General features: G+C 62.5%; 59 protein-coding genes and 1 tRNA gene (1 of these 60 cut by a window edge). 39 read left to right on the top strand and 21 right to left on the bottom strand.

Translation table 11 applies throughout. The features are described from left to right. On the bottom strand, window positions 1–73 hold the 5' portion of the coding sequence (locus tag HNH97_RS13135; protein ID WP_171791178.1) for a hypothetical protein. Its footprint begins 131 nt before the window's first position; only the first 73 of its 204 coding nucleotides appear in the window; its start codon is at window positions 71–73; its stop codon lies off the left edge, out of view. Next, window positions 70–282 carry a hypothetical protein gene (locus HNH97_RS13130; protein WP_171791177.1) on the bottom strand — a complete coding sequence of 71 codons (213 nt, stop codon included), beginning with the start codon at window positions 280–282 and terminating at the stop codon, window positions 70–72. Before HNH97_RS13130 ends, HNH97_RS13135 begins: the two co-directional genes overlap by 4 nt. Before the next feature lie 425 nt (window positions 283–707). On the opposite strand from HNH97_RS13130, the gene HNH97_RS13125 reads away from it, so the two are divergent. Next, window positions 708–917, top strand: coding sequence for a hypothetical protein (locus HNH97_RS13125; protein WP_171791176.1), 210 nt, complete (start codon window positions 708–710; stop codon window positions 915–917). On the opposite strand, the gene HNH97_RS13120 is transcribed toward HNH97_RS13125, so the two are convergent. Both HNH97_RS13120 and HNH97_RS13115 read right to left on the bottom strand, forming a co-directional pair. Beyond that, window positions 914–1,498 carry a hypothetical protein gene (locus tag HNH97_RS13120; protein ID WP_171791175.1) on the bottom strand — a complete coding sequence of 195 codons (585 nt, stop codon included), beginning with the start codon at window positions 1,496–1,498 and terminating at the stop codon, window positions 914–916. The two genes, HNH97_RS13125 and HNH97_RS13120, sit on opposite strands and share 4 nt — an antisense overlap. Beyond that, window positions 1,495–1,698, bottom strand: coding sequence for a hypothetical protein (locus tag HNH97_RS13115; RefSeq protein WP_171791174.1), 204 nt, complete (start codon window positions 1,696–1,698; stop codon window positions 1,495–1,497). Before HNH97_RS13115 ends, HNH97_RS13120 begins: the two co-directional genes overlap by 4 nt. Between HNH97_RS13115 and HNH97_RS13110 the strand changes: the two genes are divergently transcribed. The 11 genes from HNH97_RS13110 (at window position 1,697) to HNH97_RS13060 (ending at window position 6,764) form a co-directional block, all read left to right on the top strand. Continuing rightward, a complete protein-coding gene (locus HNH97_RS13110) occupies window positions 1,697–2,416 on the top strand; it encodes a DUF4145 domain-containing protein (protein ID WP_171791173.1) in 720 nt (239 codons plus the stop codon). The genes HNH97_RS13115 and HNH97_RS13110 overlap by 2 nt on opposite strands. Before the next feature lie 311 nt (window positions 2,417–2,727). Next, window positions 2,728–3,108, top strand: coding sequence for a helix-turn-helix domain-containing protein (locus HNH97_RS13105; protein ID WP_110912848.1), 381 nt, complete (start codon window positions 2,728–2,730; stop codon window positions 3,106–3,108). Window positions 3,109–3,200: 92 nt separating this feature from the next. Continuing rightward, window positions 3,201–3,488: a hypothetical protein gene (locus HNH97_RS13100; protein ID WP_171791172.1), complete on the top strand. Its 288-nt coding sequence runs from the start codon at window positions 3,201–3,203 to the stop codon at window positions 3,486–3,488. A 60-nt stretch (window positions 3,489–3,548) separates the two neighbouring features. After that, window positions 3,549–4,082, top strand: a complete 534-nt coding sequence (locus HNH97_RS13095) for a hypothetical protein (protein WP_171791171.1) — start codon at window positions 3,549–3,551, stop codon at window positions 4,080–4,082. Window positions 4,083–4,266: 184 nt separating this feature from the next. Beyond that, the gene (locus HNH97_RS13090) at window positions 4,267–4,554 is read left to right on the top strand and encodes a hypothetical protein (protein ID WP_171791170.1); all 288 of its coding nucleotides are present in this window, start codon (window positions 4,267–4,269) and stop codon (window positions 4,552–4,554) included. Then, on the top strand, window positions 4,551–4,853 hold the full coding sequence (locus HNH97_RS13085; RefSeq protein WP_171791169.1) for a hypothetical protein: 303 nt from the start codon (window positions 4,551–4,553) through the stop codon (window positions 4,851–4,853). Before HNH97_RS13090 ends, HNH97_RS13085 begins: the two co-directional genes overlap by 4 nt. After that, complete coding sequence (locus HNH97_RS13080) at window positions 4,850–4,987, top strand: hypothetical protein (protein ID WP_171791168.1); 138 nt, start codon at window positions 4,850–4,852, stop codon at window positions 4,985–4,987. The genes HNH97_RS13085 and HNH97_RS13080 overlap by 4 nt, the downstream gene beginning before the upstream one ends. Further along, window positions 4,984–5,136 (top strand): hypothetical protein, encoded by a 153-nt coding sequence (locus HNH97_RS13075; RefSeq protein WP_171791167.1) that lies wholly within the window; start codon window positions 4,984–4,986, stop codon window positions 5,134–5,136. Before HNH97_RS13080 ends, HNH97_RS13075 begins: the two co-directional genes overlap by 4 nt. Continuing rightward, window positions 5,133–5,378: a hypothetical protein gene (locus HNH97_RS13070; protein ID WP_171791166.1), complete on the top strand. Its 246-nt coding sequence runs from the start codon at window positions 5,133–5,135 to the stop codon at window positions 5,376–5,378. The genes HNH97_RS13075 and HNH97_RS13070 overlap by 4 nt, the downstream gene beginning before the upstream one ends. A gap of 35 nt (window positions 5,379–5,413) precedes the next feature. Continuing rightward, window positions 5,414–5,683 (top strand): helix-turn-helix transcriptional regulator, encoded by a 270-nt coding sequence (locus tag HNH97_RS17980; RefSeq protein WP_244949439.1) that lies wholly within the window; start codon window positions 5,414–5,416, stop codon window positions 5,681–5,683. Next, window positions 5,655–6,764, top strand: a complete 1,110-nt coding sequence (locus HNH97_RS13060) for a tyrosine-type recombinase/integrase (protein ID WP_171791164.1) — start codon at window positions 5,655–5,657, stop codon at window positions 6,762–6,764. The genes HNH97_RS17980 and HNH97_RS13060 overlap by 29 nt, the downstream gene beginning before the upstream one ends. A 68-nt stretch (window positions 6,765–6,832) precedes the next feature. Here the strand turns inward: HNH97_RS13060 and HNH97_RS13055 are convergent. After that, window positions 6,833–6,907, bottom strand: a tRNA-Met gene (locus HNH97_RS13055). Between the two features lie 166 nt (window positions 6,908–7,073). Between HNH97_RS13055 and HNH97_RS13050 the strand changes: the two genes are divergently transcribed. Next, window positions 7,074–8,303 (top strand): mechanosensitive ion channel family protein, encoded by a 1,230-nt coding sequence (locus HNH97_RS13050; protein WP_110912568.1) that lies wholly within the window; start codon window positions 7,074–7,076, stop codon window positions 8,301–8,303. On the opposite strand, the gene HNH97_RS13045 is transcribed toward HNH97_RS13050, so the two are convergent. Together HNH97_RS13045 and HNH97_RS13040 are read right to left on the bottom strand one after the other, a co-directional pair. Further along, a complete protein-coding gene (locus HNH97_RS13045) occupies window positions 8,285–9,052 on the bottom strand; it encodes a GDSL-type esterase/lipase family protein (RefSeq protein WP_265176117.1) in 768 nt (255 codons plus the stop codon). The two genes, HNH97_RS13050 and HNH97_RS13045, sit on opposite strands and share 19 nt — an antisense overlap. Before the next feature lie 9 nt (window positions 9,053–9,061). Then, window positions 9,062–9,904 carry an undecaprenyl-diphosphate phosphatase gene (locus HNH97_RS13040; protein WP_110912566.1) on the bottom strand — a complete coding sequence of 281 codons (843 nt, stop codon included), beginning with the start codon at window positions 9,902–9,904 and terminating at the stop codon, window positions 9,062–9,064. Between the two features lie 93 nt (window positions 9,905–9,997). Between HNH97_RS13040 and HNH97_RS13035 the strand changes: the two genes are divergently transcribed. Beyond that, window positions 9,998–10,462: an MlaD family protein gene (locus tag HNH97_RS13035; RefSeq protein WP_110912565.1), complete on the top strand. Its 465-nt coding sequence runs from the start codon at window positions 9,998–10,000 to the stop codon at window positions 10,460–10,462. A 78-nt stretch (window positions 10,463–10,540) separates the two neighbouring features. Here HNH97_RS13035 and HNH97_RS13030 read toward each other — a convergent pair whose 3' ends face one another. Together HNH97_RS13030 and HNH97_RS13025 are read right to left on the bottom strand one after the other, a co-directional pair. Further along, a complete protein-coding gene (locus tag HNH97_RS13030) occupies window positions 10,541–11,632 on the bottom strand; it encodes an ATP-grasp domain-containing protein (RefSeq protein ID WP_110912564.1) in 1,092 nt (363 codons plus the stop codon). Beyond that, entirely contained in the window at window positions 11,629–12,204 is a 576-nt protein-coding gene (locus HNH97_RS13025) for a DedA family protein (protein WP_110912563.1), read from the bottom strand. The genes HNH97_RS13030 and HNH97_RS13025 overlap by 4 nt, the downstream gene beginning before the upstream one ends. A 363-nt stretch (window positions 12,205–12,567) precedes the next feature. Between HNH97_RS13025 and HNH97_RS13020 the strand changes: the two genes are divergently transcribed. From HNH97_RS13020 to HNH97_RS12960, 13 genes are all read left to right on the top strand, one after another. Further along, entirely contained in the window at window positions 12,568–13,557 is a 990-nt protein-coding gene (locus HNH97_RS13020) for a lytic murein transglycosylase (protein WP_171791163.1), read from the top strand. A gap of 29 nt (window positions 13,558–13,586) precedes the next feature. Beyond that, a complete protein-coding gene (locus tag HNH97_RS13015) occupies window positions 13,587–14,846 on the top strand; it encodes a D-alanyl-D-alanine carboxypeptidase family protein (RefSeq protein ID WP_233043057.1) in 1,260 nt (419 codons plus the stop codon). A 4-nt stretch (window positions 14,847–14,850) separates the two neighbouring features. Continuing rightward, window positions 14,851–15,501 (top strand): dTMP kinase, encoded by a 651-nt coding sequence (tmk, locus tag HNH97_RS13010; protein ID WP_171791161.1) that lies wholly within the window; start codon window positions 14,851–14,853, stop codon window positions 15,499–15,501. Next, window positions 15,498–16,466 (top strand): DNA polymerase III subunit delta', encoded by a 969-nt coding sequence (locus HNH97_RS13005; protein ID WP_171791160.1) that lies wholly within the window; start codon window positions 15,498–15,500, stop codon window positions 16,464–16,466. The genes tmk and HNH97_RS13005 overlap by 4 nt, the downstream gene beginning before the upstream one ends. Then, the gene (gene metG / locus HNH97_RS13000; RefSeq protein WP_171791159.1) at window positions 16,463–18,001 is read left to right on the top strand and encodes a methionine--tRNA ligase; all 1,539 of its coding nucleotides are present in this window, start codon (window positions 16,463–16,465) and stop codon (window positions 17,999–18,001) included. Before HNH97_RS13005 ends, metG begins: the two co-directional genes overlap by 4 nt. Then, window positions 18,001–18,798 (top strand): TatD family hydrolase, encoded by a 798-nt coding sequence (locus HNH97_RS12995; RefSeq protein ID WP_171791158.1) that lies wholly within the window; start codon window positions 18,001–18,003, stop codon window positions 18,796–18,798. The genes metG and HNH97_RS12995 overlap by 1 nt, the downstream gene beginning before the upstream one ends. A gap of 3 nt (window positions 18,799–18,801) precedes the next feature. Further along, window positions 18,802–19,587: an MBL fold metallo-hydrolase gene (locus HNH97_RS12990; protein ID WP_171791157.1), complete on the top strand. Its 786-nt coding sequence runs from the start codon at window positions 18,802–18,804 to the stop codon at window positions 19,585–19,587. Window positions 19,588–19,919: 332 nt separating this feature from the next. Beyond that, entirely contained in the window at window positions 19,920–21,866 is a 1,947-nt protein-coding gene (locus HNH97_RS12985) for a PrkA family serine protein kinase (RefSeq protein ID WP_171791156.1), read from the top strand. A gap of 26 nt (window positions 21,867–21,892) precedes the next feature. Continuing rightward, complete coding sequence (locus HNH97_RS12980; RefSeq protein ID WP_171791155.1) at window positions 21,893–23,203, top strand: YeaH/YhbH family protein; 1,311 nt, start codon at window positions 21,893–21,895, stop codon at window positions 23,201–23,203. Next, window positions 23,200–24,771: a SpoVR family protein gene (locus HNH97_RS12975; protein WP_171791154.1), complete on the top strand. Its 1,572-nt coding sequence runs from the start codon at window positions 23,200–23,202 to the stop codon at window positions 24,769–24,771. Before HNH97_RS12980 ends, HNH97_RS12975 begins: the two co-directional genes overlap by 4 nt. A 154-nt stretch (window positions 24,772–24,925) precedes the next feature. Then, window positions 24,926–26,428 carry an IMP dehydrogenase gene (guaB, locus tag HNH97_RS12970; protein ID WP_171791153.1) on the top strand — a complete coding sequence of 501 codons (1,503 nt, stop codon included), beginning with the start codon at window positions 24,926–24,928 and terminating at the stop codon, window positions 26,426–26,428. 30 nt (window positions 26,429–26,458) lie between these two features. Continuing rightward, window positions 26,459–27,754: an RsmB/NOP family class I SAM-dependent RNA methyltransferase gene (locus tag HNH97_RS12965; RefSeq protein ID WP_171791152.1), complete on the top strand. Its 1,296-nt coding sequence runs from the start codon at window positions 26,459–26,461 to the stop codon at window positions 27,752–27,754. A 143-nt stretch (window positions 27,755–27,897) separates the two neighbouring features. Next, window positions 27,898–29,733 (top strand): cation:proton antiporter, encoded by a 1,836-nt coding sequence (locus tag HNH97_RS12960; RefSeq protein ID WP_171791151.1) that lies wholly within the window; start codon window positions 27,898–27,900, stop codon window positions 29,731–29,733. Window positions 29,734–29,744: 11 nt separating this feature from the next. On the opposite strand, the gene HNH97_RS12955 is transcribed toward HNH97_RS12960, so the two are convergent. Beyond that, a complete protein-coding gene (locus HNH97_RS12955; RefSeq protein ID WP_167400351.1) occupies window positions 29,745–30,266 on the bottom strand; it encodes a L,D-transpeptidase family protein in 522 nt (173 codons plus the stop codon). A gap of 165 nt (window positions 30,267–30,431) precedes the next feature. On the opposite strand from HNH97_RS12955, the gene HNH97_RS12950 reads away from it, so the two are divergent. After that, window positions 30,432–31,148 carry a response regulator transcription factor gene (locus HNH97_RS12950; RefSeq protein WP_003620373.1) on the top strand — a complete coding sequence of 239 codons (717 nt, stop codon included), beginning with the start codon at window positions 30,432–30,434 and terminating at the stop codon, window positions 31,146–31,148. A 102-nt stretch (window positions 31,149–31,250) separates the two neighbouring features. Here HNH97_RS12950 and xth read toward each other — a convergent pair whose 3' ends face one another. Continuing rightward, the gene (gene xth / locus HNH97_RS12945) at window positions 31,251–32,045 is read right to left on the bottom strand and encodes an exodeoxyribonuclease III (protein ID WP_171791150.1); all 795 of its coding nucleotides are present in this window, start codon (window positions 32,043–32,045) and stop codon (window positions 31,251–31,253) included. A 487-nt stretch (window positions 32,046–32,532) separates the two neighbouring features. Between xth and uvrC the strand changes: the two genes are divergently transcribed. From uvrC to HNH97_RS12910, 7 genes are all read left to right on the top strand, one after another. Next, on the top strand, window positions 32,533–34,404 hold the full coding sequence (uvrC, locus tag HNH97_RS12940) for an excinuclease ABC subunit UvrC (RefSeq protein ID WP_171791203.1): 1,872 nt from the start codon (window positions 32,533–32,535) through the stop codon (window positions 34,402–34,404). Between the two features lie 93 nt (window positions 34,405–34,497). Next, on the top strand, window positions 34,498–35,097 hold the full coding sequence (pgsA, locus tag HNH97_RS12935; RefSeq protein ID WP_110913869.1) for a CDP-diacylglycerol--glycerol-3-phosphate 3-phosphatidyltransferase: 600 nt from the start codon (window positions 34,498–34,500) through the stop codon (window positions 35,095–35,097). A gap of 106 nt (window positions 35,098–35,203) precedes the next feature. After that, on the top strand, window positions 35,204–35,710 hold the full coding sequence (locus HNH97_RS12930; protein WP_110913868.1) for a hypothetical protein: 507 nt from the start codon (window positions 35,204–35,206) through the stop codon (window positions 35,708–35,710). 47 nt (window positions 35,711–35,757) lie between these two features. Then, a complete protein-coding gene (gene moaD / locus HNH97_RS12925) occupies window positions 35,758–36,012 on the top strand; it encodes a molybdopterin converting factor subunit 1 (RefSeq protein ID WP_171791149.1) in 255 nt (84 codons plus the stop codon). Between the two features lie 7 nt (window positions 36,013–36,019). After that, window positions 36,020–36,538: a molybdenum cofactor biosynthesis protein MoaE gene (locus HNH97_RS12920; protein WP_171791148.1), complete on the top strand. Its 519-nt coding sequence runs from the start codon at window positions 36,020–36,022 to the stop codon at window positions 36,536–36,538. A 270-nt stretch (window positions 36,539–36,808) separates the two neighbouring features. Further along, on the top strand, window positions 36,809–38,665 hold the full coding sequence (locus tag HNH97_RS12915) for a ribonucleoside-diphosphate reductase subunit alpha (RefSeq protein WP_244949448.1): 1,857 nt from the start codon (window positions 36,809–36,811) through the stop codon (window positions 38,663–38,665). A gap of 214 nt (window positions 38,666–38,879) precedes the next feature. After that, entirely contained in the window at window positions 38,880–39,884 is a 1,005-nt protein-coding gene (locus HNH97_RS12910) for a ribonucleotide-diphosphate reductase subunit beta (RefSeq protein WP_171791146.1), read from the top strand. Between the two features lie 83 nt (window positions 39,885–39,967). On the opposite strand, the gene HNH97_RS12905 is transcribed toward HNH97_RS12910, so the two are convergent. Beyond that, window positions 39,968–40,726 (bottom strand): tRNA1(Val) (adenine(37)-N6)-methyltransferase, encoded by a 759-nt coding sequence (locus tag HNH97_RS12905; RefSeq protein WP_244949437.1) that lies wholly within the window; start codon window positions 40,724–40,726, stop codon window positions 39,968–39,970. Window positions 40,727–40,920: 194 nt separating this feature from the next. Here HNH97_RS12905 and HNH97_RS12900 point away from each other — a divergent pair, with 194 nt between their 5' ends. Then, entirely contained in the window at window positions 40,921–41,925 is a 1,005-nt protein-coding gene (locus tag HNH97_RS12900) for a polyprenyl synthetase family protein (protein ID WP_110913863.1), read from the top strand. An 11-nt stretch (window positions 41,926–41,936) separates the two neighbouring features. Here the strand turns inward: HNH97_RS12900 and murI are convergent, their stop codons facing one another. Both murI and HNH97_RS12890 read right to left on the bottom strand, forming a co-directional pair. Then, on the bottom strand, window positions 41,937–42,740 hold the full coding sequence (gene murI / locus HNH97_RS12895; RefSeq protein WP_171791144.1) for a glutamate racemase: 804 nt from the start codon (window positions 42,738–42,740) through the stop codon (window positions 41,937–41,939). 30 nt (window positions 42,741–42,770) lie between these two features. Further along, window positions 42,771–43,532 carry an orotate phosphoribosyltransferase gene (locus tag HNH97_RS12890; RefSeq protein ID WP_110093757.1) on the bottom strand — a complete coding sequence of 254 codons (762 nt, stop codon included), beginning with the start codon at window positions 43,530–43,532 and terminating at the stop codon, window positions 42,771–42,773. 234 nt (window positions 43,533–43,766) lie between these two features. Between HNH97_RS12890 and HNH97_RS12885 the strand changes: the two genes are divergently transcribed. Next, the gene (locus tag HNH97_RS12885; RefSeq protein WP_110913861.1) at window positions 43,767–44,006 is read left to right on the top strand and encodes a hypothetical protein; all 240 of its coding nucleotides are present in this window, start codon (window positions 43,767–43,769) and stop codon (window positions 44,004–44,006) included. Window positions 44,007–44,164: 158 nt separating this feature from the next. Here HNH97_RS12885 and gltA read toward each other — a convergent pair whose 3' ends face one another. The 4 genes from gltA to HNH97_RS12865 all read right to left on the bottom strand — a co-directional run bounded on the left by gltA (window position 44,165) and on the right by HNH97_RS12865 (window position 47,352). Continuing rightward, complete coding sequence (gene gltA, locus HNH97_RS12880) at window positions 44,165–45,463, bottom strand: citrate synthase (protein WP_171791143.1); 1,299 nt, start codon at window positions 45,461–45,463, stop codon at window positions 44,165–44,167. A 211-nt stretch (window positions 45,464–45,674) separates the two neighbouring features. Then, window positions 45,675–46,226: a SixA phosphatase family protein gene (locus tag HNH97_RS12875; protein WP_110913859.1), complete on the bottom strand. Its 552-nt coding sequence runs from the start codon at window positions 46,224–46,226 to the stop codon at window positions 45,675–45,677. Window positions 46,227–46,236: 10 nt separating this feature from the next. Further along, window positions 46,237–46,572 (bottom strand): chorismate mutase, encoded by a 336-nt coding sequence (locus HNH97_RS12870; protein ID WP_110913858.1) that lies wholly within the window; start codon window positions 46,570–46,572, stop codon window positions 46,237–46,239. 78 nt (window positions 46,573–46,650) lie between these two features. Continuing rightward, on the bottom strand, window positions 46,651–47,352 hold the full coding sequence (locus HNH97_RS12865) for a metallophosphoesterase (protein ID WP_171791202.1): 702 nt from the start codon (window positions 47,350–47,352) through the stop codon (window positions 46,651–46,653). A gap of 524 nt (window positions 47,353–47,876) precedes the next feature. Between HNH97_RS12865 and HNH97_RS18195 the strand changes: the two genes are divergently transcribed. Then, the gene (locus tag HNH97_RS18195) at window positions 47,877–48,002 is read left to right on the top strand and encodes a hypothetical protein (RefSeq protein ID WP_265176118.1); all 126 of its coding nucleotides are present in this window, start codon (window positions 47,877–47,879) and stop codon (window positions 48,000–48,002) included. A 101-nt stretch (window positions 48,003–48,103) separates the two neighbouring features. Beyond that, window positions 48,104–49,624 carry an acetyl-CoA hydrolase/transferase family protein gene (locus tag HNH97_RS12860; protein WP_171791142.1) on the top strand — a complete coding sequence of 507 codons (1,521 nt, stop codon included), beginning with the start codon at window positions 48,104–48,106 and terminating at the stop codon, window positions 49,622–49,624. A 67-nt stretch (window positions 49,625–49,691) separates the two neighbouring features. On the opposite strand, the gene HNH97_RS12855 is transcribed toward HNH97_RS12860, so the two are convergent. The 3 genes from HNH97_RS12855 to HNH97_RS12845 all read right to left on the bottom strand — a co-directional run bounded on the left by HNH97_RS12855 (window position 49,692) and on the right by HNH97_RS12845 (window position 55,921). Further along, complete coding sequence (locus tag HNH97_RS12855) at window positions 49,692–54,248, bottom strand: AAA family ATPase (RefSeq protein WP_171791141.1); 4,557 nt, start codon at window positions 54,246–54,248, stop codon at window positions 49,692–49,694. Window positions 54,249–54,272: 24 nt separating this feature from the next. After that, a complete protein-coding gene (locus tag HNH97_RS12850; protein ID WP_171791140.1) occupies window positions 54,273–54,893 on the bottom strand; it encodes a thioredoxin domain-containing protein in 621 nt (206 codons plus the stop codon). 158 nt (window positions 54,894–55,051) lie between these two features. Beyond that, the gene (locus tag HNH97_RS12845; RefSeq protein WP_244949446.1) at window positions 55,052–55,921 is read right to left on the bottom strand and encodes a hemolysin family protein; all 870 of its coding nucleotides are present in this window, start codon (window positions 55,919–55,921) and stop codon (window positions 55,052–55,054) included. Between the last annotated feature and the right edge of the window lie 57 nt (window positions 55,922–55,978).

The following is a 55,978-nucleotide window of genomic DNA, read 5'->3' as shown; positions in this document are numbered from 1 at the left end:
TCGAGTAGGTGTAGCCCAGTGCCTCGGCATACAGGATGACCTCCCGCGCCCCTTTGCGAAACCGCCGTTTCATGCTGCCTGCTCCACCGGGCGATAGGCCGCCAGATACGCGTCCAGTTTCAGGTCCGCCGTCGGACGTCCCAGCCGCGCCGCTTCCTCGGCCCAGCGCCGCCGGGCCTGCCCGTAATCGCGGTTTTCCTCGAAAATCATGGCAAACGCCCGCTGGTCTGCCGCCAGATCGGCGCGGGCCTGCGCCTCCCATGTCCTCATCATCATGGACATGCGTAGGCGATGCCTGTTCGCTATCGGGAGTGCCCGGACCGGCATCCGGCCCGCAAACCGGGATTGCCTCTGTCACTGGTGGCTTGCCGCGCAGGACGTATTCATGAAACCTGTCCGCACGATTGATGATGGCGCCAGTCAGATCGCGATAGGCGCCGAGTTTTCCATATGGCGCCTCGATTGCCGCCTGCAGGCACCACAGCCTGGTCTTTTGTCCGGCATCCATGAAATCATAATCCATGATGTCTCTGTTCCTGTAGCAGTGGGGAAACTGGGGAGCGCACCGGCTCGACCGCATAGGCGGGAGCACGCGGCGCGTATGTCTGTCGCGCGGGCGCACGAGCGCCCTTGCGGGCCGGTCGATTGCCCGACCAGCCCGCTTGGCCCACCATGGTTGTTGCAACACACACCATGGAGGATTCGCTTTGTCCGACGACGTCAAAATGAGCCCGGAAGTCGCCGACCTGATCTTTGTGCTGAACGGCATGATCGAAGCCGCGATGCCGCACCTTTCCAAGGAGGCGCAACTCGATATTGGCAACATGCTGCTCAACCTGAGCACACGCACCAAAGGCACGGACCTGATGAAACACATCGCAGGATCGTTCGGGCATCATTTTCCGAGCCGTTCCTAGCTACCCGATTGATCGATCGGGCGTTTTCTGGCCCTGAAGCTTTTGAAAAGCGCGTTGGAAATGAAATTTGCTTCCAACTGCTCACGGACGGAGCGGTCAGCTTCATAGGGGGCAGGCTCGGGAGTGCCGGGGGCAACCTGATGGATTGCTGCCATCACCCTCTCGATCTCCATATCAAGGTCAGAGCCTGTCGCCCTGCTCTGGGCAATGACAGCAGGGCCATATTCCACGACATCAGCGCAATCGCGCCGTTTGCGCTTCAGCACCGTGACGATGGCCAGCAGGTCTTCGACCAGTTGGTCCCGCTGGACAGGCGCAAGCGGCGGCGTGAAGCTGGAAAACCCGCTAACGCCACCCTGCCCGGACACGGTCTCGCGCACGGATGCCGGAGCTTTCCGCGTGCCTGCAGCCTTTCCGGACCGCCATTCTTCGGCGGTGAGCAGACCCTTTCCCAACCAACCCCGCGTGACCTTCGTCGGATCGACGGGACGGGCAGGCCTGTCCTGCTGCGAAAGACGCAATCTGCTCCGCGCCGTGCGCAGGTTGGCGATTGTGCGGGCGATGATTTGACGTACCGTCATGCTGCCCCCCGACCAGTCATGGCAACACGGGCAATCAGCACCATTGCGAACGCATCGCGGCCCTCGGGCCGCGTATCGAAATACGAGCGGGTCAGCCGTTCGGTCCGTTCCGCCGGAGAATTCGCGGACATGTCGCGGCGGATGCTACGTTCAGCAATCGCCATCGCATCTTGAGCTTGAGTAGTGGAATAATCAGACATGGTAAGAATTGCCCTTGAGTGCCCGTTTTGCTTGGAGAAAAGGACGAATTTTGAAATCGTCGGCATGAGCACCGTTGCGGAAGAGGCCCCAACGCCGCAGGCCGTGCAAACAGGTGCGGCTCAGTGCCTGAATACGCACTGTCGGCGCTTCATTGCTTTTCTGGTCAGGCCACTCTCCCCGCGGGCTTGGGAAACAATGATCAATACTGTCCGTGGAGATGGATCGATTAGTAGTCTGGTTGAGGTCATCGAAACATGTCCCGAACAACCACGCCCGAATATTCCCCGCTACCTTCCGCCAGATGTTCACAGTCTTCTTCTGGAGGCAGAAGAAGTGCGGCTGGCGAAATGTTTTCGCGCGGCCTGTGTGGCCTATCGCACGGCGCTGGATGTGGCGACCAAGGAACTGTGCGCCTCCGGCAGGGCAAAGCGTCTCAAGTTGATTGACCGCATCGATCGGCTTGAGAAGGAACACAAGATCACACCAGCACTGCGGGAATGGGCACATACCGTGCGCACAATCGCCAACGAACCTGCCCATATGCCCACGGTGGTCCCCCGGGAGGATGCCGAAGAAGTTGCCGAGATCACACGCATGATCATGAAATACCTCTTCGAACTTCCTGCTGCGGTCGCCAAGGCGAAGGAAGCCGCTGCGGAAAGAAAGAAGGATGGCTCGAAAGCCATTCCTGCGTTGCCCGCGCCAGATACTGAATGAGATGGCAGACATCATGCTGCCCCCTGCTGTTCAATCTCTAGCGTCGATCCGAACATATCCGGACGTAGATCAGCAGGCGGCCTGCCGACCAAACTCGAAACAATTTGCACACGACGCTTGGGCACGCGCCGCCACTTTGAGACAGCAGCGGTACTGATGCCGCATGCGGCAGCAATTTTGGTGACAGCGCCTCTACGCTGAAAAATTTCTTCGAGGATACGGTCTCGCATGAGTAGATGGTTAGCAATGCTAACGATGCAGCGCAAGAAAATTAAGGATGCAGCGTTAAGATGGCTGGTTAAGCGTTGAGCATGAATGAAAAACCCAAATCCAAACCTAGGCAGCCAGACCCTCGCGCTCTAGCCATTGGGACACGGATACGAACGAAAAGGGAACTTTTGGGGTTCACGGCTGAAGAACTTGGGGGCATGATTGGTGTAACAGGCAATGCCGTAACCCAATATGAGACTGGGCGGGCAACAGCAAAACCCAAGAGATTTGAGGCTCTTGCAATGGCTTTAGGTACGACCACCACGTGGTTGCTGACAGGAAATGAGCCCGATGAACTCGCCCGTGCACAAACTAAAAATGAACTCGAACTCCTTACCTTGCTACGCGAAGTGCCTATGGACCAGCACGCTATTTTGCTCGCTGCCCTAAAAGGGATGGCGGCATCGTTACAGAAAAAATAGGCATCGGGTTAGCATTGCTAACTTTTCCCTTGCCACAGTTTCATTAGCAACGCTAACGTTCCTCCATCGCCACCCGCGATGGAGGTTTTTTCGTGTCAATCGCTATTCTCAATCCCAGAGGCACGAGCGCGCCGCCAGTGCGCCCCGATGCCCTGCAGGCCGCCGTCAACCACCGACAGGCCGCCGCCCACGCATTGCGCAGCATCCTGCCGCAGCAGGCATGCGACGGCATTGTCCTGCTGATGTCCGAACGCCGCGCCATCCGCGCGGCCATGGCCCACCTCGAAAGCATGATCGTCGAGGAGGAAGCACAGCTCGCCCGCCTCGCACAGCATCAGGCCGCCAGCCGCCTGCTCCTGACCGGGCGAGGTGCGGCATGACCAATGCTGTAATTGCCCAGGGCGAGCATGCTATACCGCGCATCAGCAATGGAGGTCCCCATGACGACGCAGCCATCTCAGCCGCAGGAGATCGAGGTCGGGGAAGTCGCGGGGAACGGCTTGCGTCTGTTCCTGGCGAAGGAAGCGCAGCGGCTTGCCGAAATGCGGCAGGCTGCGCAGATGGACCTGTGGAACAAGCATATCACGCGGGCCATTTCCGCCATTGGCTGGGGCATGACGCTGACGGCGGCATTCGTCGCCGCGTCCACGCAGTACCAGTATCGCGCACTTGTCATTCCCGCGGCACTGTCGGCTTTGGCTGCGATAATGGCCTGCATCATCGTATGGCCCCGCAAATGGGGCATCCCCGGCGAATTCGCGGAACAAGTCATGGATATGACCACGGACGGAAAGACGCCCTGCGCGTCGGAGTTGGAGGCGCGAGAGGCGCTTGCCCTACGGATCGATCAGGATCTGACGAAAAACCACAAGGCGATGACCATGTTCGGTTGGGTCACGACCATCGCCTTTGTGCTTCTGGTCATTTCCGTAATCTTCGCCGCCATCTGGGCAGGTCTGATTACCTTACGATAGGCGGCACGATACCGCCCTGTTCGTTCGGCTTTGGTCGCGGGGTCGGGCGCGGTGGCGCTGGTGCTTTTGCCATTGGTTTCCTCATCGAGTCGTTGAACAGCCCGATGATGGAAGGCGGGGGGAAGGCTGACAACAGCCTTCCCCGGCTGCCTGCTGCTCATGCCGTGTGTATGGGAGGTGCGGCATGACCCACGATTTCACGCCCGTGCCCGCCGGTGATCTGATCGCCCGACTGCCGCAGGCTGCTCAGGCTGCCGCGATCAACCTGCATTCCCAGTTCCGGATGTATTTCCTGACGGTCAAGGACTACCGCGCGGCAGGGGCACACGGCATCGCGCGGTCCCACGCCCGCCAGGCTGACGCCCGCATGCGGGATCTGGAGGACCTGGTCATGGGCGCATTCCATGCGGAAGGACCGGAGATCGAGGCCCAGAACTGGGCGCGCCGCAACGAGGGAAAGGTCCGGTCATGAGGCTTGATGATCTGGAAAAGGTTCAGGCCCTGCGTGACATGTTTAAATGCGCCATGAAGGCGTTCGAAGAGGCAGCCGAATTTCCTCATTGCCGTTTTCCTCTTTGGACGCATTTCAGTTCTGGTGGCGTTATCGCTGCATTGCGCGGATCTGACGTCCTGCCCATTCTGGGCAGGCAAGCCGCAGACATCGTGGTTGAGCTGACCGATCTTGGGATCGACATGACTGCGGACATCAGTCCGCACCTGTCCCCGTATATCATCGCCATCAGGCATCCGAAGCAGGAGGCCACGCCATGAGCCCGCTGTCCGACCGGCAGGTCGAACGCCTGCGCGATCACCTGCCGACGACCGAGGAGGTCGCGGCCTACGCCCTGCTGTTCTCCCTGATCTGGGGCGGGCTGGTACTGCTATTTGTGGGGTGCCTGCCATGATCGAAGCACAGCAACTCGACCTCGTCGAATATATCGCGGCCTTGCGCACAGCCCCTGTCGCGACCGCGACGCAGCAGGCAGGCCAGCCATCGCCGCGGCGGGTCCATACGGAACGTCCGGTCAGGAGTGGGGAGGGGACGGCAGCATGACCGGACATCGCGAAAGGAATGACCCGTCCCTGTTCACGGGACTGTCGTTCGGCCGGGAAATCTATGACGTCGAGATCCACGGCACCGGCAACGGACAGTTTGTCGGTTTGGTGAAGGAAGATGGCAGTCCATGCCGGATCGCATTCCGGGGCAGCACCGTGATGCGCGACGGGCGCAGGGTCGCACTGGCGCGCGGGACAATGGCATGGACAGACCAGAGCAATGCAGGAGAAACGTCGTGAAAAGCGCATCACGATTGCCAAACTGGCCACGCGGGATGAGCGAGGAACTCGCCGCGTCCTATGTGGGGGGCATCAGTGTGACGACCCTGCGCAAGGAAGTTGCCGAGGGCCGCGCCCCCAAACCGCATCACATTTCGGGTCGGCGCGTCGTCTGGTTCATCGAAGAACTGGATGCATGGATGGACAGGATCAAAGGGCAGTCAGCGCCCGGTCCGACCCAACCGAAACAGACACAGAATTCATGGGAAGCAGCGGCACAGGCTGCAGGGAAAATCAGTGGCCAACGTCGTTCTGCCTTACGTTAACACCTACCAGTCCCGTCGCAGGAAATATGCCTATTACCGGCGGGACGGAATCAGGCTGCGCATATCGGGCGAAATCGGCAGCCCGGAGTTCTTCCAGTCCTATCAGACGATCCATGAGCGTTTCGAGGCGAATGATGCGCCGCGCCGCAGCATAAGGTCAGGCAGCCTGTGTGAACTGATCGCGCGCTATCGATCATCCCCCGAGTGGGCACAGCTCAAGCCCAGCACCAGGAAGGACTACGAGAAGTTCCTCGGCCCGTTAGAGGATGATTTCGGGAATGCTCTGGTGTCAGAACTTGATCGTCAGGCCGTACGGCTTGTCCGTGACAGGTACGCGTTCCGCCTCGGGAAACAGGACGGCGACGAACCGATACCCAGCCCACGGCGCGCCAATAAGACCGTGACGGTGTTGTCGATTCTCATGGGGTATGCCATGGAAATAGGCATGCGGACGGACAATCCGGCCCTGCGACCCAAGCGGTTGAAGACCGGGCCGGGCTATCGGGCGTGGACGCGCGACGAAATTCAGACATTTCTGCGCGAAAAACCCGAGTTTCGTTTGCCGCTGCTGCTGGCCCTGGGAACAGGGCAGCGCGGCATTGACCAGGTGGCCATGACCTGGGACGCATTTGATGGAGACGTTATTGCGGTCGTGCAGGAAAAAACTGGCGCGCGGGTCTGGATCCCATGCCACCCGGAACTGAAGGCGGTCCTTGAACGGGAATTGACCCTGCGGACGGCCAAAACGATTCTAACGTCCAGTATTGGGAAGCCGTGGGAACTCAGCTCGTTTCAAACCGCTGTCAGTAAGGCAATCCGGTCTGCGGGCCTGCGTGGCGTCGTCTGGCACGGATTGCGCGCGACGGCGGCATCGTGGCTGGCTGAAACGGGGTGCACGGAACGGGAGATCATGTCGATCACAGGACACACGTCTGCCGCATCCGTCAGCGTCTATGTGCGGCACGCAGAGCAGAAGACGAGGGCGGTCAACGCCATTGCAAAGCTGTCCAGTCGCGCGCTTGATGAGAAGCGGCAGGCGAGGGGAGTGACTAGCGTTTTTGATAGGGGGGATAAATCGTGACTAGCATACCACTGCCAGAGGAGGCCGGTTCATGTCGCTAAGTCTTTGGGAAACAATCCTAACGCGGATGGTAGCGGCGGACGGATTTGAACCGCCGACCAAGGGATTATGATTCCCCTGCTCTACCGCTGAGCTACGCCGCCATCGCGTTAGGATGTGTGCGAAATATCCCCACCGAAGGGAGAAGTCAACCCGTTATCGCCATGATTCTCCTGTAAAAGAATTCAGGCCGCAGGGTCGCATTGCCGCTGCGTGCACGATATGCGTGGCATACCCCCGGATATATAAGAGAGAAGCTGAGATTCATTCGTGAAAAACGAATTCATTACCGTACTTACTGACCTAAAAAATCTTTTCGGGTGGTTACCTGGACCCGTCTCCTCCATCCTCATGCTCTGTGCCGCCGGCCTGATGGCGGAACTTTTCAGCCGCTTTTTCACAAAACTCGTCCTGCGAATCCCGGGCCAGAAACGCGGCGCGTTCATCCGCACCTTCACCATGGCCATGCAGCGCCCGGTGCGCATCATGCTGGTCGTGCTGTTTGTCGGCACGGCGCTGCCGGCATCCGGCCTGCCTTATGAAATGATCCAGGCCACGACGCACACGCTGCTGGTGCTGTTCGTGCTGATGCTGGGATATGCCGCGGTCGTCGCCACGCGCATCCTGTCGGAGGCGTACCTCGCCCGGATCAATGACAAGAACGACAAGGATGACATCCTGCTGCGCACGCACATGACGCAGGTGCGCATGCTGCGCCGGACGGCCGACCTGCTGATCGGGCTGCTGACGGTTGGCGCCTCGCTCATGACGTTCGAGCCGGTGCGCCAGTACGGGCTGAGCCTGTTTGCCTCCGCCGGTGCGGCGTCGCTTGTGGTGGGTCTGGCGGCGCGCCCGCTGCTGACCAACCTGTTCGCGGGCATGCAGATCGCCATGACACAGCCCATCCGCATGGAGGATCTGATCATCATCAACGGCGACTGGGCCTGGGTGGAGGAAATCACCTCCACCTATGTCGTGCTGCGGGTGTGGGACTGGCGGCGGCATATCGTGCCGATTTCATACTTCCTTGAAAACACGTTCCAGAACTGGACCCATAATTCCGCGGCCCTGATCGGCGTGGTGTTCCTGTATGTGGACTTCCATGCGCCGATGGACCGCATCCGCGAACGCCTGCGCGAAATCGTGCATGCGGCCCCGCTGTGGGACGGAAAGGTATTCGACGTGCAGGTCGCGGACTGCAATGCGCAGGTCATGACCATCCGCGTCATAGCCAGCGCGCGCTCCGCGATGCAAAGCTGGGACCTGCGGTGCGAAATACGTGAACAGATCATCGCCTTCCTGCGCGATGAATGCCCCGAGGCCCTGCCGCGCGAACGCCTGGCCTATGTCACCTCGGCCTCGGGGCAGGGGGGCATGCATGAGGGCATGATGCTCTCCCCCCCGATCGACCGGCCGCCCCCGGGGGCCTATCACGGGCCGGGGCAGGGCGGAACATCCGCCCCCGGCACACAGGGGCAGGGTCAGGGAGCGCCCCAATAAGCCGCCGGACGGGACGGGAAATGGTGCGGGTAATCGCCCAGCAGCCCGCATATGAGGGGTTCCAGACACCGTGCGATCCGCGCCTGCGCCATGGCGATCGGATGCAGCGGCAGGGCAGGCGGCGACAAAAGCGGATCCATGAACAGGTCCGCATCAACCCTGCCATCCGTTTGCAGGCACCCGGCAAGGTCAACGTAATGCAGCCACCGCCCACGCACGGCGGCAAAGGCACGCAACATCCGGTTCAGCGTAAGTGTCTGCGATGTGACCCATGCGGAGCGTAGCGAGGGCAGGATACCGGGCAGGAGGATGGCGCTGTCGGGGAAGGTGCGGTGTATGCGTTCGACAATGCGGCGGATTCCGCCTGCGGCCTGTCCTGCGCATTGCCGGAGATGCCCGAGGTTGTTGACCCCGATCAGCACGACAAAAACGCGCGGGGCCCGGCGGAATTCCAGTTCGCCATGTTCCATGCGCCACAGGAGGTTTCGCGTGTCATCCCCACGAAACCCGAGGTTGAGCGCCCGGCGGTCGCCATAATATGCCTGCCACACCGGGGCAAAGTCCTGCCATGCCGGTGGCCCCCGGCGTTCCCAGTTATGGGTGATGGAATCCCCGAACCAGACCAGATCACTGATGTCATGGCGGATATGACGCTGCTTGTGCCAAAACCGTTCCCGCCACCACGCGACCTCCATGCGCGGGACGGCACGAATGGCCGGGTTGACGTCATGCTCCTGCAATATCGGCACGCCCCTTCCTCAGCCCAGATAGATGAACGAAAAGACCCCCATGGCGATACAGTAATAGCCAAAAGGCTGCAGCGCCCATTTTTCATGGTCATGGAAATACCGCATCAGGATGGCGGTACTGAACAGCGCGACAATGGCGGCCACGACCGCCGCAATACCGGCTGTTTCCAGTTGTCCGGGTTCCAGCGTGACATGCCGCATCTCGAACGCTTCCTTGACCGTGGCCATCAGGATGACCGGCTGCGCCATCAGGAACGAAAAACGCGCCGCATTTTCATGCGACAGCCGACTGAGCAGGCCGCCGACGATACAGGCGCCGGACCGGGAAATGCCGGGGAAGAATGCAAGGCACTGGCACAGGCCGATCATGACGGCTTCCCCCATGCCCAGAGAGGCGATGGGGCGGCCCAGCACGCTGTCGGTCCCGCGCCCCTTGATACGTTCCGTCAACAGCAGCATCGCACCATTCAGCGTCAGGAAAATCGCCGCATAGCGCGCGGTACCGAACAGGTGGCGGATCATGTGTTCAAACAGGCCCCCGACGATCACCGCCGGCACGGTCGCAACACCGAGCAGGATGAAGATGCGCACGCTTTCGATCTGCCGCTGCACACCATCGCGCCCCGACGCCCCCGACAGCAGGGCACGCCAGTCCCCCCAGAAAAACAGCAGCAGGGCAGTGGCGGTTCCCAGATGCAGCATGACCAGAAACGGCAGGAACATGTCCCCATGCAGGTCCACCGACCAGTGCAGGAGTGCGGGCACGATGGCGGCATGCCCAAGGCTGCTGACAGGGAACAGTTCGGTCGCCCCCTGGATGATTGCAATGATGATTGCCTGCAGGAGTGTCATTGTCGGGATATCCGTGGCGAATTAGACTGGTACAACGTCTGGGTGCGATGGCCGGTGCCATCGCCGCGATACATAAATGGGCAAAGGACCGTCATGGCAAGGGAAAGAAGCGGCGCGATCATTTCCAGCGGCCTGGTGCTGCTGGTGGCTGCGGGGTTCTGTGCCTATGCCCGCGCCTCCCAGATGGGGCCGGATACGGCAGGGCGCCCGCTGACGGCGCGGTTCATTTCCGCAAACGGGCTCAAGGTGGGCGCGGATGTCGAACTGGGCGGGGTCTCGGTCGGGCGCGTCACCTCCATCACACTGGATCCCACCACCTATATGGCGAATGTGGGCTTCACCGTGGATCGTGCCGTCAACCTTCCTGCGAATACAAGCCTTTCCATCGGCAGTCCGTCACTGACGGCCGACATGGCGCTGATGGTGCGCGCGGGCGACAGCACGACAGCGCTGGCCCCCAACGCCGTCATTACCGACACCCATGAACCTGTCAGCCTGGAACAGCAGGTCAGCAATTACATCTTTGGCAATGGCGGGCTGCCTTCCGATCCTTCATGACCCCTCCGCGAACGGGAATCATGAGGAAGCGTCACGCAATAGTGCTTCGTTGAAAAGGCAGCCCCGCCGGAAGGCCGTTCAGTCGTTCATGGGATAGGACGACAGCAGCCTGCGCTGACGCAGCCAGCAGCGCAGCATGGTCATCGCGCCACTGGGCTTCCATCCCGCGCTGCGTTTCTTCGCACCGATGCGGAATGTTTCACGATAATGCATGAACTGCGCGGCATAGGCTTCACGCAGGGTCGTGCGCGAATCCCAGATATGGGTGGCTTCGGAACCCACGCCATTGATCTCGATGATCTCGAATTTCTCCCCCCGCAGCAGCGAGGCTGCGGATTCGGCCTTCACGTCGATACGCCCGAAATGGAAATCGGGAATATCGTGCATGATCCCGTCGATCCGCGCTTCGAGTTCGGGCGTCACATCGGCCGTGCAGTTATGGAAAATCGCCCCCTTGCAATGATTGCCGGTAAAGACGAGGGGCAGGGTCTCGCCCGCGGCAGGCACCTGTGCCAGACGTTCACGCAGGCGCGGGACATAGATCTGGGGCACCAGGCGGGTGCGCGGGTCCGCATGCAGCAGTTCCTCCACCGTGGAGCGCCCGTCGCCGACAAGGACCGGCACCTCCTTGTAAGTCATGGAGGTGATGCGTCCATGCGCCTCGTCAGGGTGGCGGATATAGAAAATCCCGACTTCGTATGAATAGGGGATGAGGCGCTGCAGCATCAGCGAGACACGGCGCGGGAATGCGGCCAGCGCCTGCGTCAGCGCCGCGGCATCGCCCACCAGCTTGACCCCGGTGCCGTTGCAGCCGATGTCGGGCTTGAGCACCACGGGAAAGGACAGGCCCGCATGTTCCATCGCCTGCAGGGCGCGGGCGGTGTCGTTGCGCCCGGTTTCCACCATTGTATAGGGCGCGATCCAGCGGCGCGCGGTCTCTCCCGCCATGTTGAGGATCGAACTCTTGCTCTCCCCGCACAGGCCGCCGGTCTCGATACGCGGGTTGGCGGCGGTGGGCAGGCTGACGTCGCGATAGCGCAGGCCCATGATGATCCAGTACATCACCACCGGGGTATAGAAGATCCACCCCGGCCAGAATTCGAACATGGACAGGGGGGAGGGCGCCTTTTCAGGACGGGCGGGAGCGGAGAGGGTGGACATGTCGGTCATCGGGATTGGCCTTGCAATCGGGCAATGGTACGGCTGATGAGGAAGATGGTCACGATGAATCCCGCCAGCCCCAGCCATTTCCAGGTCCCCAGGTGGGAAATCAGGAACTGTCCGACACGCAGGGAAACGGCGAACAGCAGCGTCGTCCAGATCAGTGTCGCCAGCACGGCGGCGACACAGAACAGGCCGAGACGCGCACGGAAGAAACCACAGGCGGTATAGAGCGGCAGGCGCGCGCCGGGGATGAACCTGCTGATGAAGACGATGCGAAAGACGTTGCGGTCGAACCAGTGGCCTTCATGCTCCACATTCGGCAGCGTGACCCACCGGCGCGCAGGCGGCCAGCACGCGGCAAGATAGCCAAGCCCGTAAAGCCCGATATCCCCCACCACGATGCCGATATACAGCGCCACCAGCGCCACCGGCAGATCGACATGTCCCGTCTGCACCTGCATGGCGGTCACGATTGTCGCCGCGTCCTCCAGAATGAACGTGCCTACGATGATGGCCAGCCCCTGCAACAGGGGGGAGGCACCTGCCGCGGCAAGGATGGAAGTCAGGGATAAGGACATCTCCGGCCCGCTAACGCACGCATGACAGGAAAAGGGGGGGGAGTGTGACCAATAACTGACAAGCCTCTTTCAACTCATGCGCGATGCGGGCCATGCACGCCACGGAAACGACATGACGCGGCATATCGCAGGCGACAGACGGCAGGCAGGGCAATACCGCCCCCTGCGCGGCCCCCGCGCGTCCCCGCAACAACGGCCCCTGCATATAACCGTGCCGTGGCGACCTTGTTGCATGCTTCGACGATACGGACAAACCCGAAGTTGTTATCCGATTGTGTCCCCCCGCCACAGCGCACGGCAGAAACAGTCCCCAATGGGGCGTCGAGGATTGAAACCACCCCGCCTCCGTGGCAGAGCATCACAATGCTTGTACGTCGCGCATTCCTGCTGTCCGCCGCCACCCTGTCCACCGGGGCCATGACATCCGTCCTGCGTCCACGCAGCGCCCGCGCGCGTGCACAGGACTATGCCACGTTCGTCGCGGGCGTGCGCGAGGATGCGATTCGGCAGGGGATTGATGCCGGGATCCTCCAGCGGGCCCTGAACCTGTCCACCCCCAATGCGCAGGTCATCAGGCTGGACCGCACGCAGCCGGAATTCCACCTGACCTGGGCCCAGTACCGCCAGCGCGTCATTACCGCGCGCAAGATATCGGACGGTCGCACGGCCGTCATGGCGCAGCGCGCGCTGCTGGACCAGGCGCTGACACGCTACAACGTGGCGCAGGCGGCCATCGCGGGCATATGGGGGCTGGAATCCGGCTATGGCGCGCATATGGGCACGTTTGGCGTCATCGATGCGCTGTGCACGCTGGCCTATGACGGGCGACGGGCCAAATTCTTTCACGACGAACTCATGAAGGCGCTGCGCATCCTCGGGATGGGGGATATCGCGCCCGAACAGATGATCGGCAGTTACGCGGGCGCCATGGGACAGCCGCAGTTCATGCCCAGCGCCTACCTGCGCTATGCCGTGGACATGGATGGCGACGGGCGGCGTGACATCTGGCATTCCACCGCCGATGTCTTCGGCTCCATCGCCAGCTACCTTTCGCAGTCGGGATGGGTCAGCGACGAACCATGGGGACAGCAGGTCACGGTGCCCGACACGCTGCCCCAGTCCATGCTGGGCCGTGCGCAGAGCAGGACATTGCAGGAATGGATGAACGCCGGGGTGCGGCAGGTCGATGGCAGCGCATTCCCCCGCACGGACATGCGTGGCGCGATCCTGCGCCCCGATGGGGTGGGGGGCGAATCCTTCATGGTCTATCGTAATTTTAACGCAATCCGCCGCTACAATCCGTCGGATTTCTATGCACTGGCCGTAGGGCTTCTGGGTAACGAGATTACATGACATCAGGACACGCACCGCTTCGCACAGACATGCTTCGGGCCGCCGCGCCGGGCCGTAATCCCACACGTCGCGCGATCCTGTCGGGCGCGGCCAGCGCGCTTGCGCTGCTGCCTGCGGGACGGGCACTGGCCGCGCGCAGGCACCGCCCCGCGCCGGCCGGGGCAGCCCCCGCGAACGCGGGTGCGGATGCGTCCGCCGTACCCGCGTCCCCCGCCAACAGCCTGATCGGGCCGGTCGATACGCCCGCGCGATGGGCATGCATCGTGGATTACACCACCGGGGCGGTACTGCTGGAAAAGGCAGCTGATGAACGCATGCCGCCGTCATCGCTGACGAAGATGATGACGGCCTATGTCGTTTTCGGGATGCTGCGTGCGGGACGGCTGAAACTCGACCAGTCCCTGCCGGTCAGTGAAAAGGCATGGCGGATGCAGGGGTCGAAGATGTTCGTCCCCCTGCAGGGGGAGGTACTGGTTTCCGACCTGATCCAGGGAATGGTGATCCAGTCGGGCAATGATGCGTGCATCGTCCTTGCCGAAGGGGTGGCCGGTTCGGAATCCCAGTTCGTTTCCCTGATGAACGCACAGGCGGCGCAGCTTGGCATGGCCAACTCGCATTTCATGAACGCGACTGGCTGGCCCGCCGACGGGCATTACATGTCCGCGCGCGACGTCACCACCATCGCCATGCACCTGATTCACGATTTCCCCGAATATTACCATTTCTTTGCGGAAAAAGGGTTTCGCTATAACAAGATTTCGCAGGAAAACCGCAACGCGCTGGTGGTCAAGGGCATTGCCGACGGGCTGAAGACCGGCCACACGGACGCGGGCGGATACGGCCTGTGCGCCAGTTCGGAACGCAACGGGAACCGGATCGTCATGGCCATCAACGGCCTGCCATCCAGCAACGCCCGCGCGTTCGAGGGGGAGCGGTTGCTGGAATGGGGCTTCGTCAATTTCGAGAACGCCACGCTGACGCATAACGGCGCGGTCATCGACAACGCCCCGGTCTGGCTGGGCCATGCCCCGACCGTGCCGCTGGTGGTCACGCGCGACGTGCTGCTGACGCTGCCGCACGGATGGCAGAACCGCGTGCATGTCGTACTGGATTACAAAAGCCCGGTACCCGCGCCAATCGTGACGGGGCAGCCACTGGGGCAGCTTGTGATCTCGAACACCGGACTGGCCGACATCACGGTGCCGCTGGTGGCGGGCGCCGACGTGGCGCGGCTTGGCCTGTTCGGCCGGGCCTCCGCCGTGCTGGGACAGAAGCTGGGGCATCACTGAACCCATGGCGGGAATGTTCATTACGTTCGAAGGGGGGGAAGGGGCCGGAAAATCGACACAGGTCCGCCTGCTGCAACAGCATCTGGCCACCATCGTGCCATCAGGGCGTGTCGTCATGACACGCGAACCCGGTGGCACGCCGGGGGCCGAGGCCATACGCGACCTGCTGCTGTTCGGAAAACACGACCTGTCGCTGCGCGCCGAGACACTGATGCATTTCAGCGCGCGCTACGACCATGTCGATCACCTGATCCGTCCCGCGCTGGAGGCGGGGAAGATCGTCATTTCCGACCGCTTCACCGATTCCACCGAAGCCTACCAGGGATATGGCAGGGGGGCAGGGGATCACGATATCCTCGCCCTCATCGCGTCGCTGCGCCAGCAGACGGGTGTGGTCCCCGACCTGACCTTCATCCTTGATATCCCCCGCACCGTGGCGCGTGAACGCCTGCGCGCGCGCGGCAACCGTCCCGACCGTTACGAAGCCGCGACCGAGGCGTTCCATGCCCGCGTGGCCGAAGGCTTTGCCGCCATCGCCCGGCACGAACCGGATCGATGCATCACGCTCGATGCGACCCTGCCGCCCGATATCCTGGCGCGGGTCATCGCGGGCCATGTCACAACCCGCCTGCCGATGCCGCAGGAGGGAACATGACCACCCTGCGCGAACGCACACGCCTGCACGGGCACGGGGCGGCATGGCAGCAGTTCGTATCGGTGATGCACTCGGGCCGCCTGCATCACGCCTGGCTGCTGACCGGGGTCGAAGGGATCGGCAAGGCGACGATGGCGTTCATGATGGCGCGCGCCCTGCTCAACGCGCAGGACCATGGCAGCGCGGTCGGCCGGCGCGTCACCGCCGGGACACATGCGGACCTGCTGGTGGTCGGACGCAGCGTGGATGAAAAGACCCGTCGCCAGCGCCGCGAAATCGTCGGTGATGACGTGCGTCCGATCGGCGCTTTCCTGCGCCGCACCGCGGCCGAGGGTGGATGGCGGGTCGTGATCGTCGATGGCGCGGAATACATGAACCGCACGGCCGCGAACGCCATCCTGAAAATCCTGGAGGAACCGCCCACGGGCGCGATCCTGATCCTGACCTGCGCCGCGCCGGGGCGCCTGCTGCCGACCATCCGCAGCCGTTGCCGCACGCTGGACCTTGCCCCGCTGCCGCCGCACGAACTGCGCGCGGTCCTGACGGACATCGTGGAGGACGGCTATGGCGGGGAGGATATCGAAAAGGTCATCGCGCTGTCGCACGGCTCTGCGGGGCGGGCGCTGTCACTGCTGCAGAAGGACGCGCTGAAGCTGTATGGGCTGGTGGAAGAGGTGATGCAGGGACAGGCCCATGGCATGGAGGCCTATCGTATCGCGGGCCGCATCATGGAATCGGAAAATGGCTTTCCGGTCTTTTTCGATCTGCTGTGCGATGCCATATCGGTAAGGACACGTGAACTCCTCAACGGACCATGGCACGAAGGGCAGCCACGCGATACACGCCCCGAACGCATGGCGGGCGCATGGCAGGATCTGGTCCGGCTGCGCGCGGAGTGCGAAAATTTCAATCTGGATAAGCAGCAGGCGCTCCTTTCGGCGCTTGCGCGGGTGAATGCAATATGACACGGCGCTATTACGTCACGACACCGATCTATTATGTGAATGGGGCGCCCCATATCGGACACGCCTATACCTCCGTCGCGGCGGATGTGATCGCGCGTTTCAAGCGGCTGGCGGGTTTTGACGTCTTCTTCCTGACCGGCACTGACGAGCATGGACAGAAAGTGGAGCAGGCGGCACAGGCCGCGGGCGTGGCCCCGGTCGAACTGGCCAACCGTGTCGCAGCGGACTTCCGTGACATGTATGACAAGATGGCCATCTCCTATGATGACTTCATCCGCACGACGGAACCCCGCCATGCTGCGGGGGCGTCGGCATTGTGGAAGAAGCTGGAGGAAAACGGCCATATCTACCTCGGCGCATATGAGGGATGGTACGCGCTGCGCGACGAATGTTTCTATCAGGAAGAAGAACTGGTCACCGGACCTGACGGCACGCGCACGGCGCCTACCGGCGCGCCGGTGGAATGGGTGAAGGAGCCGTCCTATTTCTTCAGCCTGTCCAAATTTCAGGACAGGCTTCTGGAACTCTACGAAACCCATCCGGGATTCGTGGAACCCTCAAGCCGCCGTAACGAGGTCATCAGCTTCGTACGCGGCGGCCTGCGTGACCTGTCCATCAGCAGGACCAGCTTCAACTGGGGCATCCCCGTGCCGGGCGACCCGAAGCATGTGATGTATGTCTGGGTCGATGCGCTGGCCAATTACCTCTCCGCCGTGGGCTATCCCGATGAAAGCGCGCCGCGATGGGACTTCTGGCCGCCGAACCTGCATCTGGTGGGCAAGGACATCCTGCGCTTCCATGCCATCTACTGGCCCGCGCTGCTGATGGGGGCGGGGCTGCCGCTGCCTGACCGTGTGTTCTCCCATGGGTGGTGGACCATCGCGGGGCAGAAGATGAGCAAGTCGCTGGGCAACGTGCTTGACCCGCGCGACCTTGTGGCGGAATTCGGCCTTGATCCGGTCCGCTTCTTCCTGATGCGTGAAATGCCGTTTGGCGGCGATAGCGACATCAATCGCAAGGCCATCATCACGCGCATGAATGTCGAACTCGCCAACGACCTCGGCAACCTTGCGCAGCGCACCCTGTCGCAGATCGCGCGCAACTGTGGCGGCATGCTGCCCGAACGCGGCACCCCCACGGCGGAGGATACCGCACTGCTGGCGCAGGCCAGCCTGCTGCCGGACATCATGCATGGGCAGATCGACCGCCAGGCGCTGACGGATGCGCTGGAGGAAGTGTGGAAGGTGATCCGCGCCAGCAATGCCTATATCGACCATCAGGCCCCGTGGGCGCTGAAAAAGACCGACCCGCAGCGGATGGCCGACGTGCTGCGCGTGCTGGCCGATGTGCTGCGCACCGTCGCCACCGTGCTCCAGCCCTACATGCCCGGCAGCATGGACGCCATGCTGACCCAGTTGGGCGTGGAGGCGACGGAGCGCAATTTCGCAGCCCTTGACACCCCCCTTCCGGCGGGTCGGGCGCTGCCCGCGCCCAAGGGCGTGTTCCCCCGCTTTGTCGAGCCGGAAGCCCAGTGATGGCGCGCACGGGCCTTACGGACTCCCACTGCCACCTCGACCATTTTTCGGACGAGGAACTGCCGGATCTCCTGTCGCGCGCCCGCGCGGCAGGGGTCAGCGGGCTTGTCACGATCGGCACGCGCCTGTCCCGCGCGGCGGAGCAGAAGCGGCTTGCCGGCTTTGATTCCGATAATGTGCGCGTCTGGTGCACGGTGGGGACCCATCCCGACCATGTGGATGAAACGCCCGCCACGACGGCAGGTGACATCATCGCCCAGACGCATGAGGATTGCGTCATCGGGATCGGCGAAAGCGGTCTGGACTATTTCCACGGCAAGCCTGAAATCCGCCCCCGCCAGCAGGAGAGTTTCCGCGCCCATATCGATGCGGCGCGGCAGACGGGCCTGCCGCTGGTGATCCATACCCGTGACGCGGATGAGGACATGATGTCCATCCTGCGCCACGAGCATGAGGAAAAGGGCGCGTTCCCGTTCCTCGTCCACTGCTTTTCCTCCGGTCCGGAACTGGCGCGCACGGCGGTCGAACTTGGCGGGTATATCAGTTTCTCCGGCATTGCGACCTTCGGACGTGCGGAATCGGTGCGCGCGGTCGCGGCGGAGGTCCCGGCCGAACGGCTTCTGGTGGAGACGGATGCCCCGTTCCTGGCCCCCGTGCCAAAGCGGGGCAAGCGCAACGAACCGGGCTATGTCGCGCATACGGCGCGTGTCGTGGCTGAATTGCGGGGAATGGAGGATGACGCATTCGCCGCGTTGACCACCGCCAATTTCCACCGCCTGTTCACCAGGGCGGCCTGAGCCATGGAAATGACCATTCTGGGGTGCGGTGGTTCTGCTGGCGTGCCGATGGTCGGCGGGCCGGACGGGGCAGGGGAATGGGGGGAATGTGACCCGCGTGAGCCACGCAACATCCGCCTGCGCTCCTCGGTGCTGCTGCGCGATGATGCGGGCAATGCGCTGCTGGTCGATACGGGGCCGGACCTGCGCGCGCAGATGCTGGCGCAGCATATCTCACGTGTGGATGCGGTCCTCTATACCCATGCCCATGCGGACCATATCGCGGGGCTTGATGAATTGCGGGCGATCAACCGCATCATGGGCCGCCCGATTCCCGCCTATGGCACACGCGACGTCATCGACGAACTGATGACGCGCTTCGATTACGTCTTCCGTCCGTGGACGCCGCCATCGTTCTATCGCCCGGTCCTGACCCCCAATGTCATCGAGGCCGGCAGCGAAGTCGTGATCGCCGGCATGAATGTGCGTGTTTTCAGGCAGGTACATGGCCGCACCCTGACGCTTGGCCTGCGTGTGGGGCCGATGGCGTACTGCACCGATGTCGCGGAACTTGATGATGCGGCGCTTGATATCCTCCACGGCGTCGATACGTGGGTGGTTGGCTGTTTCCAGCGCACGACCCATGTTTCCCATGGCTGGCTAGAACGCGTGATCGAATGGCGTGAACGCATCCGCCCGCGCCGTACCGTGCTGACCCACATGGGGCCGGACATGGACTGGGGCTGGATGCAGACGCACCTGCCCGACGGGATCGAGGCCGCGCATGACGGGCTGGTCCTGCGAACCTGACGCCTGCATGACGCCGGGCCTACCAATGGTTCATCATGAAGATTTAGGTTGAATCCGGCGCATCCACGGCGATAGCGTAAACGGACGGGCCGATCCTGCACATCGGGACCCGTTGTTTACGGGGTGACGAAATCACTAGGTTATATCAGGGCAATACCGCCCGGCCTCACGATACCACGCCCATGCAGGCGATCGGTCGTGTTCATCATCACCAGACCACAATGACAGGTTGCTGACACTTCCCCCCGCATGAAGGGGTACAGGCACAAGATACGACGCATACTCATCCTATGGTTCACCCCGAACCCTGCTGATTTCGGAGAAATCTGCTGATGGCCAATGAGTTCAATGTCTTCTCCCTTGCGACGGCAATGCGCGACGAACACCGCGAAGTCGAAATGGGGCTGTCCGACTACCTCGAACACTGCAAGGCCGATCCCTCCTGCTATGCCACGGCGGCGGAACGCATGCTCAGCGCGATCGGAGAGGCCGAGACGATCGACACGTCACGCGACCCGCGCCTGTCGCGCATCTTCATGAACCGCACCGTGCGGATCTATCCCGCTTTTTCCGATTTCTACGGAATGGAGGAAACGATCGAGCAGATCGTGGGCTTCTTCCGCCACGCGGCACAGGGACTGGAGGAACGCAAGCAGATCCTCTACCTGCTGGGGCCGGTGGGGGGCGGCAAATCGTCACTGGGCGAACGGCTCAAGGCGCTGATGGAGAAGGAGCCGATCTATGCGCTCAAGGCCGGGCGCGAGATCAGCCCGGTCTTTGAAAGCCCGCTTGGCCTGTTCGATCCCGAACGCATGGGTCCGGCGCTGGAAAAGCAGTACGGCATCCCGCGACGCCTGCTGACGGGAATTGCCAGTCCGTGGGCCATCAAGCGGTTGGAAGAATTCGATGGCGACCTGTCACGCTTCAGCGTGGTGAAACTCCATCCCTCCCGCCTGCGCCAGATCGCGATCGCCAAGACGGAACCGGGGGATGACAACAACCAGGATGTCTCGGCCCTGGTGGGGAAAGTCGATATCCGGCAGTTGGAAAATTACAGCCAGAACGATCCCGATGCCTACAGCTTCTCCGGCGGGCTGAACCGTGCCAACCAGGGCATCCTTGAATTCGTGGAGATGTTCAAGGCCCCCATCAAGATGCTCCATCCGCTGCTGACGGCAACGCAGGAGGGGAATTATGTCGGCACGGAGAATATCGGCGCCATTCCCTTCACCGGCGTGATCCTTGCCCATTCGAACGAGGCCGAATGGCAGACCTTCCGCAACAACCGCTCCAACGAGGCCTTCCTCGACCGTGTCTGCGTCATCAAGGTGCCTTACTGCCTGCGCGTCAGCGAGGAGGCGATGATCTATGAAAAGCTGATCGACACCTCCAGCCTTTCGTCCGCCCCGTGCGCGCCCAACACGCTGGAAATGCTGGCGCGCTTCGCCGTCATGTCGCGGCTCAAACCGCACCCCAACTCCACCCAGTTCGCCAAGATGCGGGTCTATGACGGGGAAAACATCCGCGAGACCGACCCCAAGGCCCGCACGATGCAGGAATATCGCGACGCCGCCGGCGTGAACGAGGGGATGAACGGCATTTCCACCCGCTTCGCCTACAAGGTGCTGTCGGCCACGTTCAACCATGACCCGACGGAAATCGCGGCCGACCCGGTCCATCTGATGTATGTGCTGGAACAGGCCATCAGGCGCGAACAGTTCCCGGCGGAGGTGGAGGCCCAGTACCTCGCCACCCTCAAGTCCGAACTTGCCGGACGCTATGCCGAATATCTGGGGCACGAGATCCAGAAGGCATATCTGGAAAGCTATAACGACTATGGCCAGAACCTGTTCGACCGTTACCTCGAACATGCCGATGCGTGGATCGAGGACCAGGATTTCAAGGATCCCGACACGGGGCAGATGCTCAACCGCGACCTGCTCAATTCCGAACTGACGAAGACGGAAAAGCCCGCAGGTATCGCCAATCCCAAGGATTTCCGTAACGAGGTCGTGAAATTCGCCCTGCGCGCACGCGCGAACAATGCCGGCCGCAACCCGTCATGGACGTCATACGAGAAAATCCGCGACGTCATTGAAAAGCGGATGTTCAGCCAGGTGGAGGACCTGCTGCCGGTCATCAGCTTCGGGTCGAAGAAGGACAGGGAGACCGGGCACAAGCACGACGAATTCGTGGGACGCATGATTGCGCGTGGTTACACGGAACGCCAGGTCCGTCGATTGGTTGAATGGTACATGCGGGTCAAGCAGTCCGCCTGACACACGGAACATGGTGGTAATGCGCAGTGGACATCATTGACAGACGTTCCAATCCCCATGGGAAAAATATCGAGAACCGGCGCCGCGTGATCGAACGCGCCCGCGACGCCGTCCAGAAATCCGTGCGCGAAGCGATCGCACACGGCAGCATACAGGAGACCGGACATGACAGAAGCGTCACCGTCCCGGCGGACGCGCTGCACGAACCCTCCTTCCACCGGGTCTTCAGCGGGGGCAGCCGTCATTTCATCCTGACGGGCAACAAGGAATTCTGCCGTGGCGACAAGCTGCAGCGACCACCATCCGCAGGGCAGGGCGGTGGCGGCGCAGGCGAAGGCAACCCGTCGGAAACCGGGGAGGGGGAGGACAGCTTCCGCTTTGTCCTGAGCCGGGAGGAATTCCTCGACCTCTTCCTTGATGACCTTGAACTGCCGGACCTCATCAAGCGCGAACTCTCGACGACCGAGACGACGGCCCCCATGCGCGCGGGACTGAGCAACGAAGGCTCGCCCTCGCAACTGGACCTGTCGCGCACGATGCGCCGTTCCATCGCCCGGCGCATCGGCCTGCGCCGCCCGCGTCCCGATGAAATGGTGCAGGTGGAGCAGCGCATCGCGGCACTGGAGGAACAGCGCCCCCTGAGCACGGGCGAGCTTGAGGAACTCCAGCAGTTGCGTGAACAGCGCGCGACCATGCAGCGCCGGTTGGCGCGCATTCCGTGGGTGGACCCGGTTGACCTGCGTTATCGCCGTCATGCCGTGGTGCCGCAGCCTGTGACACGTGCGGTAATGTTCTGCCTGATGGATGTCTCCGGCTCCATGACCGAGCGGATGAAGGACCTTGCCAAGCAGTTCTTCGCGCTGCTGCACGTGTTCCTCGAACGGCGCTACCGCACGCTCGACATCGTGTTCATCCGCCATGCAGAACGGGCGGAGGAAGTGGATGAAAACACGTTCTTCCACGACCCGAGCACGGGGGGCACGCTGGTCTCCTCCGCGCTGGAACTGATGGCCGAGATCCAGAAGCGCCGCTACCCGGTCCATAGCTGGAACATCTATGCCGCACAGGTCTCAGACGGTGACAACCTGCCTTCGGACATGGCGCGCGCCTGCACGCTGCTGAGCGATGAGATCCTGCCGAACGTGCAGTATTTCGCCTATATCGAGGTCTCGGCCTCCGGCGCGGTGATCCGGGGGCAGACGGACCTGTGGCGTGCCTATCACGACATTTCCACCCATGTGCCCCACCTTGCGGTCCGGCGCGTTGCCGAACGCAAGGATATCTTCCCTGTCTTTCGCGACCTCTTCTCGCAGCAGCCTGAAAGGGAACACGCATGATGGACCTTCGCCCCGTATCCCCGCCCACGCGGGCACGCTCCGGCCTGCTGTATCAGGGGAATGACTGGAATTTCGAGATCCTGCGCGACTGCTACGACGCGGTGGCGGAGATCGCGGAGGGGGAACTTGGCCTTACGACCTATCCCAACCGGCTGGAGATCATCACATCCGAACAGATGCTCGATGTCTATACCGCCCACGGCATGCCACTTGGCTATCGTCACTGGTCACTGGGCAAGCGGTTCATCGCCCACGAAAACGCCTATCGCCGGGGCATGATGGGGCTGGCGTACGAGGTCGTCATCAATTCCGACCCGTGCATCAGCTACCTGATGGAGGAAAACTCCGCCACGATGCAGACGCTGGTGATCGCGCATGCCGCGTTCGGCCACAACCATTTCTTCCACAACAACCGCCTGTTCCGCGAATGGACCAACGCATCGGAGATCCTCGACTACCTCGAATTCGCGCGTGGCTACATCCACCAGTGCGAGGAACGCCATGGCATCGCGGCGGTGGAGCGTATCCTTGACGCCGCCCACGCGCTGCAGGGGCAGGGGGTGCATCGCCATTCGGGCTCAAGGCGGCTTGACCTGCGGGGCGAGCAGCGCCGCGCGCAGGCCCGCCGCCTGCATGAGGAGGCGACCTTCAACGACCTGTGGCGCACCGTGCCCGTCGATGAGGAGCAGCAGCCCGACACGACACTGAACGACCCGCTGCGCCACCGCCTTGGCCTGCCGGAAGAAAACCTGCTCTATTTCCTGGAAAAACATGCCCCGCTGCTCGCCCCGTGGGAGCGTGAGGTCATCCGCATCGTGCGCATGATCGCGCAGTATTTCTATCCGCAGCCGCAACTCAAGATGATGAACGAAGGCTGTGCGACATGGGTGCATGACTACATCATGCGCCGCCTGCATGAAAACGGCCGCATTGACGACGCCGCGTATCTGGAGGCCATCCATTCCACCAGCAATGTCATCACCCAGCCTGATTTTGATGCAGGCGGCGGCCCGTCCTTCAACCCCTATGCGCTGGGCTTTGCGATGATGGGCGACATCGCGCGCATCTGCACGTCCCCGACCGAGGAGGACCGCGCATGGTTCCCCGACATCGCGGGCAACAACCGTCCCGTCGAGACACTGAAACACGCATGGTCCGAATTCCGCGACGAGAGCTTCATCCTGCAGTACCTCTCCCCCGCCGTGATGCGCAGGTTCCGCATGTTCCGTCTCCATGACGATACCTCGGCCCCCTACCTGCTGGTGGATGCGATCCATGATGATGCGGGATATCGCGACATCCGGCGCACGGTGGCGCAGAACCACGATCCCGCCAACATGAATGCGGAAATCGAGATCATCAGCGCCAACATGCACACTGACCGCCTGCTGACGATGGAACACCGCACGACACGGGGGCACCAGTTCCACCCCGACGATGCGCGCAAGACCCTGCAGCATATGGCGGACCTGTGGGGATATGGCGTGCAGTTGATCGAACGCGACACGGAGGATGGCGCGGTGCTGGCCACCCATGAGGCGACGGGGCGCGGCGGCCCCGGACGCTGATTGCAGCGGACGATCTTTCTTTTCTGGACCGAATCCGGGCCGAAGGAAGCGCACAACGCTTGCAAGGCCCCGATTCACGGCTTATGAGGGTGCGCCAACGGTCGGGTACCCGCGGCACTGGGGACCCTCCACTGTCTGATGAGGTTCCTGCAGCATGTCTTCCACGACAAAACCGGTTTCCACTCCCCGTATCGAGGATCGCATCCGCGAGGCCCTGGCATTTGACGATGTGCTGGTGGTGCCGGACGAATCCAATGTCCTGCCTTCGGAAACATCGACAAAAACCCGTCTGACGCGCCGGATCGAACTGAACATCCCGCTTGTCTCCTCCGCCATGGACACCGTGACGGAAGACAACATGGCGATCGCCATGGCGCAGAACGGCGGCCTGGGCGTCATTCACAAGAACCTGACGATCGAGCAGCAGGCCGAACAGGTCCGCCGCGTCAAGCGTTTTGAATCCGGCATGGTCGTCAATCCCGTCACGGTCTTCCCCGACCAGACCCTGGCGGAGGTGAACGCCATCATGTCGCGCCACGGCATCAGTGGCCTGCCGGTGGTCGAACGCGACACCAACCGCCTTGTGGGTATCCTGACCAACCGCGACGTGCGTTTCGCCACCGATCCGGGGCAGCGTGTCTATGAACTGATGACGCGTGAAAACCTGATTACCGTGCGCCAGAACGTCGCCCGCGACCAGGCGCGCCAGTTGCTGCACCGCCACCGCATCGAAAAACTGCTGGTCATTGATGACGAGGACCGCTGCGTCGGCCTGATTACCGTCAAGGACATGGACAAGGCGGTGATGCACCCCAACGCCAACAAGGACGAACTTGGCCGCCTGCTGTGCGCTGCGGCGACCGGCGTGGGCGAGGACGGACTGACCCGTGCGCGCGAACTGATTGACGCCGGGGTGGACGTGATCGTGGTCGATACCGCCCATGGCCATTCCCGCGGCGTCCTGACCTCCATCGAGAAGATCAAGGCCATCCGCGAGGATATCCAGATCATCGCCGGCAATGTCGCAACGCCGGAGGCCGCGCGCGCCCTGATCAAGTCGGGCGCGGACTGCGTGAAGATCGGCATCGGGCCGGGGTCGATCTGCACCACCCGTATTGTCGCAGGCGTGGGCGTACCGCAGTTTTCCGCCGTCATGGAAACGGCCGCCGCATGTCATGAACTCGACATCCCCGCCATTGCCGATGGTGGCATCCGGACGTCGGGCGATGTCGTAAAGGCCATCGGCGCGGGCGCGGACGTCGTGATGATCGGCTCCCTGCTGGCCGGGACGGAAGAAGCCCCCGGCGAGGTGTTCCTGTATCAGGGCCGGACCTACAAGTCGTATCGCGGGATGGGCAGCCTTGGCGCGATGGCGCGCGGTTCGGCCGATCGCTATTTCCAGCAGGAAATCAAGGACACCCACAAGATGGTGCCCGAAGGGATCGAAGGCCGCGTCGCCTACAAGGGCGCGATGGGCGCGGTCATCCACCAGTTGGTCGGCGGCCTGCGTGCGGGCATGGGCTATACCGGTTCCGCCACCATCACCGACCTGCAGCGGCGCGCACGCTTCCGCCGCATCACCGGTGCGGGCCTGCGTGAAAGCCACGTCCATGACGTGTCCATCACCCGCGAAGCGCCGAATTACCGGCAGGATTGATAGTACCATTACAAAAGCGATTACGATTCCATGACCCCCAGTGCACGGCTGTCGGCCGCCATCGACCTTATTTCCGCGATGGAGGCCACGCCGTACCGGCCCGCCGATGCCGTCGCCAATTCGTTTTTCCGCGAACGCCGGTATATCGGCGGGGGGGATCGCCGGGCCATTTCAGGCCGGGTGTGGGAGATCCTGCGCCACTGGCGGCATCTGTGCTGGTGGATTGAACAGGCCCAGGCCCCGGTCACGCCGCGCAATCTGGTTCTGGCGCTGGTGGTGCTGGCGCGACAGGACAGGATGACGCCGGACGAACTGTTCAGCGGGGAGCGTTATGCACCCGCCCGGCTTGACCAGCATGAACGCGCCCTGTGCGCCTTCCTGCGGGGCAGGTCGATGGAGCATCCCGAAATGTCGCGTGCCGTAAGGCTGGAGGTTCCGGACTGGCTGCTGCCACGGCTGGACGCGACCTTTGGCACGCAGACCGATGCGGAACTGGCGGCGATGGCGGGGGAGGCGACACTGGACCTGCGCGCCAACCTGCTCAAGACCACGCGGGAGGCCGCGCGCATCGCACTGGCGGAAGAAGGGATCGTCACCGAAGATACCAGGCTGTCGCCATGGGGACTGCGGGTTGCGGGACGCCAGCCTGTTACCTCCACGGCGGCATTTCGCGCCGGGCTTGTGGAAATACAGGACGAAGGCAGCCAGCTCGTCGCCGCCGCCGTGGGGGCAAAGCCGGGCATGCGGGTGCTGGATTACTGCGCAGGTGCGGCAGGAAAGACGCTGGCGATGGCCATGACGATGAACAATCGTGGCCATATCGTCGCCTGCGATGTCTCCGAACCGCGCCTGGAGGGAGCAGTGCGGCGCCTGCGGCGTGCAGGTGTCCATAACGCGGAACGCCACCTGCTGAGCACGGGTGACAAATGGGCGCGCAGGCGTGCGGGCAGTTTCGACCGCGTGCTGGTGGATGCCCCCTGCACGGGCACGGGCACATGGCGTCGCAACCCGGACGCGCGCCTGCGCCTGCGGGAGACGGACCTGCTGGAACTGATGGAAAAGCAGGCCGATATCCTTGACCGCGCCGCGACATTGCTGCGTCCGGGCGGACGGCTGGTCTATGCCACCTGTTCCATCCTGAACGAAGAAAACCGCGGCCAGATCGCAGTCTTCGTGCAGCGCAATCCCGCGTTCCGGCTGGTCACGCCACCGGCAGGCGAAGGGGAAATGCCCGAAGGCCTGCTGCTGGAGGGACAGATGAGCCTGTCGCCATTGCGGAACGGGACGGACGGCTTTTTTACCGCCGTCATGGAACGCACCGCCTGACAGGATTTTTTCACCCCTGACATATGCCTGTCGCCCCCATGCGGCCAGCCTGACTTCATACCCGCCGATGTGGCGCAACCCTGTCTTGTTTCCGACTGCGCTACTGGGGCTCCCGACAGGACATAACAATACGGGAAACGGACATGCAGCATAATCTGGCGATCGGACTTCTATGCGTTCTTGGCGGCGGCATCGCCGCACAATGGGTCGCGTGGAGGTTTCGCCTGCCAGCCATCGTCCTGCTGTTCGCGCTGGGACTGATCTATGGCCCGGGCCTTGGCCTGCTGCACCCGTCGGCCACAATCGGCGGTTATTTCCATCCCGTGATCTCGCTGGCGGTCGCCTTCATCGTCTTTGAAGGGGGGCTGGCGCTCAATGTGCGGCAATGGCGCACCTCGGGCGAGGGGGTGCTGCGCCTGACGGCGGTGGCCCTGCCGATCAACTGGGTGCTGGGCACGCTTGCCGCGCATTTCGTCGGCCACCTGCACTGGGGCACGTCATGGCTGTTTGGCGCCATCATCGTCGTCACCGGTCCCACGGTCGTCCTGCCCCTGCTGCGCCATACCAAGCTGCGGCCACGCGTCGCCGCCTTCCTGCGATGGGAAGCCATCGTCAACGATCCGATCGGGGCGATCCTGGCCACCCTTGTCATGGAATTCCTGCTGCTCCAGCCGTCCCCGACGGGGGATGTGTCCCTTGCGGCAATAAAGATCTGGCCGCATCTGCTGTTCAGCACCATGTTCGCCATCGGCTGCGGCATTTTTCCCGCCCTGCTGGTCAAATTCCTCTCCAGCCGCGATCTCCTGCCTGAAATCCTGCGCATTCCCATCATCCTGACCTTCGCCATGAGCATGGCCGCCATATGCAACCTGGTCATGGCGAGCACGGGCCTGATGGCGGCAACGGTCTTTGGCATGGCGCTGGCCAACCTGAATGTCGTGGGCATGTCCGAACTGCGCCGCATCAAGGAATCCCTTGGTGTCATCGTGGTGTCGTGCCTGTTCGTGATTCTTACGGCCGACCTTCACCGTGACGTGCTGCAGAAACTGTCCCTGCCGATCCTGGCGCTGACCCTGACGGTGCTGTTCGTGGTCCGGCCGCTCGGGATTTTCCTTTCCACCATCCGCTCCGACCTGTCGTGGCAGGAACGCCTGTTCGTCGGCTGGATCGCACCGCGCGGGATCGTCGCGGCGGCCGTCGCGGGGGCGGCGGGCCTGCAGTTGCGCGACGCGGGCGATCCCAGCGCGGCGCTGATCACGCCGGCAGTGTTCGCCGTCATCGCCACGACCATGATCCTGCACGGGTTTTCGCTGCGCCCGCTGGCGCGCTACCTGCGCCTGACGCTTTCGGATGAGCCGGCGCTGGCGATCATGGGGGCCAATGCGTGGTCCACGAACCTGGCCACCACGCTGCATCAGCAGGGCATACCGGTGGTACTGGTCGATACCTATTCCGGGGCGCTGGAAAAGGCCGACCGCCAGGGGGTGCCGACGCTGAAGGCCGAACTCCTGTCCGAAGAAGGGCTCGAACGGCTGGAGGAGCGGCCGGCGGACTACCTGATCGCCGCCACGCCCGACGCGATCTATAACGGGCTGGTCTGCGCACGGCTGGCCCCGGATTTCGGGCGCCAGCGCGTGTTCCAGGTCAGTCCGGGGATTGCGCGCCTGGACCTGTATCGTGGCGTCAGCCGGGAATCGCGGGGCAAGGTGCTGGGGGAACCGTCATGGAATTTCTCCATGATCGATTCCCTTTTCGACCGGGGATGGCGTTTCCACTGCCACGTTATAACAGACCCCCTGCAGGAAAATGACATCAGCGAAGGACATGCGCTGGTTTTCATGGTCATCCGCAAGGGGGTGGCGATATGGATCGTCTCCGCCGAGGACGAGATCGAGACCGAAGCCGCAGAAGGCGACATGGTCATCATGTTCCAGCCGCAGCCTGCCGCATCCCCGGCCTTACCCACCACGGCGGCATAGCGAACGCGGTTTCAGGGCCTCGTGCCCGGGGGCAGGACCTCGATTTCCGACAGGCCCATTGCCAGCAGGCGACGCAGTTCGGCCTCCGGCACCGCGATGCAGCCTTCGGTCGGGCCGCCACCCGCGGGGGGCAGGTGAAAAAAGATCGCGGAGCCGCGTCCGGGCACGGGCGGCGAATCATTGTATCCCAGCACGACCACGATGTCGTACACGTGATCGTCACGCCACAGACGCTCATGCCGACCGGCATGGGGCAGCATCACATACTGGTTATAATCGGCGTCGGCCGGATCGTCACACCAGCCGTCATGTGGCGATAACGGCTCCACCGGCAGGTGGCAGACAGGCGCCGCGACCCGGTCCGCACGGTAGAAAACCCGCCGCAACGGAAGGAGTCCGACCGGAGTGGCATGATCTCCTTCGACTTTATGCAATGTGACGCCGCCTGCGCCGATGGAGGCGGGCATCCGCTCGTTCATGCAATGCAGTTGTGCGTCCAGACCGGTATTCGATTGCAAAATAGCGCGTATCATGAATTTCTCTGTGTAAGGTCGCATGTGTGTTATGTCCGGCCTGCGTATGGCTGGATATGGTTTCGCGATCATTGGGCGACAGCCTGATGCGAGGGTTATCGTATCATGAAAGTCGAATAACCGATTCCGAATCTCGGAACGGACAAAGTTATAAAAGAGGGTTCGATGGCGGGTGCACGTCCCATTCTGATAGCGGACGACGATCAGACGTTACGTCAAATGCTCGTTGAACAGCTGCAGGTTGAAAGTGAATTTGAAGCAATCGAGGCAGGGTCCGTCGCTGAAGCATGGGAAAAGCTGAATGCGCCGGGGGCCCGTTTCGATGCGATCATCCTTGATGTTTCACTGCCTGATGGTGACGGGCGGGATTTCTGCGCCGACCTGCGGCGCAAGGGCAAACGCATCCCGATCATCATCCTGACCGGTTCGGATGATGAAACGGACGTGGTGCGCGGGCTTGATGCCGGTGCCAACGACTATGTGGCAAAGCCGTTCCGTATCGCGGAACTCCTGGCGCGGCTGCGGGCGCAGATGCGGATTTTCGAAAACAGCGAAGATGCCGTTTTCGCCATTGGCCCGTACATTTTCCGCCCCTCGGCCAAGCTGCTGCAGGAGACGGAAAAGAACCGCCGCATCCGCCTGACGGAAAAGGAAGCCGCGATCCTGAAATTCCTGTACCGCGCCGGGACACGCCCCGTACCGCGTCAGGTACTGCTGAACGAGGTCTGGGGCTATAACGCGGCCGTGACGACCCATACGCTCGAGACGCATATCTATCGCCTGCGTCAGAAGATCGAACCCGATCCGACGAACGCCACCCTGCTTGTCACCGAAGGGGGGGGATATCGCCTCGACCCCGAAGGCGGCAAGAGCGCGGCCTGAGCCTCTGTCCTGCATGCCATGCGGTGAAATGTTCCCCACGTTTCACCGCACGGGGCATCAGCCTGACTGCCGCATCTGCCCCCGGATGCGCGCCTTACATCCCTATATCGCCAGATCGACCATGACCGGCACATGATCCGACGGCTTTTCCCAGTCGCGGACAGGGCGCAGGACCGACATGTCACGCAGCGCCGGCACAAGGTCGGGCGTCACCCAGACATGGTCCAGCCGACGCCCACGGTTGGAGACACTCCAGTTCCGGTTACGGTAGGACCACCATGTGTAGAGCTTTTCCTCCGCCGGGACGAAATGCCGCATGGCATCGACAAAGCCACTGTCCTGCCATGCCAGCAGGCGTGATGTTTCCTCCGGCGTGTGGCTGACGATCTTCAGAAGCTGCCGGTGGCTCCAGACATCGTGCTCCAGCGGGGCGATGTTCAGGTCGCCCACCACCACCGTCCGGCGGACATCGCGCTGGGCAAACCAGGCGCGGGCTTCCTCCACGAACGCAAGCTTGTGCGCGAATTTCGGATTTTCCACCGGATCGGGGATATCGCCACCCGCCGGGACGTAAAAATCATGCACGATGACGGCATCCGGGCCTTCGCCATGCTGCACGGCAAGATGACGGCAATCCCCCTTGCCGCACCAGTCCGGCATGTCGGTCAGCATCCGTATGGGCTGACGACTGAGGATCGCAACGCCATTGTAGCTTTTCATCCCGCGAAAGCACACATGGGCAAATCCCAGCGCCTGCACCGCCTCCAGCGGGAACAGGTCGTCGGTCACCTTGGTTTCCTGCAGGCAGACAATGTCGGGCTGGTTTTCCCTGCACAGACGCTCCAGCAGGGGCATCCGCAGGCGCAGCGAATTGATATTCCATGTCACGATACGCATATGGGTGCATTACCCATCGCATCCCCCCTGACAAGGGCAATTCGCGACATGCGGGGCAAACATTTCCCGAAAAAAGGATATGCGGATGCCGCGAAAAACATCGACATCTCGTACGAAAGTAGAACAGATCCAGAAGAAGCCTTGAATTCACATGGGAAAACCTCGAAATAGCCAGAAGCGGCCTTCACCTGTGAATTTCATTTACCCGAGGGCTTGACATCATTATTTTCCAGCAAGTTGCATGCTTTCGGGCGATCCTTTCATCCCGCACCCATCCATAGTTGTTTTATATCAATCGGTTATGCGTTGTGATGTTTTTTTGGGCAATCCAAGGGCAGGGGAGGAAAACCGCCATGCGCATGATTTTTTCTGCCTCTGCTCCACAGACTTATCCACAACATCGGTGGATGAACGATTTTCAATGACACCGGACGAAAAGACCATCACCACGACCCTCTCCCCCGTGGACCTCCCGCCACGCGACAGCATGCCTGCGGATCCGCCGCCGATCGGCGTTGCCGCGATACACAGGGCCCTGCAGACCATGCCCCTGTCTCCGGGGGTCTATCGCATGCTGGGCCGCAAGGGGGAGGTGCTGTACGTCGGCAAGGCGCTGGCGCTCAAGAAACGTGTCACGTCCTATACGCAGGTCCACCGCCTGCCGGAGCGGCTGCGTCGCATGGTGTCGGAAACGGCATACATGGAAATCGTGACCACCCATACCGAGGCCGAAGCCCTGCTGCTGGAGGCCAACTACATCAAGCGCATGCAGCCGCGTTACAACATCCTGCTGCGTGACGACAAAAGCTATCCGTGGATCATCCTGACCGACAGACATGAATTTCCCCAGATTGCGAAACACCGGGGCAAGCCGGTCAAGGGCGCGTCCTACTGGGGGCCGTTTGCCTCCGCCTGGTCGGTCAACCAGACGCTGAACCTGCTGCAAAAGGCATTTCTGCTGCGCTCATGCACGGATTCCGTGCTGAAATCCCGCACGCGGCCGTGCCTGCTGCACCAGATCCACCGCTGTTCCGCCCCCTGCGTGGACATGATCAGCCAGGAGGATTATGCCGACCTGGTCAAGCAGGCGCGCGACTTCCTGTCGGGCAAGAACCCGCGCATGCATGAAGAACTGGTCCAGCAGATGGAGGAGGCCGCAGGCGCGCTGCAGTTCGAACGCGCGGCGGCCATCCGTGACCGCATCCGCGGCCTGTCGGCGATGCAGCAGGACGCAAGCGTCATCAACCCGACCACGATGACGGATGCCGATATCGTCGCCATCTGGCAGATCGCGGGACAGTCATGCATCCAGGTCTTCTTCATCCGGGGGGGGCGTAACAACGGCAACCGCGCCTTCTTCCCCAGCCATGCCCGTGACGAGGACGCCGCCGACGTGCTGGCCGCGTTCCTGGCGCAGTTTTACGATGACAAGCCCCCGCCGGGCCAGATCCTGGTCAACCACGCCATTTCCGACAATGAACTGCTGAGCAGTGCGCTGGAACTCCGCCGCGGGCGGCGTGTTGAGATCATCCATCCGCAACGCGGGGAAAAACGCGCGGTGCTTGAACATGCCGAACTCAACGCGCGCGAGGCGCTGGAACGCAGGCTGGCGGAAAGCGCGGGGCAGGCCCGCCTGCTGCAGGGCGTGGCTGACCTCTTTGGCCTGCCCGAACCACCACGCAGGATCGAAACCTATGACAACAGTCACATCATGGGGGCGAATGCCTATGGCGTGATGGTCGTGGCCGGCCCCGAAGGCTTTGAAAAACGGGCCTATCGCAAATTCGGCATCAAGGGGCCGGTCACGCCGGGCGACGATTTCGGCATGATGCGCGAGGTGCTGGAACGCCGATTCAGCCGTGCCATGCGCGACCGCGAGGAGGGGACACGGCCTGACGACTGGCCTGACATCCTGCTGATCGATGGTGGCGCGGGACAGTATTCGGCCGTGCGCGCGGTGCTGGACGAACTCGGGGTTACGGATGTGACCCTAGTCGGGATTGCCAAGGGCATCGACCGCGACGCCGGGCGCGAGTGGTTCCATACTGCGGACCGCCCCCCGTTCCAGCTCCCCCCACGTGACCCGGTGCTGTACTACCTCCAGCGCCTGCGTGACGAAGCCCACCGCTTTGCGATCACGACCCACCGCGCGGGACGGTCAAAAACATTGGTCAAATCCGAACTCGATGATATTCCCGGTGTCGGTCCGGCCCGCAAGCGCGCCCTGCTGAACCGGTTTGGTTCGGCGCGGGGCGTGCGTCAGGCAGGTTTGGGGGAACTGGAATCCGCACCGGGCATCAGTCGGGATACTGCACGGACAATATACGGTTTTTTCCATCCCGAATGGACCGGGGAATGATCCTCATGTCATGCAGATGTGAGCAAATGAGCGGGCAGACCAGCGTTATAGATGTTTTTGTTTCGCGCTGTCCTTGGATATAGCTGGTGAACCATGCTTACTGACCTGCCTAACCTCCTGACCCTGTCGCGGATTGTTGCGGTGCCGGTCGTTGTGCTGCTGGTTGTCATCAACACACCGGGCACGGACTGCGCCGCATGCGTCATTTTCATCCTGGCCGGGATTACCGACTACCTTGATGGCAAGCTGGCCCGCGCGTGGCACCAGAATTCCGACCTTGGCCGCATGCTCGACCCCATTGCCGACAAACTGCTGGTGGGGGCGTGCCTGATGGTGCTGGCCGGGCTTGCGCGGCTTCCTTACTGGACGCTCTATCCCGCGATCATCATCCTCTCGCGCGAGATCCTGGTCAGCGGCCTGCGTGAATATCTGGCCACCACCAAGGTGGGGCTGCCGGTCACGCGCCTTGCGAAATGGAAAACCGGGGTCCAGATGACCGCCATCGGTTTCCTGCTGGCGGGGGACAGCACTGCCGGCCTGCTGCACATCACATGGCTTCCGGTCGATCTGATGGGGGCGATCATGCTGTGGATCGCAGCCGCGCTGACCCTGGTTACGGGGTGGGATTACCTGTCCACCGGCATCCAGCACGTCACCCGCAACAACCAGTCAGTGGGCAACATCGTTCCCTGACCCATCCTGCGATGATGGTGTCACGCACATATACCACTTGTGGTTGCGGGAATATCCGGGCAAATTCTCCTTATGGTTGTATACGCCATGAACCAAGGAGAGTGCGATGCGTCCCAAGGCCCCGTTCCTGCTGCTGCTATGCCTGACGGGCTGTGGGGGGTTTGGCGACATCCTTGGCGACAGCACGGAACTGCCCGGCAGCCTTCCGAACATGCCCAAGATGGAATCCGAAAATGTGCGCCGTTCCATGGGGCATGCCGTCGCGGAGCCACCGATCCTGTCGCAGGGACAGGACATATGGGCCAACCAGATCCAGTCCATGCCGACGCTGGCGGATATCAGTTCGGGCCGCGTGCATGCGGAATCCGGGCATTTCGTGCGCCGTTCCGCCAATGGCACGCAGCAACTGCTCGACGGGGGATCGCTGAGCATCGGTGACGACGACGACCTGCCGACCGACATGCCAGCCGTGCAGGACGGACACCACGGCACGGGCCATTCCACCATAAACCGTGCCGAGGCCGCGAATTCGGCCATCATCGTCCCCCATGCGGATGGCAGCAAAACCGTGATCCAGGCCGATGGCGCGGTGGTCGAGCAACCCCATCCCTGATATAGCGCTACGCACAGCAGAACCTGAGGCAGCAAAAGGGTGGGCGGATGCCGGACATTCTCTACTTCGCATGGCTACGGGACCGCCTTGGCCGTGATCGCGAAGCCATGATCCTGCCCCCCGGCGTGACGCGGGTCAGCGACCTCGTGCAGGTGCTGCATGGGCGTGGCGGCGAATATGGTGAAATCTTCGGACAGCCGGAACTGGTGCGCGTTGCGGTCAACCAGTCCTTCGCGACGCTGGACGCCAGCATCGGCCCGGATGACGAGATCGCCTTCTTCCCACCGGTTACGGGGGGATAGCACTGCCATGCCGTGCATCCATGTCCGTGTTCAGACCGAACCGTTCGATCCCACACATGAAAGCTCCATCCTGCTGGCGGGACATTCCGATGTGGGGGCGGTGGCGTCGTTTGTCGGGATGGTCCGTGGGGACGGGGGGCTGTGTTCGCTGGAACTGGAACATTACCCCGGCATGACCGAATCGATGATGACGCGAATCGCCGAATCGGCGGCGTCCCGATTCGGTCTGTCGGGCTGCACCATCATCCATCGCGTCGGGCGGCTGACGGTCGGGGCGCCGATCGTGCTGGTCATCTGCACGGCCGCCCACCGTGGCGCCGCCTTCGCCGCGGTCGAATTCGTCATGGACTGGCTCAAGAGCCGCGCACCATTCTGGAAAAAAGAGGAATTCCGTGACGGTCGCATCCAGTGGGTGCAGCCGCGCGAACAGGACGCACAATGTCTGCAACGATGGGAGGGGGACGAGGCGTACACCCCCGGACTCCCCAAGGCATCTCCCCCGGTTTCGCCCCCAAAAGCGGAGTAAAAAATAACTTTTTTCCCTTGACCCCGGATTTCCCGAGATTCGGGAGCAGTCACCCCGGCCATATATGTAGTGCATCGATGCGCGGTTTGGTCCATATATAGCGCCACAGCCGCAATGACCGGGCACACAGGAACAGGATCACCCGATCCTGCGACATGTCACGGCCAGCTTATGGAGTTCAAGTGGATGAGTCTGGATGGCATCACCGGTTCCGGGGTCGAGGGTTACGGTAATGAACAGGATGCCATCCACGGAAAGGATGCGGCCACCATGCCCGAGATGTTTGATGACGTCGTCCAGTTACCGGGCGGCTTTCCCGTCCGCGTCGATCGCAGCCGTGACGAACTGCTGACGGCGTTTGGCAAGGCGACGCTGGACAACCGTTACCTCCTGCCGGGTGAGGGATATCAGGACCTGTTCGGCCGCGTCGCGTCCTATTACGGCGCGGACGAGGGCCATGCACAGCGCCTGTATGACTACATCTCCCGCCACTGGTTCATGCCCGCGACACCGGTGCTGTCGAATGGCGGGACGACGCGCGGACTGCCGATTTCATGCTTCCTGAACGAAGCCAATGACAGCCTGCGCGGCATTGTCGATCTGTGGAACGAGAATGTGTGGCTGGCCTCCAAGGGCGGCGGCATCGGGTCCTACTGGGGCAACCTGCGTTCCATCGGTGAAAATGTCGGCCGCAATGGCAAGACGTCGGGCGTCATCCCCTTCATCCGGGTGATGGACAGCCTGACACTGGCCATCAGCCAGGGGTCGCTGCGCCGGGGATCGGCTGCGGTCTACCTGCCGGTCTGGCATCCGGAAATCGAGGAATTCATCGAACTGCGCCGTCCAACCGGCGGGGATCCCAATCGCAAGGCGCTCAACCTCCATCACGGGGTGCTGGTGTCCGACGCGTTCATGCGCGCCGTGGCAGCGGACGAGGAATGGGCGCTGCTGTCGCCCAAGGACGGCAGCCACATCCGCAAGGTCTCGGCCCGTGCGCTGTGGATCCGCATCCTGACGGCCCGCATGGAGCAGGGCGAGCCGTACATCATCTATTCCGACCATGTGAATAACGCGCGTCCCCAGCATCACAAGCTGGCGGGACTGGAGGTCAAGACCTCCAACCTGTGCGCCGAAATCACGCTGCCGACGGGCATGGACCATCACGGCAAGGAGCGCACGGCCGTGTGCTGCCTGTCGTCGCTCAACCTTGAGACGTGGGATGAATGGAAGGACGACCCGCAGTTCATCGAGGACGTGATGCTGTTCCTCGACCGGGTGCTGCAGGACTTCATCGACCGCGCGCCTGACGACATGGAACGCGCCAAATATGCCGCCGCGCGCGAACGCTCCGTCGGGCTTGGGGTGATGGGCTTCCACAGCTTCCTGCAGGCCAAGAACATCCCGTTTGAAAGCGTGATCGCCAAGGTCTGGAACAAGCGGATTTTCGAGCATATCCGCAGGCAGGCCGACGCCGCCTCGCACAAGCTGGCGCAACTGCTTGGTGCCTGTCCCGACGCTGCGGAATATGGCGTCATGGAGCGGTTCTCGAACAAGATGGCCATTGCGCCAACGGCGTCGATCTCGATCATCGCCGGCAATGCCAGCCCGGGGATCGAGCCGATCGCGGCAAACGTGTTCCTGCAAAAGACGCTTTCGGGCTCCTTTACGGTGCGCAACCGGCATCTCGACCGCCTGCTGACGCAAAAGGAGCGCAATACGGATGAGGTCTGGTCATCCATCACCCTGAACAAGGGCAGCGTGCAGCATCTGGATTTCCTGAGCCAGCAGGAAAAGGACGTGTTCAAGACCGCGTTTGAACTGGACCAGCGCTGGGTCATAGAACATGCCGCCGACCGTGCGCCGTTCATCTGCCAGGCACAGTCGATCAACCTGTTCCTGCCCGCCAACGTGCACAAGCGCGACCTGCATCAGATCCACTACATGGCGTGGAAACGTGGGGTGAAGTCGCTGTACTACTGCCGTTCACTGTCGGTCCAGCGTGCTGATGCCGTCAGTGACGGCAAGGGGAAGAACGACATCATGCAAAAGGAAAGCGATGCGGTCCTGCCGCCGCTGCCACCGTCTGCGTCCTCGACCGATTATGAGGAATGCCTTGCCTGCCAGTAAGGGCGCATGTGAAATAATGCGTTGATAAAAATAAAAGTTTTTGGGTGTCGCCTTTTTTCAAAAAGGCGGCGTTCTTTGAAGCTTTTTGAAAAAAGCTTCACTAAAAACTTTTGATGGTTTGCATGACATTTTCCGGAGTGGTTTTTCAGGTTGCGTGCCGCCCGTCTAGTCGATAAGCCCTGAGCCTATTTGGCTTCAGATAGGGCGAGCATCAATGAGCGACACACCATCCGGCCCGGAAACCCGGGCCGAGCAGCACTTCGACCTGCTGACCGCGAACCCGGTTTACAAGCCCTTCCGTTACCCCTGGGCATATGATGCGTGGCTGACGCAGCAGCAGGTCCACTGGCTGCCCGAGGAAGTGCCACTTGCCGACGACGTCAAGGACTGGCACCGCAGCCTGACGGAAAGCGAACGGCACCTCGTCACGCAGATTTTCCGCTTCTTCACGCAGTCGGACGTGGAAGTGAACAACTGCTACATGAAGCATTACAGCCAGGTCTTCAAACCAACCGAAGTGCTGATGATGCTGTCGGCGTTTTCCAATATCGAGACGATCCATATCGCGGCCTACAGCCATCTGCTTGATACGATCGGCATGCCCGAAGCCGAATATTCCGCATTTCTGAAATACAAGGAAATGAAGGATAAATATGACTACATGCAGAAATTCTCGGTCTCGAGCAAATACGAGATCGCCCGTACGCTCGCGGCGTTCGGCGCGTTTACCGAGGGGCTGCAGCTTTTTGCCTCGTTCGCGATCCTGCTGAACTTCCCACGCTTCAACAAACTCAAGGGCATGGGGCAGATCGTGTCATGGTCGGTGCGTGATGAAACGCTGCACTGTGTGTCCATGGCGCGCCTGTTCCGGGTGTTCATCCAGGAAAACCCCGAAATCTGGACGGACAGGCTACAGGACGACATTCGCCAGATCTGCCGCGACATTGTCGAGCATGAGGATGCCTTCATCGACCTGTCGTTTGAAATGGGACCGGTGGAAGGCCTCGATGCCGCACAGGTGAAGCAGTATATCCGCTTTGTCGCCAACCGGCGCCTGGGCCAGCTTGGGCTTGACGGACTGTATGACGTCGCAACCAACCCGCTGCCCTGGGTGGATGAGATGGTCAACGCGGTGGAACATGCGAATTTCTTTGAAAACCGCTCCACCGAATATAGCCGCGCCGCCACGCAGGGCACGTGGGATGAAGCTTTCGACTGAAAGTTTCCGGGTGCCGCCTTTTTAGATCAGAAGGCGGCGTTCTCCGACGCCCTTGCAATATTTTCCGGTGGCTGGATTCCGGCTCAGTCGAGAAGGGGCTGGCCATCACGCAGGACGGCGCACGCTTCGGGTGTGAAGGCGCCGTCCGCATGATGCAGCACGATCCCCGGCAGCAGCCGCGCAGGTGTGCGTGACCCCATACGCCCGCGTATCAGCACGATCTTCGCCGCGACACCCTGACGGGGCCAGCAGGGGAATACCGTGACATCGCCCAGCCGGTTTTCCCCCATGCTGCTGATCGCATGGTCAAGCAGGGTCGCGGGCACCGCAAGCGTAAGGGTGCCATGATGGCGCAACTGCGCCGACAGGCTGCCCACCCATTGGGCCAGACCCGCCCGTGGCAGACGACGCGCCCTGTCGCGGCGCGACATGGGGGAGGGGGTACTGGCGTGGTCATGCCATGGCGGATTGGCAAAGGCATGGTCAATGCGCCGCACGCCCGGACCACTGAGCCGCGAATCATCGGGGATCACGGGAAGGGTCGCCTGCAGGATCCGAATCGCATCGAATCCATTATCCTCCACATTCATCCGGCCCAGCAGGACGGTCGGGGAATCGCATTCCAGCCCGATCCCGCAAACCCCGCGCACCCGTGTTGCAAGACACAGCAGTCCTGCGCCCGCGCCGCATCCCCCTTCCAGTACATACTGTCCGGCGCGTGCGGGAACACAGGCGGCCATCAGGACAGGTTCCAGTCCTGTACGGTATCCATCGCAAAACTGACGGTAACGGACCCGTCCGTTCAGCAGCGTTCCCAGGGTCACGGGGGGCAGCGTATCCATGCACGAGATCGCCGTCATACGTGCGCATTAAGCATTCGGTTTCGTCCTCCGGCTTGACCGCCTTTCCGGCGCCGCTCATATACTCTGATAGATTGAACCTTCGGAACCGGGAGAATAACCTTTTGGGCCTTGCAGTTAGTCTGCCGGAATCCGATAAAACGGCAAGTCAGAAAGACAAAGGGGCTCGACGCCCGATGGCAGACGGATCTGAGGTTGCCCTGCGCGACCTGGCTGAATATCTCGCCGATGACATGGCGGCATGCAACCGTGCGATCGTTGAACGCATGGACAGTCCGGTCGCGCTGATCCCCCAGCTTGCGGCACATCTTGTCGCAGCGGGCGGGAAACGGCTGCGCCCGTTGCTGACGCTCGCGTCGGCGCGACTGTGCGGGTACAAGCCCGATGCCACACACCAGCGCCATGTCGCCCTTGCGGCGTGTGTGGAGTTCATCCACACCGCGACCCTGCTGCATGACGACGTGGTGGACGAGAGTACCCTGCGCCGTGGCCTGGCCAGCGCCAACGCCATCTTCGGCAACAAGGCATCGGTGCTGGTGGGCGACTTCCTGTTCGCCCGTTCGTTCCAGTTGATGACGGATGATGGGTCGCTGAAGGTCATGGGCATCCTGTCCTCCGCTTCCGCGACCATCGCGGAAGGGGAGGTGCTGCAGATGTCCACGCAGAACGACCTTTCGACCAGCATCGAAAAATACCTCGAAGTGATCCATGGCAAGACGGCGGCCCTGTTCGCCGCCGCCTGCCGGGTCGGTGCCGTCGTGGCCGATCAGCCGCTCAAGGCGGAAGAGGCGCTGGATTCCTACGGGACCAACCTTGGCATGGCGTTCCAGCTTGTGGATGATGCGCTGGATTACGCGGCGGATCAGGCCACGCTGGGCAAGACGATCGGCGATGACTTCCGCGAAGGGAAGATCACCCTGCCGGTACTGACAGCCTACACCGCAGGCACCGAGGAAGACCGCGCCTTCTGGCGACGCGTCATCGAAGAGAGCGAGCAGAAGCCCGGCGATCTTGAGCATGCGCTCGAACTGATTGCCCGGACCAATGCAATCGGCATCACGCTGGATCACGCCACCCGCTATGCCAACGCCGCGTCACAGGCGCTGGACATGTTCCCGCCATCGCGCCTGAAACAACTGCTGCAGGATACGGCATCCTACACCGTCAGCCGCCTGCGGTAATCAACCTGCCATCAGGCCCGCTCCGCAAAGGGGCGGGCGGTTTCATATCCCATACGGCGCAATCCCGGCAGTACTGCCCCGATATCCTCTGGCAGGGCGGTAAAGAATGCCTGTCCTGTCTCCTGCTGCTTCGCGGTGATGTTCCCTATACGGTGGGCAAGGCGCGCGGCCTGTCGTGATACGGCCTGTGCCGGGTCGATCCAGTTCAGGCCGGGGCGACCAAGCCGTCGGAAATGATCCAGCAGGAATGTGTAATGGGTGCACCCCAGCCCCACCACATCAATGGCATCGCCTCCTGGTTGGGAAAACAGCCCCGCCATTTCTGCGCTGATGGCCTGATCCGGGATCCGCTGCCCCCGAAAGGCCAGTTCGGACAGATCCGCAAGGTTGCGCGCGCCATAGGTCACAAGGGTGCAGTCCGGCGCAAACCGGTTTCGCAGGTCATGCAGATAGGAACGCGTCAGTGTCGCCCGCGTGGCCAGCAGGCCGATTGTCCTGCTTTGCGTCAGGTCGGCCGCCCATTTGATGGGGGGCACACAGCCCACGAAAGGCACGTCATGGCGTGCGCGGAGTTCACCAAGGGCCAGTGTGCTGGCGGTATTGCACGCGATGACGACCAGATCGGGCCGCAGGCGTGCAATGGCCTGCCCGACAAGCGTGACAATACGTGCGACCAGAAAATCGTCTGCCTGTTCCCCATAGGGAAAGACAGCCGTATCGGCGAGGTAGTCGATGCAGGCCCCGGGAATGTCCTGCCTGAGGCAGCGTACGATTCCCAGGCCCCCGATACCTGAATCAAATGCAAGTATCCGCACGTCCCGTCACGCCATCCATCACATCTGGAATCAGGCGCCCTTGGCGGCGGCAAGCTTGCGGGCCAGAGCCTCCTCCGCGCTGGCGACGCCACCATGCTTGGCCGACCATGCGCAGGGATTTTCAAGGAAGCGGCGCACCTCGTTCGCGTCCTTTTCGGAGAAATACGGCTTGCCAGAGCAGGCCTCAAGGATATCCCACCATGTGCACAGGGCATGCAGCGTGATGTCCATGTCCGCCAGCGTCTGGTACGCGCCGGGGAAGACGCCATAAAAGAACACAACAAACGTGTGGTTCACGATCGCACCCGCGTCACGCAGGGCCTGCGCGAACTGCACCTTGGACGACCCATCCGTCGTCAGGTCCTCCACCAGCAGGGTACGCATGTTCTCCGGCACATCGCCCTCGATCTGGGCGTTGCGGCCAAAGCCCTTGGGCTTCTTGCGGACATAGGCCATCGGCGCCATCATCCGGTCGGCAATCCATGCGGCAAAGGGAATCCCCGCCGTTTCCCCGCCGACCACGGCATCGATGCTTTCGTAACCGACATGGCGGCCGATCTTCTCCACGCCCAGTTCCATGATCTTCTGGCGTGCGCGGGGAAAGAAAATGATCCGGCGACAGTCGATATAAACTGGCGATTTCCAGCCCGAGGTCAGGGTGTAGGGTTCATCGGGACGGAAATTGACCGCCTTGATTTCCAGCAGGAGACGCGCGGTCGTCAGCGCGGCATCCCGATCCCATGCGGTTGAACCGGTTGAAAGACCAGCGCCATTTCCTGTTGCGTCGTGCATCTAACCTGACTCCAGATGAGGGATGATGAAATGTTGAAATGACGCTTACCGGGAAAAGCGCCGAAAATCCATAATTAGAGCAGGCGGGCGCAACATTGTGCTGCGGAGATACGTTTTCCCTGAAAAAACATGAATTTGAGAAATGGTTACAAGTGTTTTCTTGATTTCAGTGCAGGTTATCGACTAGACTTCACCTAGTTAATAATAATTCTCATTTTCGGGTGGTGTCTTATCGTGGGTTCTGAAACAAGCCATATCGTTCGCAACTGCGAACGGGCCGTTGTTACCGCGTACCAGGAACTGCGTCAGGTGGGGACAACCGATGTTTCCGCCTTTCATGCCTGCACAACGCTGTATCGCATTCACCATCCCGAGGCATCGCTGAACGAGGCACGGCGTCTGGTTTCCGAATGGATTGACCATCATGTCGTCCATCACAAGGCCGGTCCGACGGCCGGGTGCGACTGCGCCTGAACACGGCCAGCACCTGTCTGGCGGCATGCATGCCGCCAGACAGGTCTCCACACATGCGAACGGGCCTCTTTCATATATGAAAGAGGCCCGTTTTCATTGGCCCAAATGCGGCCCGTGCCTGTTTTCCCCGACCCGACGGGCCGGGGAAAGGGCAGGGATCAGGGACGTTCGGAAATGGGCGTGAAATCGCGCTGCGGGGAGCCGATATAAAGCTGGCGCGGGCGACCGATGCGCTGGCCCGGTTCCTCGATCATTTCCTTCCACTGGCTGATCCAGCCGGTGGTGCGCGCCACGGCGAACAGCACCGTGAACATGCTGGTCGGGATGCCCATGGCCTTGAGGATGATGCCGGAATAGAAATCGACATTCGGATACAGGCTGCGCTTGACGAAATATTCATCGCTGATCGCGATCTTTTCGAGTTCGATCGCAAGGTCGAGCAGCGGATCGTCCTTGATACCCAGTTCGCTCAGGACCTCGTGGCAGGTGGCCTGCATGATCTTGGCGCGCGGATCGAAGTTCTTGTAGACGCGATGGCCAAAGCCCATCAGGCGCACGCCGCTGCTCTTGTCCTTCACCTTGGCGATGAAGTCGGGGATGTTGTCCTTGTGACCGATCGAGGCCAGCATCTTCAGCACGGCTTCGTTCGCGCCACCATGCGCGGGTCCCCACAATGCCGCAATACCGGCGGAGATGCAGGCAAACGGGTTGGCCCCCGTGGATCCCGCAAGGCGCACCGTCGAGGTCGAGGCATTCTGTTCATGGTCCGCATGCAGGATCAGGATACGGTCCATGGCGCGGGCCAGCACCGGATTGATCTTGTACGGCTCGCTGGGAACCGCGAACATCATGGACAGGAAGTTTTCCGCATAGGACAGGTCATTGCGCGGATAGATGAACGTATCACCCTGCGTATAGCGATAGGCCCATGCGGCAATGGTCGGGATCTTCGCAATGATGCGCATGGCCGACAGGTTGCGGCTTGCCGCGTTCGAGATGTCGATCCCGTCATGATAGAAGGACGACAGTGCGCCCACCGTGCCACACAGGATCGCCATCGGATGCGCGTCGCGACGGAACCCGTTGAAGAAATTGCGGATCTGTTCATGCAGCAGGGTATGGTGCTTGATATCCGTCACGAAGGTGTCATAAGCCTTCTGGTCCGGCAGTTCGCCATTGAGCAGGAGATAGGCGACCTCCATGAACGTGGCTTTTTCCGCCAGTTGCGCAATGGGATATCCCCGATGCAGCAGGATGCCCTTTTCACCGTCGATAAACGTGATCTTGCTGGTGCACGACGCCGTCTCGCCATAGCCCGGATCAAAGGTGAATACGCCAGCCTGCGCAGGCAGCTTGCGGATATCAACAACATCCGGGCCCAGCGTGCCGGACAGAACCGGCAGCGTTGCGCTCGTTTCGCCTAGCGAGATAGTCGCGGTTTTTCCTGACTCGCTCATCAAACACTTCCTCCTGGTCGTCCGCCGTCGCTGTCGCGGTATGGCGAAACGTGTCTCCAACCTTGGGGCAGCCTGCCGTTCTGGCGACAGTTTCGTGCCTGCCCACGTTTTATGTGCCCACCCGTCCAATGCGGATCATGGCGGGCGTTGAAACCGAGATAAGGACGAAATGGCATCCATGGCAATCCGGGGCAGCCATGCCGCGCAAGCATCAGTCACACATGGCGCGATACAGTTTCATTTCGGAATTCCAGTTATTATTCCACGGAATTGCGCTGAAAAAGCACGCCATTGCGGCAGGGGGGAAGCCAAGCGACAGTGCGGGGGGAAGACTGCCCGAACCCGCGCGTCCCGCCAGTTCCACGACCAGGTTTCCAATACCCGGATTGTGAGATAAGACGATGATATTACAGTATTTTTCATCCACCTCCCACAGCACATCACGGATATGCTCCGCAGAGGTTTCGTAAAGTGCGTTCACATATTGGACATCGGGCGCGCGATCTCCGAAAAATGATCCCATTTCCGCCCATGTCTCCCGCGTGCGCAGGGAAGGGCTGATCAGTGCCAGGTCGGGAACGAACCCGATCCCGTGCAGGTCACGGCCCCGCTGGCGTGCAGACCGACGCCCCTGCGCGCTCAGGGGACGCCTGAGATCGGCATCCATTGCGAAATCACCAAAGGCCGCAGGCTGCGCCTGCGCATGGCGCATCAGTACAAGCCGGTGGGAGGCCCGCCGCCAGCCTTCATCAAGATCTGACATCCCCGGGATTTCAGGTCTGGGGCCTGTCATCGGCATGACGGGCGATGGCCTCGTGATGCCGGATGACTTCCTTAATGATGAAGGCGAGGAATTTTTCCGCAAAATCGGGATCAAGGTTCGCGCTGCGGGCCAGGGCGCGCAGGCGTTCGACCTGCTGGGCTTCGCGCGCCGTGTCCGCAGGGGGCATCTGGTAACGCGCCTTCAGGCGTCCCACGGCCTGCGTATGGCGAAAACGTTCCGCCAGCAGGTAAACCAGCGCCGCATCAATGTTGTCGATGCTGCGACGCAGTTCCAGCAGGGCATCGCGCGCCTCGTCCGGCACGGCGGTCACGGGTGTTTCATTCATGTAGGTCCAGGCTCCCAGTAAAATACCAGTAGAATACCAGCAAACGCAGGGTAAAAGCAGGTCTGTATGACGGGTCCGTCAGGACCGGGGGACGGTCGGGTCGATCCCCGGCAGGTCGATCCATGCCAGATGCCCGCCCTTGCCCGCGCCGGTATCCGTAAAGATCGCCGTGCCCCCGGCGCGACCGGTGCGCACCCAGGGGCGCCCGTCCGTCGAACGCCGGTCATGACCGCAATAGACGGTATAGCCCGCAGGAATGTGATCCACCCAGTTCAGGCGCCGTTCGGGATATCCGTCCTTCTGCATCCGGCCGGTCGTCTCCCCGAACAGCGCGCGGGAAAGGAGGGGGGTGACCGTGCCAAGGCCGGGGGGCGGGGCCTCGTCCAGCATGCGCACATGGAATCCCCCATGCACGAAGACATATTTCCCCAGCACGATCCATGCGGGCGCCATCGACAGGTCATCGATCGCGCGCACCCGCACATCCTCATTTTCGGGCGCCAGAAACTGCGCAAGGGTCTCCATCAGGGGAGGATCACGCCGCATCTTGCGCCCGTACAGGGCACGGGCGAGCTTGCGGTCATGGTTGCCCAGAACGAACAGCCCGCGGCGTTCATCGATCAGTTGCTGCATCAGCCGGAACGTCCCCACGCTGTCGGGGCCGTAATCCACCAGATCCCCCAACTGTATCAGGAACCGGTCCGTTGCCGCCGCATGCCGGAAAGCATGCAGGTCACCATGCACATCCCCCACGATACGGATGCGCCGCCCACCGATCATCCGGGCAATGGCATCATTGTCGGGGGCCAGCGGATGGCGGGTTTCCCCCACCGGATCGGCACCCGTGGGCACACCCGGCACGCGGGGGGAGAAACCGGGGGAGGATGCAACATCACCCGTCAAGGCCTGTGGGGAACGGGAGGGTAATCGACGTCTCAAACGAAAATCCTCTCCCTGAAACATGAATGACGGCCCATCGCCGCTTCCTGACCGAACCATAGCAGAGCAGACGCACCAGAGATGCGCATATCTGGGCTATTATCCATCAGGATAACGATCCTTGCACTACCCACAAACACAGGGATGGCTTGCCTTGACGTCTCCACGATGTTGCGCATCGACAATAGATAATGCCCCGGATGCCCGGGTCATGCGAAAATCACATGGTCACATTGCACATAATCATATCCAGATCCGCCGCTAGAGCAATCGTGAAGCCGGTGATGCAGGCGCGACGCAACTGTCACACGCTTTTGTTGTGACGCCCGCCCCGAGACGGAGAACAGATGTCAGGAGGGAAAACGATGCACATTCCCCCATATCGCCTGCACCGTAACAATCCTGTAAGGGAAAACGTCACGGCACGGATCGGCCGTCAGGGTCGGCAGGGGGAGGGCGCATCGGATGGTCCACGCGCGACAGGGGCGTAACGTAAACCGCCCCGGACCGCACGGGGGGCATCACCAACGACAACCGGCCCGGTGCAGCAGATGCGCTGGCGCACACAAAAAAAGACTTTGAGGGAAAGTTCATGATCGACCACACCCGAATCCGGAATACGGCGCTCCGGGCAAAGATCACGACCGCAGAACAGGCTGCGTCGTTCATCAAGCCCGGCATGACGGTCGGCACCAGCGGCTTTACCGGCGCAGGCTATCCCAAGGCGGTCCCCGAGGCGCTGGCCGCCCTGATGGAAGGCGAACATGCCAAGGGTAACGATTTCCGTATCCGCCTGCTGACGGGTGCCTCCACCGGGCCGGAACTCGACGGTGCGCTGGCCAAGGTCAACGGCATCTCCTTCCGCATGCCCTACAACTCCGACCCGACGCTGCGCGCGCGCATCAACAAGGGCGAGACCGAATATCTCGACATGCATCTCAGCCATGTCGCGCCGATGGCATGGGCCGGCTTCTTTGGCGAGATCGACACCGCGATCATCGAGGCCACCGCCATCCGCGAGGACGGCAGCATCGTGCCGTCCTCCTCGGTCGGCAACTCCAAGACATGGCTCGACACCGCGAAACAGGTCATCATCGAGGTCAATAGCTGGCAGGACAGCGCGCTTGAGGGGATGCATGACATCTGGACCGGCACCGCGCTGCCGCCGCACCGCCAGCCCATCCCCCTGATCCGGCCCGACGAACGCATCGGGGAGACGTCGCTGCGGGTGGACCCGGCCAAGATCGTGGCCATTGTCGAAACCCACGCGCCCGACCGCAATGCGCCGTTCAGCCCGCCCGATGCCTCGGCCAAGGCCATTGCCGGACACCTGATGGAATTCTTCCGCCACGAAGTCGCGCGCGGCCGCCTGCCGCAGTCGCTGCTGCCGCTGCAGTCGGGCGTGGGCAATGTCGCCAACGCCGTGATGGGCGGACTGGAGGAAGGACCGTTCGAAAACCTGACCGCGTTCACCGAGGTGATCCAGGACGGCATGCTGGGCATGCTGGAAACGGGCAAGATGCGCGTCGCCTCGGCCACCGCGTTCTCGCTCAGCCCCGAGGCTGCGGAATCGCTGAATTCGCGCATGCGGGAGTTCCAGAAGAAGATCATCCTGCGCCCGCAGGACATCAGCAACCATCCCGGCCTGATCCGTCGCCTTGGCTGTATCGCGATGAACGGCCTGATCGAATCCGACATCTATGGCAACGTGAACTCCACGCAGATCATGGGATCGAAGATCCAGAACGGCATCGGCGGCTCGGGCGACTTTGCCCGCAATGCCTACATCTCCGTCTTCATGACGCCCTCGACGGCCAAGGGCGGCAAGATTTCGGCAATCGTGCCGATGGCGTCGCATGTCGATCACATCACGCAGGATTCGCAGGTACTGGTGACCGAACAGGGGCTGGCCGACCTGCGTGGCCTGTCGCCCAAGCAGCGCGCCGAAGTCATCATCGCCAACTGCGCGCATCCCGACTATCGCCCGATGCTGCAGGATTACTACAAGCGCGCCCGCGCCGGGTCGTTCGGGCAGCAGTCTCCGCACCTGCTGACCGAAGCCCTGTCATGGCACCAGCGCTTCATCGAAACGGGCTCCATGCTTCCGTCCTGACCATAACGAACCGCCAGCCTGTCCCGCGGGACAGGCTGGTACGGCCTGTGCCGTGTCTTTATCGGCGTCAGGGTGATACGGCGTGCGCGGGGGATGCATTCTCCTGCGCCACCATGGCCGAGGCGCGTTCCAGGTCGATCGACAGCACGCGACTGACCCCGCGTTCCTGCATGGTCACGCCATACAATCGGTCCATATGCGCCATCGTCAACTGATGATGGGTGACCACCAGGAACCGCGTGCCGGCCTCCGCCACCATATCGCCAAGCAGGCCGCAGAACCGGCCGACATTGGCGTCATCAAGCGGCGCATCAACTTCGTCGAGCACGCAGATCGGGGCGGGATTGCAGCGGAACACCGCGAAAATCAGCGACAGCGCCGTCAGTGCCTGCTCCCCACCGGACAGCAGCGACAGGGTCGCCAGTTTCTTGCCCGGCGGCTGGGCATAGATTTCAAGCCCCGCCTGCAGGGGATCGTCATTGCCGACCATGCCCAGATGCGCACGCCCGCCATTGAACATCCGCGTAAACAGGGACTGGAAATGGTGGTCGATCTGCGAAAAGACCGCCATCAGCCGCTCCCGTCCCTCGCGGTTGAGGTTGCCGATCGTCCCACGCAGCCGGGCAATCGCGGATTCAAGCTCCGCGCGTTCGGTCATGATGGTATTGATCTTCTCTCCCGCCTCGTTGGCCTCGATCTCCGCACGCAGGTTCACCGGCCCCAGTTCATCGCGCTGACGCACAAGGCGGCCGACCTTGCGACGCAATCCGGCTTCGGCCGATTCGCTCAGGTCGGTCGGCACGACACCGGCTGGCGGCTGCGATTCCGCAAGAAGTTGGGCAAGGATGGCATCGGCCTGCTCCTGCCTGCCTTCCGCGCGCAGCACATCCTCACGCATGCTGATCATCGCGGCATCCGCCTTTTCACGGGCAGCCTGCGCCTCGGCCAGCCTGTTTTCCGCGGCCTTCAGCGCCTCCGCCGACTGGTTATGCCGCTCCTCCGCGGTGGACAGGTCGGTGGTGACGGCTTCGCTACGCGATGTGATTTCCTCGGGCTGCAGCGCCGTGCGGGCATGATCTTCCTGCGCGACACGCAGGCGTTCCTGCGTGGCCGCCACGTCGCGCTGCGTCGCCTCCACCCGTTCGCGCCATTCCGCCAGGCCAGCCACGGCTGCGGAAATACGCTGCGTCAGGGCGTCATGTTCCGTCTCGATACGTCCCAGCAGGTCGCGCAGTTCCTGCTCCGCCTGCCGTGTTGCCGCTGATGCCCCGCGCAATGCTTCGAGTTCGCGGGCCAGCACATCCCGGTCGGGCAGGGCGGCCTGATCGGCGGCGATGCGTGCGCAGGTTTCGGAAATGGCGGCAAGTTCGCGCGTCACCTCGTCAAGGCGCGGTTCCTGCGCGTCGAGAATGCTGCGGATCTCATGCTGGCGGTTCCCGGCCTCGGTCCGGGCCTGCGTTGCGTCCTCAAGCGCCTTTTGTGTCGCATCCCGGCCGTCCTGTGCGGCGGACAGGCGTTGCGCGGCTGCTTCCGCCGCCTGCTGCGCGGCGTCCAGTATGGCTGCGGCCTGTTCTGGCGGCGGGAGCGAGACCTGATAGGCCTGTGCCCGTTCATGATCCTGCCCGGCCTGTGCAAGGTCCTGCGCCATGCGGGCAAGGGCGGGCGTAATCGCCTGGAGCCGCGTCTCCGCCTCGCCATGGCGGTTGACCGCTTCATTAAGGGCCCGCCGGGCCGATTCAAGCTTTGCCTGAGTGTCCTGGCGGGCCTGACGGGCCTGTGCTTCCTCCTGCCGGGCCGCAACCGCTGCCGCCGCCGCACGCTCAAGTTCCGCCTGCAGCAGGGCGGGGGCAGGCTCGGCCGCTTCCTCGCGCTGCGCGGCCTCCAGCGTCTGGCGTGCCTCGGCATCGGCGGCGCGTGCGGTATCGAGTTGCACGGCAATCGTATCCAGACGCGCGCGCACCGCCGCATCCTGCCGTCCCAGTTCCGATTCCTGCCGCCGCAACTGACCAAGCTTTTCCTCGACACCGGCCCGACGGGCGCGGGTTTCCTTCATCGCGGCCATGGCCGCATCCAGCGCGGATTGTGCGTCACTGGCCGCCTGCCTGCGATCCGGAAGTTCAGCGCGCAGCCGTTCAAGTTCGGCGCGAATGTCACGCAGGCGGTTGATCTGGCGCAGTTTCAGGGCCGCACGGCTGGGCAGGTTTCCGGCAAGCCGGTACCCATCCCACCGCCACAATGCCCCGTCACGGGTCACAAGGCACTGTCCGGGTGCAAGCTGGCGCTGCAGCGCATCCCCATCCGCCCCATCGTCAAGCAGTCCGGCAAACGCCAGCACGCGCGCCAGTGCTTCGGGCGCATCAATCAGGGTCCGCAGGGGACGGATGCCCCCTGCGGGAAAGGCGGGGACGTCAAGGGCGGGCAAATCGCGCCACTGCCGCGCCGCCGCGGACGAAACCGAGGCTTCCAGCCCCTCCGCCAGCACCACGGCAAGGGCCGTTTCCAGTCCTTCGGGAATATGCAGCAGCGTGGCGATATCGGGGGCACCGCTGTCCTGCGCCGCGCCATCGGCGGCAAGGGCCTTGGCCAGTCCGTCGGCTTCGGCGTCCATGCCCGTCAGTGCGGCGGTCAGTTCACCCAGACGGCGGGCCTGTGCCTCGCTTTCGGTGCGGCTCTCGGCAATCCGCCGTTCCGCCGCCTGCAGGGCTTCTTCCGCACGGCCATGATCCTGCTCGGCCGCCTTGCGCGCCGCAATGGCTTCTTCCAGCTTGCCGGGGGGCAGGGCCTCACGCTCGATCCGGGCGGTTTCTTCCGCCAGCGACGCCAGTTGGGCCGCCGCGCGTGCACAGGCGGAACGCGCGGCACGGGTCGCCTGCTCCAGCGTGGTGCGCCGTGTGGCGGCCTGTTCCACACGGGCGCGGACTTCCATTTCCGTCGCCGCGAGTTCGGTGCGCACGACCTCCGCACGTTCAAGCGCCTCACGCGCGGCGTCAAAGGCGGCCTCGGACGTCGTGACATCGTGCCCCAGCGCCGCCAGCCGGTCCTGCGCCACCAGCAGTTCGCGTGCCTCCGCCTCACGCCTGTTCAGCGCGGCATGATCGCGTTGCAGGGTTTCCAGCCGCGCGGTCGCCTGCGCCAGTTCCTGCGCGGCCTGCTCGTGCTGGCGCCGGGTCTCCGCCGCCTCGTTGCGTGCGATATTCGCCTTGAGCACACAGTCGGACTGAAACTGTGTTGCCGTTTCCAGTTCGGCGCGGGCCTGCCGGGCGGCCTGCGTCGCCTCCGCCACCGTGCCGTCAAGGGCCGCCAGCATGTCCGCGTCGGGCATTTCCGCGCGCAGGCGCGTAATCTCCGCCGCGATCTCGTCATGGCGGGCCTGCAATTGTGCCTGCCGTTCGCTGGCGGCGGTGCGGGCCTCTTCCATCTGGGCAAAGCGCAACTGCGCTTCCCGCGCGGCAACGCTCGCCTTTTCAAGGGCCTCGCCCTGATCGCGCGCCTGCGCCTCTAGCCGGGCGAGTTCTTCACGCGCCTGCGCCCGACGTTCGGGCAGGGTGTCAAGGGCGGCCTGTGCGTCCGCACGTTCCGTCTCCAGCCGTTCCAGCATGGTCCGGGCGTCGCCCTGACGTGCAAGGGCGGCTTCATGATCCTGCTGGCACTGCTCCAGGCGGGCCTGCGCCTCCGCCACGGCGGCGTTGGCACGGGCGACCTCGGCTGCGATATTTTCCGCCATCACGCGATGCCGTTCCAGCAGGCTGCGCTGGGTGTCGGCCTGCGTGCGCAGTCCGGGCAGGGCCTGCGTTGCCTCGAACTGCGCGATGGTGGCGTCTTCGGCGGCCTGTTCCGCCGCGACCAGCGCCTGACGGGTGGCATGCAGGGTGTCGCGCGCCTGCGTCACCGCATTGCGCGCACGCGCATGCAGCAGCGCAAGCAGCATGGTTTCGCTCTCACGCAGTCCCTGCGACAGTTCCCGATACCGCGCGGCCTGCGTCGCCTGCGCCTGCAGGTCGCCGAGGCGTGCCTCAAGCTGAAGGCGCAGGTCCTCCGCACGTTCAAGGTTCGCCTCGGTTGCGCGTAATTTCAGTTCCGCTTCATGCCGCCGTCCATGCAGGCCGGTGATGCCGGCGGCTTCTTCCAAAATGGTGCGCCGTTCTTCGGGACGGGCATTCACAAGGGCGGAGACGCGCCCCTGGCTGACCATCGCGGACGAACGCGCCCCCGACGCCAGATCGGCAAACAGGGTCTGTACGTCGCGCGCGCGCATGGCCTTGCCATTGATGCGATACCCGCTTCCCGCGCCACGTTCGGCACGCCGGACGACCTGCAGTTCATCCTGCCCCTGGAACGGGGGCGGGGCGACCTCGGCCGTGCCCTCCAGTGACAGCGTGACCTCCGCCGTGTTGCGCGCGGGGCGTGCGGCGGTGCCCGCGAAGATCAGGTCATCCATTTCCCCCCCGCGCAGGGACCGCGCGGACGTTTCCCCCATGGCCCAGCGCAGGGCCTCGACCACATTCGACTTGCCACAGCCATTGGGCCCGACAATACCCGTCAGGCCCGGCAGGATTTCTATGGATGCCGGATCGGCAAAACTCTTGAATCCGGCAATGCGAAGGCGGGCGAAACGTGCTGTCATGAAGAAACCGGCTGCCTTGGGAAATCAGGAAAGGGAATCGACTTTCTGGGCGAACTGCTCATAGGTCAGTTCCTGGGAGACCTGTTCCTTGTCGTTGAAACGGAACGTCGGGGTGCCGTCGATCTTGTACTGGGCCTGCGCGCGGTCTTCTTCGTCCATGATGGCGTGACGCAGCTTGTCATCGGCCAGCGTCTGCTGGAACTGCTCCGCCGACATGCCCGCCAGCGCCGCCATCTTGCGCAGTTCGTCCTGCGGGTTGACATCCTTGCCAAACGCCCAGCGGTCCTGACTGGCGAGCAGGGCCAGCACGAACGCCTCATACCGGTCGCCGGGCAGGGCGCGCGCGATCATCGCGGCCGACAGCGCGACTTGGTCCAGCGGGAAATCACAGAAGATGTAATAGACCTTCCCCGTGTCGATCAGCTTGCTGCGCACCTCGGGAAAGACTTCCTGCGAAAAGCGGGCGCAATGGGTGCAGGTCAGGGAGAACCATTCCTCCACATGCACCTTGGCGGACGGATTGCCCAGCGCGCGGATGGCAAGGCGCGGATCGGCCGCCTGTGCCCGCGCGCGCGAAGCCACCCCGGCGCCGAGCATCAGGGCAGGCGCGGCGGAAGCAAGCAGTGTGCGACGTTTGATAAGCATTGCAGCGGACCTCCGGATAAGAAAACGCATCGTGATATCGCAAAGAACTGTCAAAGGACGGGTGCGTCAAGGCCAATGACGCCCGGCCATGACCGCCAGCGGGGCTGACCGGCATGTCGGGCGTCACCTGCGTGTCATGCGGCCGCGACGGGCATGTCCTATTTCTGGGGCGCGGGTACCGGGTCCGCCACGGGATCGGCAACCGGGCGGACCCGCAGTTTGCGGATATGGCGGGCATCCGCATCAAGGATGCGAAAGACCGTGCCGCTTTCATGCGTCACGACCTCGCCCCGGGTCGGCACATGGCCCGCCAGCCGGAAGACAAGGCCGCCCACCGTCTCGATTTCCGCCTCGCGCTCGTCCTGCGTCAGGATGGGGCCGGTGCGCTGTTCGAACTGTGCGATGGGCAGGCGCGCATCGACGTCGAACGTGCCGTCATTGCGTTCCTGCAGCATCGCCACCGTGGGTTCGTCATGTTCGTCGGAAATGTCGCCCACGATGGTTTCGATCAGGTCCTCGATGGTGACAAGCCCGTCGATACCGCCATATTCGTCAATCACAAGCGCGAGATGCACATGCCGCAACCGCATCTGCAACAGCAGGTCCAGCACCGGCAGTTGTGGCGCCACCATGAGGGGCTGGCGCAGCAGCGGTTCGATACTGAAGGCCTCGCTGGTGCCAAGATAGGCGATGAGGTCCTTCACATGGATCATGCCCACGATGTCATCAAGCTGGTCGCGATAGACCGGCATGCGCGAATGGTTTTCACGCCGCATCATCGCCAGTGCCTCATCCAGGCTGATGGAGGCGGGCATGGCCACGATATCGGCGCGCGGGATCATCACGTCATCGGCGGTGATGCCACGCAGGCGCAGGACATTGGCCAGCAGCGCACGCTCCTGCCGGTCAAGTTCCGAGGATGGGGATTCCGTCGTGTCATCGGCCGCCGCATCCGCTTCCTTGACCAGTGCCGCAATCGAATGCCGCAGGCCCTGGTCGCTGTTGCGCCGCCGCCCGAACAGGGACAGGAAACCGCGTCCCCGGGGGGCAGGCGTGGCCGCACCGGATTCGGCCGGGGGAGAAGG

The organism is Gluconacetobacter entanii, assembly GCF_013155425.1.
Lineage (GTDB): Bacteria > Pseudomonadota > Alphaproteobacteria > Acetobacterales > Acetobacteraceae > Novacetimonas > Novacetimonas entanii.
This window is presented reverse-complemented; position numbering and strand designations above follow the sequence as displayed.

Bases quoted from the DNA above. Each gene is read 5' to 3' on its own strand.
- HNH97_RS12965 (WP_171791152.1), top strand. From the start codon at position 26,459: ATGACCCCCAGTGCACGGCTGTCGGCCGCCATCGACCTTATTTCCGCG.
- HNH97_RS12890 (WP_110093757.1), bottom strand. From the start codon at position 43,532: ATGCACGACGCAACAGGAAATGGCGCTGGTCTTTCAACCGGTTCAACC.
- HNH97_RS12855 (WP_171791141.1), bottom strand. From the start codon at position 54,248: ATGACAGCACGTTTCGCCCGCCTTCGCATTGCCGGATTCAAGAGTTTT.
- HNH97_RS12995 (WP_171791158.1), top strand. From the start codon at position 18,001: ATGGCGCGCACGGGCCTTACGGACTCCCACTGCCACCTCGACCATTTT.
- HNH97_RS12975 (WP_171791154.1), top strand. From the start codon at position 23,200: ATGATGGACCTTCGCCCCGTATCCCCGCCCACGCGGGCACGCTCCGGC.
- HNH97_RS13120 (WP_171791175.1), bottom strand. From the start codon at position 1,498: ATGACGGTACGTCAAATCATCGCCCGCACAATCGCCAACCTGCGCACG.
- HNH97_RS12870 (WP_110913858.1), bottom strand. From the start codon at position 46,572: ATGAATGAAACACCCGTGACCGCCGTGCCGGACGAGGCGCGCGATGCC.
- HNH97_RS12990 (WP_171791157.1), top strand. From the start codon at position 18,802: ATGGAAATGACCATTCTGGGGTGCGGTGGTTCTGCTGGCGTGCCGATG.
- HNH97_RS12930 (WP_110913868.1), top strand. From the start codon at position 35,204: ATGCGTCCCAAGGCCCCGTTCCTGCTGCTGCTATGCCTGACGGGCTGT.
- HNH97_RS12985 (WP_171791156.1), top strand. From the start codon at position 19,920: ATGGCCAATGAGTTCAATGTCTTCTCCCTTGCGACGGCAATGCGCGAC.
- HNH97_RS12875 (WP_110913859.1), bottom strand. From the start codon at position 46,226: ATGTCAGATCTTGATGAAGGCTGGCGGCGGGCCTCCCACCGGCTTGTA.
- uvrC (WP_171791203.1), top strand. From the start codon at position 32,533: ATGCCTGCGGATCCGCCGCCGATCGGCGTTGCCGCGATACACAGGGCC.
- HNH97_RS12865 (WP_171791202.1), bottom strand. From the start codon at position 47,352: ATGATCGGTGGGCGGCGCATCCGTATCGTGGGGGATGTGCATGGTGAC.
- HNH97_RS12900 (WP_110913863.1), top strand. From the start codon at position 40,921: ATGGCAGACGGATCTGAGGTTGCCCTGCGCGACCTGGCTGAATATCTC.
- HNH97_RS13130 (WP_171791177.1), bottom strand. From the start codon at position 282: ATGTCCATGATGATGAGGACATGGGAGGCGCAGGCCCGCGCCGATCTG.
- gltA (WP_171791143.1), bottom strand. From the start codon at position 45,463: ATGAGCGAGTCAGGAAAAACCGCGACTATCTCGCTAGGCGAAACGAGC.
- HNH97_RS12860 (WP_171791142.1), top strand. From the start codon at position 48,104: ATGATCGACCACACCCGAATCCGGAATACGGCGCTCCGGGCAAAGATC.
- HNH97_RS12955 (WP_167400351.1), bottom strand. From the start codon at position 30,266: ATGATACGCGCTATTTTGCAATCGAATACCGGTCTGGACGCACAACTG.
- HNH97_RS17980 (WP_244949439.1), top strand. From the start codon at position 5,414: ATGAGCGAGGAACTCGCCGCGTCCTATGTGGGGGGCATCAGTGTGACG.
- metG (WP_171791159.1), top strand. From the start codon at position 16,463: ATGACACGGCGCTATTACGTCACGACACCGATCTATTATGTGAATGGG.
- HNH97_RS13085 (WP_171791169.1), top strand. From the start codon at position 4,551: ATGAGGCTTGATGATCTGGAAAAGGTTCAGGCCCTGCGTGACATGTTT.
- HNH97_RS13090 (WP_171791170.1), top strand. From the start codon at position 4,267: ATGACCCACGATTTCACGCCCGTGCCCGCCGGTGATCTGATCGCCCGA.
- HNH97_RS13025 (WP_110912563.1), bottom strand. From the start codon at position 12,204: ATGTCCTTATCCCTGACTTCCATCCTTGCCGCGGCAGGTGCCTCCCCC.
- HNH97_RS13005 (WP_171791160.1), top strand. From the start codon at position 15,498: ATGACCACCCTGCGCGAACGCACACGCCTGCACGGGCACGGGGCGGCA.
- HNH97_RS12910 (WP_171791146.1), top strand. From the start codon at position 38,880: ATGAGCGACACACCATCCGGCCCGGAAACCCGGGCCGAGCAGCACTTC.
- HNH97_RS18195 (WP_265176118.1), top strand. From the start codon at position 47,877: ATGCACATTCCCCCATATCGCCTGCACCGTAACAATCCTGTAAGGGAA.
- xth (WP_171791150.1), bottom strand. From the start codon at position 32,045: ATGCGTATCGTGACATGGAATATCAATTCGCTGCGCCTGCGGATGCCC.
- HNH97_RS12905 (WP_244949437.1), bottom strand. From the start codon at position 40,726: ATGGATACGCTGCCCCCCGTGACCCTGGGAACGCTGCTGAACGGACGG.
- HNH97_RS13015 (WP_233043057.1), top strand. From the start codon at position 13,587: ATGCTTCGGGCCGCCGCGCCGGGCCGTAATCCCACACGTCGCGCGATC.
- HNH97_RS12915 (WP_244949448.1), top strand. From the start codon at position 36,809: ATGCCCGAGATGTTTGATGACGTCGTCCAGTTACCGGGCGGCTTTCCC.
- pgsA (WP_110913869.1), top strand. From the start codon at position 34,498: ATGCTTACTGACCTGCCTAACCTCCTGACCCTGTCGCGGATTGTTGCG.
- HNH97_RS12920 (WP_171791148.1), top strand. From the start codon at position 36,020: ATGCCGTGCATCCATGTCCGTGTTCAGACCGAACCGTTCGATCCCACA.
- HNH97_RS13110 (WP_171791173.1), top strand. From the start codon at position 1,697: ATGGTAAGAATTGCCCTTGAGTGCCCGTTTTGCTTGGAGAAAAGGACG.
- HNH97_RS13040 (WP_110912566.1), bottom strand. From the start codon at position 9,904: ATGACACTCCTGCAGGCAATCATCATTGCAATCATCCAGGGGGCGACC.
- tmk (WP_171791161.1), top strand. From the start codon at position 14,851: ATGGCGGGAATGTTCATTACGTTCGAAGGGGGGGAAGGGGCCGGAAAA.
- HNH97_RS13095 (WP_171791171.1), top strand. From the start codon at position 3,549: ATGACGACGCAGCCATCTCAGCCGCAGGAGATCGAGGTCGGGGAAGTC.
- HNH97_RS13070 (WP_171791166.1), top strand. From the start codon at position 5,133: ATGACCGGACATCGCGAAAGGAATGACCCGTCCCTGTTCACGGGACTG.
- HNH97_RS12850 (WP_171791140.1), bottom strand. From the start codon at position 54,893: ATGCTTATCAAACGTCGCACACTGCTTGCTTCCGCCGCGCCTGCCCTG.
- HNH97_RS13115 (WP_171791174.1), bottom strand. From the start codon at position 1,698: ATGTCTGATTATTCCACTACTCAAGCTCAAGATGCGATGGCGATTGCT.
- HNH97_RS13075 (WP_171791167.1), top strand. From the start codon at position 4,984: ATGATCGAAGCACAGCAACTCGACCTCGTCGAATATATCGCGGCCTTG.
- guaB (WP_171791153.1), top strand. From the start codon at position 24,926: ATGTCTTCCACGACAAAACCGGTTTCCACTCCCCGTATCGAGGATCGC.
- HNH97_RS12960 (WP_171791151.1), top strand. From the start codon at position 27,898: ATGCAGCATAATCTGGCGATCGGACTTCTATGCGTTCTTGGCGGCGGC.
- HNH97_RS13035 (WP_110912565.1), top strand. From the start codon at position 9,998: ATGGCAAGGGAAAGAAGCGGCGCGATCATTTCCAGCGGCCTGGTGCTG.
- HNH97_RS12950 (WP_003620373.1), top strand. From the start codon at position 30,432: ATGGCGGGTGCACGTCCCATTCTGATAGCGGACGACGATCAGACGTTA.
- HNH97_RS13080 (WP_171791168.1), top strand. From the start codon at position 4,850: ATGAGCCCGCTGTCCGACCGGCAGGTCGAACGCCTGCGCGATCACCTG.
- HNH97_RS13020 (WP_171791163.1), top strand. From the start codon at position 12,568: ATGCTTGTACGTCGCGCATTCCTGCTGTCCGCCGCCACCCTGTCCACC.
- moaD (WP_171791149.1), top strand. From the start codon at position 35,758: ATGCCGGACATTCTCTACTTCGCATGGCTACGGGACCGCCTTGGCCGT.
- HNH97_RS13030 (WP_110912564.1), bottom strand. From the start codon at position 11,632: ATGACCGACATGTCCACCCTCTCCGCTCCCGCCCGTCCTGAAAAGGCG.
- HNH97_RS13105 (WP_110912848.1), top strand. From the start codon at position 2,728: ATGAATGAAAAACCCAAATCCAAACCTAGGCAGCCAGACCCTCGCGCT.